Consider the following 48,287-nt stretch of genomic DNA (forward strand, 5'->3'; position numbering starts at 1 on the left):
TTAGGCAAATTTGCTTGTTTGCTTAAGGAGCGATTGAGGAGGCGTGGTAACGTGTCGTCAAAATGATCCTGCGCGTGCTGCAGCTCGATCAGCACCGGAAAGGAGCGCTTGCGGGACCGGCTCATAACCGAGAGAAATCCGATCTTTTCGTCCCATGTGGTGCGGATGTCGGCGGATATAAACGGAACGTGCTCGCCCGAAAAGCCGAGCAGGCCAAGAAGCCTCAATCTTCCGCGCTTCAGGATCGCCTTCAAGGAAATTCTGGTTCATTGCGCACCACTTTCCGCTGCAGCTTGTTCTGGCCGGAAAGCCATCCTTGGAGCAGTTCTTCAGCCACCGCGACACGTTCGTTTTCTGACGAATCGCCCGGTCTTGGCATCTTCGATCACCGCTTTCTTGATGATGACCGTGCGCGGACGCTTGTCGGCGGGCGGGGGCCGCGCTGCTCTTGGGCATCGCGGGCTCCGTCTTCCTGGGCATTTCGTCTCCAATTCGCTGCGCTTACCGACGTGACCGCTCAGACCCGCTCTCGCAAGAGCCGCCCAACCACGCGTCCAAGAAGAACTCCCCCGGAGGTAGCCGAGCCGTCGGAATGTCTGGCCAGAAACACCCTACCGTCGGCGCCGCAGAAGGCGAACTCGCCGGCGGCCGTCCAATCGCGACAGGAAGTATCCACGAACACGCGATCGCCTTGCGCCATACCTTCGATTGGTCTGTCGAGCGCCACAATGACCGTTTCGGAAGGCGACGCATCAAACAGAGTCTGCAGCAGACCCTTCGGCAGCTTCCACGTCCTCAGCCGGCGTGCCGCGCGAAGAGCTTGAACGATACTTGCCGGCTCGACCTCATAGATCTCGTCCTCCTCGGAGCTACCGGGTGCGCGGCGTATTTTGGAGGCGCTTAAGAGTTCCTTTACCTTATCGAAGTCGGGAGACGGAGCAGCTTCGGCGATGCGAGCCAAATAGGCCGGGTCGATCTCGGCCAAAGACTTGACAGAGCCGATCAACCGATCCGCGGCTTCACCGAGGCCGGACGGAAAATCGCCGCGGGCGAGCCATGATGGCGATAACGTTAGAGCCTCGGCATAGGCCTCCATCATCCGCTCGTTGACAGGATTGTTGCCGGCTTCGTGACTGGCCAATGTCGACGGCACGAAGCCGAAAGCGCTGCCAAAATCATACGAACTGACGAAGCCGCGCACTTTGCGGGCGAGCTTGAGACGCGCACCCACGGCGACGTGACTTCTCCCGACCGGGATTTCGTCAGCCGCGAATGGCGAACTCTCGCGCAATCTCTCCATCTCGGCCCTGGCAGCATCGCCGCTGCGAAAAGCGTCGCCGGAGATCCCGAACGCGGAAGCATACTTCTCTGCGTCCTTCAGGCCGATCCTCCGCGTCGCACTCTCGTGCGCACGCATCAGCGGTTCGGACCATCCGAAGTGAATCGCGGCAGCTTTGGCTGAAGTGAAACCGGCCAGCATCCTTGCAAGCCGCAACAGCTGCCCCGCCTCCCGGATTCCGAAGCTTTGAGACGCCTTTTCCATCGCTCCACCAAAAAAGATCGCGTATTCATTAAAATTGTCGTATCAGATACAGGTAACTTGGTAACCGTTACAAAATAGGGTGATGCGCATCGCAGGTCAAGAGGCAGGAGAGCCCGATGTTCGAGTTGAAGGTCGCCCATGATAAACCCTGGGAGGAAGCCCGCTTTGCGCTCTACGGGCGTGTTTCGACGCCGGACCAGTCCGCCGCGTTGGACGCTCAATTGAGCTTCCTTCGGAACGAGGTGACCTCGAAAAAGGGTCATATCGTTGCGGAGCATTGCGACGTCGGGACGGGCAGGCGATCGAAGCAGCGCACCGGCTATCAGCAGATGCTGAAGCTCATCGAGCAGCGGGCGATCGACTACCTTTTCGTCCGCGATCTGAGCCGACTTTCCCGAAAGTTCGGTACTCTGGATGATCTGTGGCATTTCTCGCGTCAGAACGGCGTCGTCCTTGTCGACGGGCAGATCGGCGTCATCGATGGCCTGATCTGCTGGGCGCTGGGTCTGGTCGCTCAGGTGATGCCCGCCGTCGGCGGCGAACAGGTCAGGACCTCGCTGGCCGTGAAGGCCCGGAAGGGATTGCATCTCGGACGTCCGCCGCTTGGCTACGAATGCGTCGAGAAGGACGGCGAAAAGGGCCACCTTGAGATCGTCGAGGAAGACGCCAGGATCGTCAGGCGGATCTTCAAGCGGGCTTTGGCCGGCGTGTCGTTGCGCGGCCAGGCGCAGATCCTGAACTTCAAGGATAAGGTCCCGTCCCCGCGAGACTCGTTGTGGACGTCGGAGACGGTCCGGTACATCCTGACCAATCCGGTCTATCGAAAGGACATCGTTTGGGGGAGGACCCGAAACTTCTTCCACGCGATGACCGAAGCCTTCAAGCGTGACTATCCGCCCGAGGCCGAGTGGATCCGGGCGCTGGGAACTCACGAGCCGCTCGTTTCCGAGGCGGACTTCGATCGCGTTCAGGAAATCCTGGGTCGCAACGAGAACGGCAAGAAGAGCAAGAAGGCCGGTCCTCCCGCCTTCCTCTCGAGCCTGATCAAATGTCCGGATTGCAGCCGGATCGACGACGAGGGCAACGTTCAAGGCGGCTCGATGTCCGTCGTGGGCGGCGACGGCCGTCGGCTAAGGATGCGCTGCATCAACGCGAATACGGGCAAGTGCAACAACCGCCGCACCTTCTACCGCGACCATATCCTCCAAGCGGTCCTTGGCGGTCTACTGGATCATCTCAAATCGCCCGGGGCGATGCAGATCTTCCTGCAGGAGCACAATGCCGCGTCCGAGAGGCGTCTGGCCGAAGTCGGCCCGTCGCGGGGCAAAGCCGAGAAGCGCATCAAGGTCTTGGAAACCGAGATCAAGCGGCTCGTCGACCAACTCGCCAAGGGCATCAACGCCGACGAATTGCAAGGGGGCATTACCCTTCGCAAGGAAGAGAAGCTCAAGTTGACCGCGCAGCTCGAAGACATCGAAAATTCGTCGGTGATCTTCGCGTTGAATCCTCCGTCGCTGGCGGATTACGCCTCGATGGCCGAGCGGATGATGGTTAATCTTTCGGGCAGCGGCCAGGAGCCCGAAGACATCGAGCTCCGCGAGCATCTCGAAGCTCTCGTCAAGCACGTCTACGTGCATCCTCTCGTGGAAAACGGCAAGAAGACCTTCGAGGTCGAGGTGTTCGGCAAGCTGGCGACCTTGGTTACCGGCGCCGTGTCCTACCGCGCCCAACATCGTAAGGATATGGTTGGTAAGGATATCCTTATCCGAGAAACCCTTACGACGTCGCGCGCGGCTGCGAATCTCGTGATGCCGTTTGCCCGGCGCCGCGGGCCGGGCCACAAACCCCCGCGAAAGCGCGCTCCGCGGCGAGAGGAACCGGAGTTGAGACTTCTCTTGTCCCGATCCGGTGTCCCGCTCACGGCTAGGGCTATCGCCGGAAAGCTTGCCGACGTGGGCGTGCACCGCACCGTTACCAGCGTGCATAACGCCCTCGATCGCCGGCCAGAACTCTTCGTGCGCATCCGGAAGAACGGCTTCATGCTCCGTTCGCGGTGGGAGAAGCAGCCGCTCAGGTACTTCCAATCCACGGCGGAAATTGTGGAGATGGCGCGCGAGGTCCTGGACCTAAGCGGCAAGCCAATGCGCCCCCTCGAACTCATTGAGCAGTTTCACGTAAAGGGTCGCAAGATCTTCGGCCACGAGGTCAGCGTGCTCCAAACGGTGTTAACCAAGCACGCCGATGACTTCCAGGCGAAGGGCCGCAACTGCGCTCGCTGGATTCTGCGAGCGCTGCCGGTCGCCACCATCCCGATCTTTCTCGCCGCGTGAGCGCACTCTAGGAATTAGCTTCCGGTAGCATGAAGGAAAAGGAAGCAACCGGCGGTAGATAAACGACGTCAGCGACGACACCCTTGGTCAACGCCGCGCTTTGAGCCTCGCCAGAAGGGCCCGGTAAGCGTGTTCTTCAGGCACCGCCAGGATCTCCGGCCTCTGGTCGATGATCGCGGCCAGTTCCACTGTCACGGCATCCAAAAGGGCCAAAAGAAGGGAGTCCCCCACGCTTCGGATTTCGGACAGATCTTCGAAGAGACCAGCCGTCTCGCCGTGCGCGATCTTGTTGCGGCCTTCGCGGTAAACCTTGGTTACGGCGTCTTCGATGGTCAGGTGGCCGGGCGGCACAGGTTTAGCTTGCGGGTTGAGAGCCGCCTCGGCGAAGGTCGTCATGGCTTTCGCCTCACCGCCGGCTCCGGATAGACCGTCAGCAGCGCAGCCGTAATCGACGACCGCCATGAAGTCCGACGCCTCGCGCCTGGCTTCGCCCACCCAGTACAATGCGTTGGCCCAGCGTTCCACGAGGTGAGGGGCACGACCGGTCTGCCGGCCTCTCATGTAGGCCTCAAGCAACTTGCCTGCCGCATCTAGGAATGGCTTCGCCGCCGCCATCTCGGCCGCAAGAGCGCCAGGCGCGGACCCCAGTCCCGGCCGCTGGGTGCTCCAGCCTGTGAGAAATGTGCCGTCCGGCAGGGTGGCCAGCCGGTCTTCCGAGAAGAGATGCTGGCGCCCGGCTTTGGTGAACCGCCGCGCGTCTTCGACCCGAAAGCGGAGCCCAATCGCGTCGATGGCGAGGCCGCCGACGACCACGGCCTTGTGGTGCGATCGGCCGAGTTCGTGGCCGTCGATCCTGACCGTCGCAACCCATTCGAAGCCGTCGAGCGTACTCAGCACCTCCCAAGCGGTCCGGAGATCTGCGTCGCTGCCGGTCGCCAAAGCCCGGTCACGAAGGTCGGCATACCGCAGTTGCCCGCTTTCGACCGATCGGATGTGGTCCCGCGCGCCCGTGCTCTTCACGTAGCGCGCGATCCAGTCCGCCCGCGGCAGGAACGCGACCGGGCCGACGGCAAACGGCTGGACGCCCTGATCGGTGTCGAACAGGTTGCACGGGATGTGGCGGTCCGTCGTCTGCAGGATCGTCGCGGCGAGGCGATCGAGATTCTTCCGGTAGTCGGCGACAACGGCGGTGAAGAAGCCTTCTGGCAGCGGATCCTGGCCGCGGGTTTGTGCGTCGGGCGGCAGGTGGGATGGACTGCTCGTCAGCGCCTCGCCGATGGCTCGAAAGGAAATCCTATCGAAGGCGCTCCGTTCGATCGTCTGGCGGAATTCGGACCTTTCGTTCCACGTCTGCGCCGTAAGCCGATGGGCGGCGTCCACGCCGGCCTGCGTGACGTTATACGCACGACCCGCATCCGCCGGGATGGTCATCGGAATCATCGGAAACCGATTCTGCGACAACCAGTCCTCGAAAGGCATGGCAGCAGTCTTCAGGACATCGTCAACGATGGTTTCGATCAGGCTCTCCGCCGAATCCTTCGGCGCGGCAGTCTTCAATTTGCTGGACCTGGCCAATGTCGATCTCTGTTAAACGCGGTAGAACGCAGATAGGCATGTGGCCGAACCGCCGCAAATAGGTCGTCTCGCGAAGGATTCGCAAGAGACGCATAGACGGTTCGCGGCGGCTGTCCGAAGGGGTGCAGGGCCGGCTTACCGCAGATTCCAACACCCGCTCTTGAGAGCGTCGCTCAATTCTCCTGGAATGGATTCGAGCTCGGAAAGCGCGCGTTGGATCGTCGTCCAAGGTGCGGCTGCGTATCTGCCATCGCCGCGCCGGCGCGCGCCGATGTCATCTTCGATGACGCGACGGGCCGCCTCCTGGAACAGGTGGGGGCTCTCGAAGTACATCAATCGGCGCGACAGGCGCCTCAAACGCCCGTCGGCGAAGCGGGGGATGAGTTCTGCTCTGGCCTCCCACGGAAGCGTATGGAATAGCCGGCACAGTTCGGTGTCGGCGTCGGAGAAGAAGTTGCCGCCGTAGATCTGCTCCTCCACGTGCTCCGAGGGCGGATAAGTGGGCTCGAGCGATGCGGCCGCGCGCGTCAGCGCCTCCATGAAGTCGGGATCGGCACGAACCGAAACGGATCGTCGCGAGCACTCGTCCTCGGTCAGATCGACGAAGTGAACGCTGTCTATGTCCCACAATGGATAGAGCAGCGGCGAGGCGTTCACCTTCAGCCGCCGGATCGGCCGTGGCTCTTGCGTCATCCTGGTCGCGAGTTCCGTCTCCTCGAGCTTGCGCAGAGCGTCTATGTCGCATGCAAGATCCAGGCAGTAATGCACATTCGCGTCTTTCGGGCTGATGCCGACCCTGGTCAGGAAGTGCATGACCTGCGGGCGGCCAAAGTAGTCGAAGTAAGCGAACGCTGCCTCGTCCCGAACAAAATCGAGCACCGCCGCTTTCGCCGAGAAGCGCAGAAAAGTGGACCAGAGGTCGGGCGCGCCGGCGCGCACCAGCCTGCAAAGACCGAGCATGGCATCGACGTCGGCCGCCGCGTCATGGACCGCCCGCGACACGATGCCGTTTGCCGCGGCGAGGGCGCCGAGACGGTGGGTAGGGCGCCCGTCCGGCTCAAGTCCGGCATGCACCACCGACGGATGCAGAGTCGTCGCGGCCCGCATCAGATTGAGCACATCGGCGCGGGCATTGCCGTTGGTGTTGGTCAGGAAGACCGGATGCAGGCACTGATAGAATGCTTGCCTCAGGAATTCCTCGTCGAAGCGGATAGAATTGTAACCGAGGAACGCCGCCGGGCACCACGAAGCGAGCGTGTTCGCAACTTCGCAGATCATGGAATAGTGCGACTGTCTCGACGGTGCGTTCACGTCGTCGAGGGTATGCCCGGTGACGTGCAGCGCCTGAGGCGAGGGTACGATGTGAGGCATCAGGCGCGACTTCGTCTCGAATCTGTGGGTCTCGACGAGGTCCGCGTCGGTCCTGACGGCGGCAAATTGGAGGATCTGATCGAAGCGCTTGTGAAGCCCAGAAGTTTCGAGATCGTACAGGATGAAGGCCACGATAGACCTGGCCTATAGCCGTCCAAGTCTGAACTGCAATGCAGCGAGACTGACGCGGAAGCGGCTCGCTATGCTGATCAGATAGTCGTCATCCTGAATGTCGCGAGACGACTCCGAAAGCATATTTTGGACGAGCCGTTCCGGCATGAGCAGTTCCGACGCGAACGCGTTGGCTTGCATTTCGAGCCGGTCGATCCCCTCGGCGGATACCGAGTCGCGCGGTAGGAAATTCCGGCCCTTGTCGATCAGTACCGTGGCCTCGAGCTTCGATCGATGGAGCACCACGTGCGCCAGTTCGTGTGCGATGGTGAAGCGCTGTCGGTTTGGATGATGGTTTGAATTGACACCGATAACGGGCTTGCCGTCACGGACAAACGCCATGCCCGAGAGTTCGTCGTCGAAGGGCGTGTACTCCACGCGCGCCCCCAATGCCTTCGCGAGCTTCTCGACGGGGACTGGGGGCGCCTTCAATCCCAGTTTGTTGACCAGGGCACGTGCGCTCTCTCGCGCTTCCTCCAGGTCGTTCATTTCCGGCCCCCGCCCGTTCTTCTCACATATTGTTCTATCTGAGCCCGCTGCATCTCGTTCACGTCGCTGCCCTCGATTGCCAGCGGACCGCTCGTCTGCTCGAACGAGTATTTGCTCGGCACGAGATCAGTGATCGATCCGACCTCAAGCGCGCTCGCGAGACGGTAGATCTGATGAAGCATGACTTTTTGGCGCCCGCGCTCGATGTTTGCCAGCGAGGCCCTCGTAAGACCGATCCGATCGGCAACTTCCGACTGCCTAAGGCGCAGCTCCCTGCGCCGCGCCGCGAGACCCGCGCCCACGATCCTATACAGATCCAAATCAGCCATGCGGGAAGAGAATCGCAATTCGATTCTCGCGTCAACGACGCAAACAAAAACGTGCTTAATACAAACATTACAAATGTTTAATGTTTTTAATACTCAAGCCTGCCCAGAATCGAGGTAAGATTCTGACCTAGTTTGGGGGTGACCGATTCCGGCGCCCAGGCAGAAGGGATCGATCATGCACGATCACGGGAATAAGGACGCCGACCGGCTGGAGCGCGAGGCGAAGGAACTGGAGCGCGAAGCCGGACAGCTAGAGGAGACCGCCCACAAGATCGAGGAGCACGCCCATGACCTGGAGCGTCGTGCGCACGAACTCGAGGAAGTAGCCCGCCGCGAGGGGAACGACCACGACCACGGCCACAACCACGACAATGGTGACGGGCACGGCGGGCACCATGATGACGACGATCACGGTCATCACCACGGCCATGTCGTCAAGATCACCATGGTGGTCAACGGCCAGCCCGTGACCATCAAGGCGACCGAACAGGAAAAGCTCTCCGAGGTCCGGCAGCGCGCCCTGACCGAGACCGAGAACGTGGCGCAGCCGCCGGAGAACTGGGAGATCAAGGACGAGGCGGGCGCGGTGCTCGATCCCGACAAGCGCGTCGGCGACTACCACTTCGGCAAGGAGGTCACGCTCTTCCTCAGCCTCAAGGCGGGAGCCGCGGGTGCCGACGCCGCAGGTCGTTGATCCGGCGGTCTCGCGCGCCAAGTTCGATCGCGAGATCGCGGCATACCGGAAGATGGAGGCCGCCTACCGCAGGCGGGGGTGGCTTCTTCTCGACGCCGCATTTCCAGAGGTCTGCATCGCCTTCGGGATCCCGAAGCTGCGTCCCTTTCCGATTGTCGCCGCGGTCGTGATCGACTTCACCGACTACGACCTGCGGCCCTTGTCGGTCCGCTTCGTGGACCCGTTCACCCGCGAGCCCTTGATCGCGCGCAACCTCCACTTCACCATGTGGCGGCGTCAGAGCATGCCGGACGAGGCGTTCGCAGCGATGCTTCAGCAAGGTACCGTGCCGGTCGCCAATATCGTGCAGTTCAATGGTCCGGACGACTATCCCTTCATATGCCTGCCGGGCGTGCGCGAATATCACGACAATCCAGCCCATACCGGTGATTCATGGCTTCTGCATCGCGCTTCTGGCGAAGGCTCCTTGGCGTTCATCCTGGACAAGATCTGGATCTACGGCGTCGAGCCGCTGTCGACGTTCCAGATCCAGGTGCAGGCCACGACGCTCGCGATGGGAGCCAATCCGCAGGCGTTCCGGGAATGATGCGGCTTGCCGATGTCCGCTCGGTCCAAGTACCGCGCCGCTGCGCCGACACCGTCCACGCCCACATGCGCAAAGTCGGCCGCGACGGCTTCGAAGGACTCGGATTGTGGGCCGGGCGCCAGTCCGGCGACATCTTCACGGTGGAGGAGGCCATCATCCCGGCCCAGAAGCACATACGTACCGAGGACGGCGTCTGCGTCATCACCGGCGCCGAGGAACTGCATCGGTTGAACGTCTGGCTCTACCGCAAGGGCCTGTCGCTGATCGCACAGATCCATAGCCACCCCGGCCGGGCCTATCATTCCGACACCGACGACCGCTATGCGGTCGCGACCACCGTCGGCTGCTTTTCGCTGGTCATGCCCGATTTCGCACGCGGCCCTTTCCAGATCGAGCGCCTCGCCTCCTATCGGCTGGACGCATCCGGCGCCTGGCGAGCCATCGGCGCGTCGCAGGCCGCCCGCATGATTGCGATCGTGGAGTAGCCATGGCCTTCGCCAACTTCTTCGGCAGGAGCGCCACGGCCGCCTCGCAGGTGCTCGCAAACTTCCAGCTGGAAGATTTCAAGGCCCGTCTGTCGGCGCACGTCGTCGCGTTGTCCTTCGATGATGCCGCGGTCAACTCTGCGGAAGGTCGCGCCAGCCTCGATCTTGCGGTGAGACTGCTCGCGCGCCTCTATCCTGCGCTCGCCGCCCATCCGGTGGGATCCACAGCAGGCGAATATGCCGCTCGTCTCGGCGAACTCGCCCGCAGCATCAACGACCAGATCGAACTGCAGGACGGGCTCGCCAACGCCGACATCGTCGTCAATGTCGGCGCGACGGCGGTGGCTGCCGCCGACGTGATCAACATCGGTTCCGACGGATGGCGCGCGCTGCTGTCGCGCCAGCGTCCCGTCGGCTCTGGCTCGACGAAGAATCCGTTCGGGGCCGGCGCAGCCGCATGCTTCGGAGCCGCCAACGTTTTCAGGAGGATGTTCGCTGACCAACTTCCCCGCGGCGATCTCGACGACCTGATCGATCTGTCGCTGTCGACCTATCTTCAGGGGGCCGGGGCCGGATCGGAGTTGCCGGAACGATGCGACTTGGGCGATGCCTATCTCGTCGGCCTCGGCGCAATCGGCAACGGCGCCGTCTGGGCATTGTCGCGCGTTCCAGGCCTCGCCGGCGTTCTGCATCTCGTCGATCACGAGAACGCCGACCTTTCGAACCTGCAGCGTTATGTCCTGACCACGCAGGACGACATCGGCCGCAGCAAAGTGAAACTCGCTCGAACGATGTTCACCCAGGATGGGCTCAAGGTCCGGGCGCATCCGAAGCGGTGGGCCGACTACGTCCACGGTCGTAGCAAGTGGACCTTCGAACGGGTCGCGGTTGCGCTCGACACCGCCGAAGACCGCATCGCGCTCCAAGCGTCGCTGCCCAAATGGATCGTGAATGCCTGGACCCAGGACGTCGATCTAGGTGTCTCCCGGCACAATTTCGCCGACGGTGGTGCATGCCTCGCCTGCCTCTACCTGCCGACCGGCGCGGTTAAGAACGAACATGAAAGAGTGTCGGAGGAGCTGAGGATTCCTGACGCTCATATGGAAATCCGCAACCTGTTGCAGACGGATCAGCCGGTGTCAGAGCCGTTCGTCCGCCGCGTCGCCACCGCGTTCGGCGTTCCGTTCGAGGAGCTTGAAATGTTCGTCGGCCAGCCGGTACGGACCTTCTATCGGAAGGCTGTCTGCGGCGGGCTTATGGTCAATCTGACCGGCGGCAACAGCGCGGGCACCGCCGTCGTGCCCATGGCGTTCCAGTCGGTGCTCGCCGGCATCATGCTCGCGGCCGATCTCGTCAAGCACGCCATCGGAATGCCGACCGCGCCAACCACGGCCACGCGGGTCAATCTTCTGCGACCGCTGGCGCCGGTCCTGGCTGATCCGCGGGCAAAGGATCCTAGCGGCCGCTGCATTTGCGACGACCGCGACTTCCTCGAGGCATACCGGCGCAAATACGCCGCTCGGAGGTGAGCCCCGGGCGGCCGCGCTCGATGCCAGCGGGAAGGACAACGTGACGGCGATCGATATCGGTCCAAGGTCGATCCGCGCTCGGTCGCCCGCGGGGCTAGGATTTTGGCTTCGGTTTAGGGGTGTAGGCCCGCTTCAGCTTTACTCCTTCTCCGCTCCGCAGGCTTGCGAACGTGAACTCCACGCCACATTCTTCTTCGAAATGCTTTTGCAGATTTCTTAGTACTTCCAGTCGCTTAGGATGAGCCGGTGGCGAGTCGTCGGCCTCGATCAACGAAATCGTCTTCCGAGAAATTCCCGACGACTCGGCGAGTCCGACCTGGTCCATATGAAGTAGGGCTCTGGCGGCCCGAATGAGTGAAGGGGTGAGGATCTCGGCCATCGCAACGATCGGTTCGAGCGCCTGATGTTGCGCTTCGTCTGACATTGCACGGGATGGCCTAATCTGTCGTTAACCAAATCTCCAGCCGTCCGTAGCTTTATGCTACCATTCTCCCGCGCGGCGTGCTATGTGACTTATCACATCAACGAAAGCGCGCCGTTCGCCAGGCCATGGAGGCCGGCCGGAACGTCGCGGAAAGGCTTGAAGGATCAGTCATGCGTCGCGACGACGACAGCGGCCCGGCCGGCGAGAGCGATACCGAGCGCGCTCTAAACTATTGGCGCACGCTGTCGGCGCTGGACTTCGGGCAAGCCGAGATCGCGGAGGTCGAAACCTGCGTCGGATCGATCTCTTCGACGGTCAAGGATTGGCGAGACGCGGTCCACGGTGACGCGGCGGCGGCGATACGACTGGTGCTGGCCCAAAAACCGCCGGAGCGCATCACGCTGAAGGTCGATCTCGCGATGACCGTGCTGTTGTGCCGCGCGTTCGACAATGCGGCGGCGGCGCTTACGCTCTCCCTCAGGCTGAGGTCGATGCCGCTGGACGGATCTCACCGCAATCGGCTCGCGACCTCTTGGCTCGTCAGGAATTTATACCTTGCGCGCGATTATTCCGCATCCCGGCCGCCGCGGGCCCGCCAGATGCGGGGAGGGCGCAAGTCGTGATCCTGCAGCCTTTTTCGGACGCTCACTCGGACTGCGCAGGCTTCGGCGGTTTTCCGCGGTTAATAGAGGGCGTCGACGCCATCGTGGTCGCGGGCGATACCCGCCAAGGACTCGCCGCCTCGCTCACCGAACTGCGCGCCGCCTATCCGCATCCCGTCGAGATCCTGATGGTCGCCGGCAATCACGAGTTCTGGGGATCTGTGTGGTCGCGCGAGGTCGACGAGGGACGTCGCGTTGCCGAGAAATTGGGCATCCGTTTCATGGAGGACCAGGCGGTCACGCTGGGACGTCTGCGCGTGCTGGGATGCACGCTCTGGACGAGCTACGACGCCTACGGCGAGTCCTTGAGGCCCGCCGCGATGCGGAGCGCGCGCGAAGAGATGCGCGACCACAAGCGCATCAAGTGGAGCAGCGATCCGTGGATGAGGTTCCGGCCGGAAGAAGCGCGCATGCTGCACATGCGCTCGCGCGCGTTCATGGAAGAAGAGCTTTCGAAACCGCATGACGGTCCTACCCTGGTGATCACGCACGCGGCGGTCTCGATCGAATGCATCCAGCCGAGCAAGCAAAAGAGCATCGTATCGGCAGCATATTTCTCGGAAATGCTGCCGCTAATCGACCGCCATCAACCGGACCTCTGGGTCTTCGGCCACACTCACCACCGTACGGACTTTCGTCGCGGCAAGACTCGAATCCTGTCGAATCCAATCGGCTACGCGGACGAGCGTACCGGTTTCGATCCGATGCTGACCATCGCGATCGACGGAAAGTAGCAAATGATAAGTCCGCCGCGTCCCGCCGCCACCGCGCCAAACCGAAAGCGCCGAGCCGCTTCCAAATCGGAATCCGCGATCGACGATACCGGACCGTATCCTACTCCCGGGAAGCGCACGCTGCCGCATGCGAGCCCTTCGCCCGGGTCACCGGCCCCTCCTGCCCGCCTCGGGAGCCTTGAGCGGAAGGCGTACAAGGAAGACTGGTTGGAGTCGTGGCGCTTTCGGAGCGGCGTCCGTGCGGCCGAAGCCGAACGCGACCAAACCGAGCGGTCGACGGCGCAGGTCCCCGTCAAAACGGCGGTAGTCGAACGCAACGCCGGCACGGGGAAGGGGAAGACCGGCGGCGGCTTCGGCGCTCTGAGACTGGCGGCACAGCGAAGCGCCTTCGAGGAAGGCGACGACGCTGATCGCGCCGAAACCGTTGCCGCCGGCGAACGGCGGCAGTTTCCCGTATATCCGGTCACACCGGCCAGGGTCGCCGCGAGGCTTATCCTCGCCCGTTTGGTCGATGCGCGGCCCGACTTGAAGGAAATTCTCCGAAGCCGCTCGCCGGTGGTGGCGATCGACGTTCCGGATCCCGAGATGCTCGACCGCGTGCTCGACACCTGGCAGCGCACCATCCTCGACGACCTCACGCGCGTGCACAAGGTGAACAACAACGTCGGCAAGCGGCAAGACAGCGATCTGCTTCTCATCGTCGCCAAGGAGCCGAGCAAGGGAAAAGCGGAGTTCGAGCGCGAGCGGGAAGCGCTCGCGGCGGTTTCCTTGGCGCTGCCGATCGTGGCCATCTCGCCGGCGGCCGAGACCCACCTGCCGAAGAGCCTTCTGAAGGCGAACCCGACGCGGATCGCCTTTCCGCCTATCGACGCGACCACGATCGCGCGCTGCATCCGGATCGTGACTGGGCGGACGTGCAAGGATTATCTGGACGAAAATTCGGCCGCGCTCATGACCGCGAGCGATTTGATCGTCGCGATCCGCTTCGATCGCACGCCCGCCGAGTGCATGCATGAACTGCGCCGGCTCGTAGCAGCGAAGCAAAATCTCAAGTCCGGTCGCGACATCGCCATGGACGATCTGCATGGCATGGACGAGGCAGTCAGGTGGGCACGCGAGCTGAGGGTGGATCTCGACGCCTGGCGCCGAGGAGACCTATCCTGGTCATCTCTGAGTGCTGGCGTGTGTCTCGTCGGGCCCCCCGGCACCGGCAAGACCCTCTTCGCGCAGACGCTCAGTACCTTCCTGTCGAGCGGATCATATAGCGTTCCGCTGATCGAATGTTCGCTGTCGCAGTGGCAGGGTGCAGATGAAGCGCATCTCGGCCATTTGTTGCGCGCCATGCGCCGAGACTTTGAGCAGGCGCGCGCAAAAGCGCCGAGCGTCCTCTTCATAGACGAGATCGATAGCTTTGCCGACCGATCGAAAGTCAAACACGCGCATGCGGACTATGTCGTTGAGGTCGTCAACGGCCTGCTTGCGCAGCTCGACGGCGCGGCATCTCGCGAAGGAATCGTTTGCGTCGGGGCTTCCAACGACATCGGCCGCTGCGATCCGGCGATTCTGAGGCCAGGTCGTCTCGGCAAGATCATCCGCATCAGCCTTCCGACCGAACGGGAATTGGAGCGCATGTTCCGGGTACGCCTGAACGGGCGGCTTGAGAAGACGGACCTGTCCGAGATTTGTATGCTGGCCCTCGGCTCAACAGGCGCCGAGGTCGAGCGGATCACGAATGATGCGCTAAGGTCCGCCCGTCACGGCGGCCGCGACCTCGCTCTCTCCGATCTACGTGCGGCAATCGTCGGAAACGACGACCGCGCCGCCGTCGATCTGGAGATTGCCGCTATCCATGAGGCCGGTCATCTGGTTTCCGAGATCGAACTATTCGGAAACGAAGCCGACGTCCACGCCAATATCGCCGCGGTCGGAATCAGAGGAGGATGCACGACCCGAACGAAAGCGCCGCCCTTCTCCGGCACCTATCACGACTACGCACGTCGTCTTCAGGTGCTTCTCGCAGGCCGCACGGCCGAGGAGCTTCTACTTTCCGCAGCTTCCCATGGTGCGGGCGGGCGACAAGGCTCCGATCTGCAGGTCGCGGCCTCGATGGCCGCGGGGATGTGTGCATCCTTGGGCATCGCCGGAAAGTCCAAGCTGCTCTACCTCGGCGACGTCGGCCGCACCGACGAACTTCTTTCGTACCCCGAAGTCCGGGAGGCGGCGAACCGCGAACTTGCGAAGGCGGAGAAAGCCGTGCGAGCCTTACTATTGCAGCGCAAACCGGCGCTGCGGGCGATCGCGTCCAAGCTGTTGAAGGACAAACGCCTAGATGGATCGACGGCCGGGGCCATAATTCGCAGGACCGTGGCCGCCAAGAAAGGACGAAGGGCTTGACCGGTCCCGATCCGTGGACGGTTTCCGCGGGTGATCGCGAGGCGTGCGCTGCTCGCCATTTAACACGACGGTATTATGTCGAGCGCGCCCGGATCGGTACAAAATCCGCCGGAACGAGCCAGGGCCGTCGGGTCGAAAGCGGCCCAGCCTTTCTGCATGACCCAACTACGGCAGGTCGTTTCTCGATCCGAAGTTGGGCGGAAATGTCATTGACCACCTTGTATCCGACGATTGCGTCCAGTGCGCGTTTGCCATGCAAGCCACGGCCGACAAACGATTCCTCGCGATCACTGAACGTTCAAGACCAGCATCAAGCCGCCGCCGCCGTCCTGCTCGACGTTGTTGTTCGCCGTGTGGTGGGGAATATGGCAGTGCACCAGCCATTTGCCGGCTTTGCGGGCGGTCCAGATCACGTCGTACCTTTGGCCGGGACCCACGTTGACGGTATCGGCTTGGTAACGAGCGCTTTCGGAAAGCGTGATGCCGTCCACCGCGACCACCTGGAATGGTCCGCCGTGCACGTGCATCGGATGGACGAAGTTGTTGTTGGTCCCGATGAATCTCAGCTTTATCGTCTGACCAATCTTCATCGGAACGGTGTCGGTAGCCGGATAGGCCTTCCCGTTGATCGTGAAGTAGTTGGGCAGTTCTCCCTCCATCAGCATCGCGGGATAAGTGAGCCACTCCCGCTTCAGCCATTCCTGGAGCTGTATCGCATACTCGTGATCCGCCTTGACCTCAGCCGACGGATCCTTCGGTTGGATGATGAGGGCGCCGTACAGGCCGAGCGCCTGTTGCCGATCGGGGTGGTCGTGGCTGTGATAGAAATAGGTCCCGTGCTGCCCGACCGTGTATTCGTAGCTGTAGGAGCCGCCGGGCGGGATCGGTGCCTGCGTGACCTTCGCCGGGCCGTCCATCTCGTTCGGGAGGATCAGTCCGTGCCAATGCACGGTCGTGCTTTCGGGAAGCGTGTTGCGCACGTTTATTCTCACACGGTCGCCTTCGGTCAATTCCAGCCGGGGACCGGGTATCTGACGATTGTAGGCATAGGCCTGCACGGTTACGTCGGGAAGGATGTTCCAGCGGATCACCGACGCTTCGATGTCGAACACCTTGACGCCGTTGTCCAGCCGTGGCTGCAGCACCTGGTCGCCGCGCGCCGTGTTCGGAGCTTCGTAACCGACTTGTCGCGGCTTCACCGCCGCCATTTCCCGCATGGCGGCGGCCGGCAGCTCGAAGGTGTTGATCATGCCCGGCGGCATGATCGCACCGTCCACGTCGCGCGCACTGAGGCTCAGGTTCACGTGGAAGCCCGGCCAGACCATGCCGGACACGAGGAGAAATCCCGTGACGCCCGCCAACGCGGCGAGTTGCGGGACCGTCGCCTCGCTCTTCAATCCACTCCCGCCATGCTCGCCATGTTGTCGGCCGCCTCCATCGTGCCCGCCGGATCGTTTCGTGCCTGCCGAGCGCCTCTCCGTCATGAGCCCGTGCTTGACGCCGGCTCCCGCCATCCAGACGTTGAACGGATATGCTGTCGCAAACCCGACGATGACGCCGAGCGACATCACACCCCAGAACACCAGTTCGAGAGGGTCCATGGCCCGCATGTCGCGTCCCATCATCAGGAGGCTCATCGTCGGAGCCATGCCCGCCATCATGGAATTCATGCTGATGAATTCCGGCATGAAGCTCATCTTCACGTTCTGCCAGTACGAGCCGCCCATCATCTTCTTCATGAACAGCGACTGAAAGATGAAGAGGCCGAACGAGAATCCGGCGAGATATTCCACGATGAGATCGATCCACATCGGCAACCCAAGCAGCGCGGTCGTGGCTGCGGCCAGGATGATGCCGGTGGCGTCGCCGGCCACGCAGTGGATGGTGCTGCCTACTCCCTGCTTCCAGAGAGGAGAGGTAAAGCGTTCGTGCTCTCCTGGCCGCGGCTCCTTGTCGGCAAGAACATAGAGCAGCAGCCCGAAAGGCCCCATGTAGAGCGTGACGAGGACGAACGCCCACTTCATCACCGTGGGCTCGGGGTTTCCCGCAAACTGATCGTAGGCTACATAGGCCGCCGAGCTCAGCGCGATGGCGAACCAGGCGAGCAGGAAATAATCGTATGGGAAGGCAATCACAGCTGCTCCGACGGATCGTTTGTCTCGCAACCGTTGCGCGGTGTCATTGTTCCTGTTCTGATGCCGCTCCGGCAAAGCAGAAACGGCTACCGCCAACTGTAATATTCGCGACCGGCGGACGTCGCAGCGCGCGTCGACTTGCGGCACGGTGTTGATGTCAAAGGGGGCAGGATTGACCGATCTGCTGCGCGTGTTGATCGAACGGTGGCGCGAGGACCCGGGATCGACCTATCGCACATGGTTCTTGTGGGACGAGCGGCTCAAGAATTTCCGCTCCATTCGACGCGGGATCGAGCAGGTCGTCGAGGAGATCGAGGCGGGCACGTTCGGCAACGTCTACAAGGGTTCTTCCCTCGAAACAATCGTCGGGTCGATCGCGGAGCAGAGGCAGATATTCAAAGGGGCCGACCACGCCTTCCTGTGGAAGCCGAAGCTCCGGATACCGGACATCTACGAAAACTCCGGCAATCAGCGGGCGTTCGGCAGACTTCTCCATCACTGCTCCTGCTGCAGCACCGAGCAGGAGCTTGTGGACGGAATCGAGACGATCGATCGCCTGGCGATCAAGGGTCTCGGACCTGCGGTCGCCAATCTCCTGTACTTTTTGCACCCGACCTTGATGCCACCGTTCAATACGGCCATCGTAAACGGCTTCAACGCGGTCACCGGCTCGAAGGTGAAGCTGGGTCGTTGGGATCAGTACCTCGCCATGCGTCGGGGAATCCTGGAGCTGAACCGGAGCTACCGCGATCTCCTGTCCAACGACCTCGGCGCAATCGCAGGATTTCTTTTCGATGTCGGCACCGGACGCTTTACCGCGCCTCCCGCGGGCACCAGCGATTCCGCCAAGGACGCATGGTTGTCCGAGCTGTCGAAGGCCAGGGAATCCGCAAAGCGCCTCGAGGCGCCGATCGCCGTCGCGCGCGAGAACGACCTCACCCACACGGAGGTTCAAGCCTGGCTCCGGGACTTGGGCCTGGCCCTCGGTTACCGAGTCTGGATCGCCGCCAACGATCGAGGGCGGCCTTACAATGGTGCGACGTTGGCCGCCGGGTGCATCGATCGTCTTCCGCCGTCGGTCGAGGAAGCTGCCGGCGCGGAGTCGATCCGGCTGATCGACGTTCTCTGGATCGATGCCGCGAGCCGTGTGACGGCGGCCTTCGAGGTCGAGCATACGACCTCCATCTATTCCGGCATCGTTCGCATGCTAGACCTCGCGTTGAGCAGCGACCTGCATGCGACGGGCGGGCTGTTTCTGGTGGCTCCCGATGGCAGAGAGAATGAAGTACGCAACCAGCTTCGTCGGCCCGCATTCAGTCGCGTGGCGGACCTCCAGGTCCGATTCTTGCCTTACGGTGAATTGGAGCGCAACAAGGATGCAATTGCCCGTTTCGGGACGGGAATGAAGGGCATCGAGGCGATCGCCCGCCTGCTCTGAACGGCGCGGACGTAAGGCATCCCGGCGTCCGGCGCGGCTGGTACCAACACAACAGATTCTCGTATCAGCGAGGACGTCCTGAGCTTCGGGCGGTCCGTCGCGAACGGCGACAGCCGCGCCGATCGGAAGGTTCGCCGCGTTGCAGCAGCAAGAAGCCGTGCGGGTGCTTGGGAACCTCCGACGGCGGGCCAGCTTAATAACGATGTTTGGAGAGAACAGCAGATGTCGTCAGAGCAATCCGGGCCCGACATTCGCGATTTCGAGCTGCCTGCAGCCGGTTACGCGGTCCTCGTGACCTGGCCCGAAGTCCGCGACGGGAAGCACGCACAGGAAGTCTGGTACGTGCACCTCGGCGACCAGCTCGAGGCTGTGAAAGCCGTTCAGGCAGCATGCGGAGCGCTCAACGACGCCAAGGTCGAGCTTCTTGGAAGCCTTTCGGAGTCCAGGTTGCTCGCGCACGGCGTCCCCGATGGAAACGCGAAGCGGGCTGCCGATTCCTCGATCACATCGTCGCCTTGACGCGAATTCCGATGGCCAGCGACGATGGCCGGCGATTTCGCGCGCGACGGCCGTCTTGGGCGGAGGTACCGGATTCGGTGCTCGCGCATGCTCGGACGTCAGACCCGCACTGTTCGTAGCCGCAGCGCGTTGCCGACCACGCTGACGGACGACAGCGCCATTGCGGCCGCGGCGACGATCGGCGACAGCAACAAGCCGAAGGTCGGGTAGAGCAGCCCGGCGGCGATCGGAATGCCGGCCGCGTTGTAGGCGAAGGCAAAGAACAAGTTCTGGCGGATGTTGCGCATCGTTGCGCGCGACAGTCGCCGCGCCCGTACGATACCCGTGAGATCCCCCTTGAGTAGCGTCACACCGGCACTCTCCATCGCCACGTCCGTTCCGGTCCCCATCGCGATACCGACTTCGGCGGCCGCCAACGCCGGCGCGTCATTGACGCCATCGCCGGCCATCGCGACTATTCGACCTTGCTCGTGTAGCTTCGCGACGACCGCACTCTTCTGGTCGGGCAGAACCTCGGCTTCGACGTCCGCGATACCGAGCCTCCGAGCGACCGCCCGGGCCGTCGTACGGTTGTCGCCCGTCAGCATGATCACCCTGACCCCTTCGGCGGCGAGCTCGCGCAGCGCCTCGGGCGTGGACTGCTTCACCGGGTCGGCGATGGCCAAGATGCCGACGAGCGTGCCGTCGACCGCCATGTTGATGACGGTCGCGCCTTCGCCCCGCTGACGTTCGGCTTCGGATTCGAGGGAGGACGTATCGACGCCTTCCGAGCTCAGGAACGTCGCGTTTCCGAGGAGCACTTTCTTGCCCTCGACGGTTCCGAGCGCGCCCTTGCCGACCGGCGAGTCGAAGTCCTGCACGTCGGTAGTCGGTATATCGCGCTCCCTGGCTGCATTAACGATCGCATCCGCCAATGGATGCTCGCTGGCGCGCTCGACGCTGGCGGCGAGCCGAAGCACGTCCGACTCCGAGTACCCGTTCGTCGGGATCACCGCGACGACCTTGGGCTTGCCCTCTGTCAACGTGCCGGTCTTGTCGACAACGAGCGTGTCGATTCTCTCCATGCGCTCCAGCGCCTCTGCGTTCTTGATGAGCACGCCCGCATGTGCTCCGCGTCCGACGCCCACCATGATCGACATCGGTGTCGCGAGGCCGAGCGCGCACGGGCAGGCGATGATGAGAACGCTCACCGCCGCCACCAGCCCGAAAGCGAAGCGCGGCTCGGGCCCGTAGACGGCCCAGGCGGCGAAGGCTGCGACCGCGACCACGATGACCGCGGGAACGAACCAGCCGGCGACCTGGTCGGCCAGGCGCTGGATGGGAGCGCGGGACCGCTGCGCCTGCGCGACCATTTGCACGATCTGGGACAGCATCGTGTCGCTACCGACCTTCTCGGCACGCATGACGAAGCCGCCGGACCGGTTCAGGGTGCCTGCGATGACCTTGCTGCCGACCTCCTTGCTGACCGGCATGGACTCTCCCGTCACCATCGACTCGTCGAGCGACGAGCGACCCTCGACGATTTCGCCGTCCACGGGTACTTTTTCGCCGGGTCGGACGCGCAGGCGGTCTTGCGGCTGCAGCACCGCGATCTGCACCTCCTCGTCGGCGCCGTCCGCACGGATGCGTCGCGCGGTTTTTGGCGCGAGATCAAGGAGTGCCTTGATCGCCCCGGAGGTCGCCTCGCGCGCGCGCAATTCGAGCACCTGCCCCAGAAGCACCAGGACCGTGATGACGGCGGCCGCCTCGAAGTAGACCGCGACGGCGCCGTAGTGGCCGCGGAAAGTGGAAGGAAACGCGGCTGGCAGAACCGTCGCGACGACGCTGTAGACCCAGGCGACGCCGGTACCCATCGCGATCAGGGTGAACATGTTCAGATTGCGCGTCAGCACCGACTGCCAACCGCGGACGAAGAACGGCCAGCCGGCCCACAAGACGACCGGCGTCGCGAGAACGAACTGGATCCAGTTGGAGAACGACTGGTCGATCCAGCGGTGCGCTCCGACCAGGTGAGCGCCCATCTCGAGGATCACCACCGGAACGGAAAGCGCCAGACCCACCCAGAATCGGCGGGTCATATCGATCAGCTCGGGATTCGGTCCCGCGTCCGCCGTTGCGACTTCCGGTTCGAGCGCCATGCCGCATATCGGACAATTGCCGGGCCCGACCTGCCGGATCTGCGGATGCATCGGACAGGTGTAGACCGTACCTTCCGGCATGTCGGTTCGGGCTTCATGCCCCACCTTGCCATGAACGTATCTTGCCGGCTCCTCGGCGAATTTCGTCCTGCAACGATCGGAGCAAAAATAGAAGGTCCTTCCGCCGTCCTCGACCTTATGAGAGGCCGTCGCCGGATCCACGACCATTCCGCAGACGGGATCGACCGCGGCACCGTGCGCGGGGCCATGGTCATGGTGAACAGGGCGCTCGCGCGAGGTGGAGTGAGAGTGTTCGCAGCAGTTTCCGCGAGCCTTTTCGGAATCTGGGGCATCCTTAGACATTATGTGCTCCATCTCTTGCGGAAAGTACCCTAGGGGGGTATATACGGCCCATGAGGACCGACATCAAGGCTTCCTGTCAGAAACGTCTGAACCGCATCGAAGGCCAAGTTCGCGGACTCGCGAAGATGGTGGACGAGGACCGGTACTGCATCGACATCGTCACGCAGATTTCGGCGGTCAGAGCCGCGCTCCGCCGCGTCGAGGAAGAAATCCTCAAGGATCACGTGGCCCATTGCGTGGAACACGCCATTCGTAGCGGGGATAAGGCCGACCAGCGGCGCAAGATCGCGGAACTGATGGAAGTCGTCGGGCGGGCGGACAGGTGATGAAGGCGGTCACGAATGCTTGACGAGGATCAAAGACGCCGCTCGGAGCAGGACTATGTTATGGAGGGAAACTGTTACCGCGCCGGACCGGTGCGGTAAGCGGGACAAGTATAGGTAGACAAAGCGCGATGCGGCTCGTCCGTACCATTCTGGCATTCGCGATCGCCGCCTCCTTGGCGTTGCTGCCGGTCGGCGCGTCCGCGGCCGGCTCCGGCGTGATGGCCGACGATGCGCAGTCCGGAATGCAGATGGGCACCTCGGCCGACATGTCGATGGACTGTTGCCCGGACGACATGAACGGCGGCCCCTTTCACGCCGCCGGCCATAACTGCAGCATGGGTTTCTGCTGCGCGGGCGGATTCGTCGCGCTGGGGGACGTCCGAAGCGTCGGTTTCCGCTTCGTCCCCGCGGCGGAGAGTAAAGTCGCCATCCCTGCGGACCAGTTCGTCCCTGTCCGCGGAGGGAGCCCTCCCTTCCGACCTCCTCGGGTCTGATCTCACCCAGTTCGACGCGCGTAGCACGTGCCCGCGCGCGATGACGACTGCCCGTGTGCTCTTGCGGAGCCGCGGTCGAGACAGACCTATTTGAGGAGAACATCATGATTTCCAAATTCAGCAGTGCTGGACATGGCGCCCGATGGGATGGCTGAAATGGAATCCCCAGTGGCTCCGCTGCCGTCCAAGGAGCCCGGCGTATACGCCTTCAAGACCGATCTTCCGATGGCCGGACGCTATCAGGTCACGCTCTCCGCAAAAGTCCAGGGCGAGTCCGAGACCGTCAACGGCAAGGTCATCGTCAAGGCCAACAAGTGAGCCTGCGGGCGCTCCCAGCGAGCGCCCGGCATCCTCGAACCCATTTCTGATGCGCGCGCCAGAGGGCGCGCCCTGGTGCACACCATGAAAACCTCGCGCTTGCTTACAATGATTGCGCTCGGCGCCGGAATCGGTCTGGCCGGCTACTGGTCGGTCGAACGATCTTTCTGGCCCCTTCACCCACACTCGACCGCCGCCTCAGCGGCGGCGGACAAGACGCCGCTGTACTACCGCGACCCCGCGGGGGCCCCCTTCTGGTCGGCCGTTCCGAAAAAGGATCAGCAGGGACGCGATTACCTGCCGGTCTACGATGAGGACGAGCCCTCGACCGAGTCCGCGAAGCCGAAGCGGCAACAGGCGGATTCCTCCCGCAGGATCCTGTACTATCGCAATCCGATGGGCCTGCCGGATACCTCGCCGGTCCCCAAGAAGGACCCGATGGGGATGGACTACGTTCCCGTCTACGAAGGGGACGATCAGGAGGACGGGTCGGTCAAGCTCTCGCCCGGCAAGATCCAGAGGACGGGCGTGAAGTCCGAGCCCGTCGAGCGCCGTTCGATCCGGATCTTGGTCAAGTCGCCCGGTACGATCCAACTGGATGAACGCCGCGTCTCGGTCATCGCAATGCGCGCCGAAAGCTTCGTGCAGAAGGTCGCCGACGTGACCACCGGTACGCGCGTGAAGGCAGGCCAGCCGCTGATGCAGATCTACAGTTCGGCTGTGGCGTCCGCCGCCGCGGAGTATCTCTCGACGATCACTTCCAAGACCACCGGCGGGATTGAGGCCTACGGCCGCGGCTCGCGGCAGCGGCTGATCAATCTCGACGTTCCCGAACAGGTCATCGCGGACATGGAGAAGTCCCACGTCGCGCCCGTCACCGTGCAATGGTCGGCGCCGCGCGACGGAATCGTGCTTGAACGCAACGCCATCGAAGGCATGAGAGCCAATCCGGGCGACGTACTGTTCCGGATTGCCGATATCTCGGTGGTCTGGGCCCTGGTCGACGTCGCCGAACGCGATCTTGGCAACATCGCAGTGGGTCAGCCGGTCACGGTTCGCGCCCGCAGCTATCCGACTCGCACCTTCAGCGGCAGGATCGCCGTCGTCTATCCGCAGGTTAACCGCGAAACTCGGACGGCGCGTGTCCGAATCGAACTCGCCAACCCGGATGTGGCGCTGCTGCCGGATATGTACGTCGATGCGGACATCGACACCGCGGACTCCAAATCCGTATTGGCGGTCCCTGACAGTTCGGTGCTCGACACTGGCAGCCGGCAGGCCGTTCTCGTCGACAAGGGCGAAGGACGCTACGAGCCGCGCGAAGTCAAGCTTGGCCGGCGCGGCGGCGGTTACATCGAGGTGCGGGAGGGCCTTGCGGATGGCGAGGCGGTGGTCACCGCGGCCAATTTCTTGATCGATGCCGAAAGCAACCTGAAGGCGGCGCTCAAAGGCTTCGCGGAGGCTGCGCCCAATCCTTCCGACACCGGCGCCGCCCACTCGACGGGAGAGCACAAATGATCGCTCGCATCATCGCCTGGTCCGCACGCAATCTACTGCTGGTGCTGTTCGGCACCGGTTTTGCGGCCGCCGCTGGCCTCTACGCACTAGTGCATCTGCCACTCGATGCGATTCCGGATCTCTCCGACACGCAGGTCATCGTCTACACGGAATATCCCGGCCAGGCGCCGCAGGTGATCGAGGACCAAGTTACATATCCCTTGACGACGGCCATGCTGACCGTGCCGAAATCCAAGGTGGTGCGCGGATTCTCGTTCTTCGGCGTGTCCTTCGTGTACGTGATCTTCGAGGACGGAACCGACATCTACTGGGCCCGCTCGCGCGTCATGGAATTCCTGAATAGCGCGACGTCCAGGTTGCCGGCGGGCGTCACGCCGAGCATCGGGCCGGATGCCACGGGCGTCGGCTGGGTCTACCAATACGCCGTCATCTCGAAGGAATTGAATCTGGCGGACACGCGCACGATCCAGGACTGGAATCTGAGATTCGCGCTGGCCAAGGCCGAAGGAGTGGCCGAGGTCGCGAGCATCGGCGGTTTCGTCAAACAGTACAACGTGGTCCTTGACCCGCAGCGCATGCGCGACCGCGGAATCAGCATGCAGAAGATCCGGGACGCCATCCGCGCATCGAACGCGGACGTCGGCGGCCGGACGGTCGAACTCGCGGAGTTCGAGTACGTGATCCGGGGCAAGGGCTACATCAAGAGCATCAACGATCTCGGCAACATCGTACTGAAGACGAACAACGGCACGCCCGTGTTGCTGCGTGACGTCGCGCGAGTCGAGCTCGGCCCGGACGAAAGACGGGGTATCGCCGAATTGAACGGCGAGGGGGAGGTCGCAAGCGGCATCGTGCTGCAGCGCTTTGGCGTCAATGCGCTCAACGTCATCGAGAACGTCAAGAAGCGATTCAAGGAGATTGCGAGCAGTCTGCCCAAATCGGTCGAGATCGTCCCGGTCTACGACCGCTCCAACCTGATCTACGCCGCCATCGACACGCTGAAGCAAACGCTTCTCGAGGAGAGCATCGTCGTGGCGCTCGTCTGCATCGTCTTCCTGCTGCACGTGCGCAGCGCGCTGGTTGCGATCCTGATGCTGCCGGTGGGCGTGCTGATGGCGTTCGGAGCCATGAAACTGCTGGGGCTCGGGTCGAACATCATGAGCCTCGGCGGTATTGCGATTGCGATCGGCGCCATGGTGGATGCCGCCATCGTCATGATCGAGAACGCGCACAAGCACCTGGAGCGGGCGAAGCCGGGACAGTCGCGGGTGCAAATTCTGATCGAGGCGGCATCCGAGGTCGGGCCGGCACTGTTCTTCAGCCTCTTGATCATCACCGTTTCGTTCATGCCGATCTTCACGCTGGAATCGCAGGAGGGGCGGCTGTTCAGCCCGCTGGCGTACACGAAGACCTTCGCGATGGCAGCCGCAGCTCTGCTTTCGGTGACGTTGGTCCCGGCGCTGATGGTGATCTTCGTGCGCGGGAAGATCGTTCCCGAACACAAGAACTTCATCAATCGCTTCCTGATCTGGGTATATCGCCCCGTCATCAAGGGGGTGCTGCGCGCAAAGACCCTGGTCATCCTCGCTGCCGTGGGGGTCCTAGCGGTAACGATCTGGCCGGCCCGGCAGCTCGGAACCGAGTTCATGCCGACACTGAACGAAGGCACGCTGCTCTACATGCCCACGACCCTGCCCGGCATCTCGGTAACCAAGGCGGCCGAACTGATGCAGATGCAGGATCGGATCATCAAATCCTTCCCGGAGGTCGCTTCCGTCTACGGCAAGGCGGGGCGAGCCGCGACCGCCACCGATCCGGCCCCGACCGAAATGTTCGAAACGGTGGTCAACCTCAAGCCGAAAGAGCAATGGCGTCCCGGAATGACGATCGACACTCTGATCGCCGAGATGGACAAGGCGCTGCAATTTCCCGGCGTCTCCAATGCCTGGACCATGCCGATCAAGGCACGCATCGACATGCTGTCGACAGGCATCCGCACGCCGATCGGCGTCAAGGTCATGGGCACGGATCTCGTCGAGATCGATCGGTTGGCCAAGCAGATCGAGCGGGTCATCAAGGCCGTCCCCGGTACATCATCGGCTTACGCCGAGCGTGGCATCGGTGGGTACTATCTCGAGATCGCTCCGGACCGGGAGGCGCTCGCCCGTTACGGGGTCCTGATCCAGGACGTCCAGGACACCATCGCGGCCGCATTGGGAGGTCAGACGGTCACCACGACCGTCGAGGGCCGGCAGCGGTTCACGGTGAACATGCGCTACCCGCGCGATCTCCGTGACAATCCCAGGGCCATCACAAGCGATATCCTGGTGCCGATGCCGGCCGGCGGGGCCGTTCCGCTTGGCGAAGTGGCGAAGGTCGAACCCACCCGCGGGCCGACTTCGATCCGTACGGAGAACGGACAGCTCGCGACCTACATCTATGTCGACATCCGGGACAGGGACATCGGGAGCTACGTCGCCGACGCACAGCGAGCGGTCAGCGAGAGCATACAGTTTCCGGCGGGTTACTATGTCGTCTGGAGCGGCCAGTACGAGTATCTGCAGCGTGCCGCTGCGCGTCTGAAGATCGTGGTACCGGTCACGCTCACGATCATCTTCCTGCTGCTCTACTTGAACTTCAGGTCGATCACAGAAACCTTGATCGTCATGCTCTCGCTGCCCTTCGCGCTGGTCGGCGGCCTCTGGATGATGTGGTGGCTCGGCTTCAACATGTCGGTCGCCGTCGCGGTAGGGTTCATCGCGCTCGCCGGCGTCGCCGCCGAGACCGGCGTGGTGATGCTGATCTATCTCGACCACGCGTTGGCGGAAACGAGGGAGCGGACAAAGGCGGAAGGTCGCGCGCTGACGCGAAGCGATCTTTACGACGCCATCATGCAAGGCGCCGTCGAGCGGGTCCGGCCCAAGATGATGACGGTGGTCGCCATCATGGCCGGCCTTCTGCCCATCATGTGGAGTTCGGGTACCGGATCCGAAATCATGCAGCGCATCGCTGTGCCGATGATCGGCGGAATGGTCTCCTCCACGCTGCTGACGCTCATCGTCATTCCAGCCATCTTTGGACTGATCAAGGGCTTCCGGTTGCCGTCGACGTCCGATCGCGGCGACCGCAACCGGCAGTCTCCCGCACATAAAGATGCGCCTGCAAAGATGCCGCGCATTATGGAGCCGGCCCAATGAGCCGGGAGAGGGGCCAGCCGTGAGCACATCCCTGTGCGACGCTTCGCGAAGGACGGACGAGATGGCTAAGCACGGATCGAGGGTTGATGCTTCGGGTTCGATCGCCGGGAGGTGGGCCGGACCCATGCTCGGGTCGGTGTTGTTGCTTCTCGGCGGAGCGCCCGCCAAGGCGGAGACCCTCGTGGAAGCCATGGTGAAAGCCTATCAGTCAAATCCGCAGCTGAACGCGGCGCGGGCGCGCCAACGGGCGACCGACGAAAACGTGCCGCAGGCGTTGTCGGGCTATCGCCCGCAGATCGTGGCAAGCCTGAGCGCCGGCCTGCAGCAGGTTCGCAACCTGTTGCCGGACAACGTCGTCCAGACGGCCACGCTGAAGCCGTGGACCGTTGGGCTCACGGTGACCCAGACGCTGTTCAACGGCTTCAAGACCGCCAACAATGTCCGGGTGGCGGAGGCACAGGTAAGGTCCGGCCGCGAAGCCCTTCGCAACGTTGGGCAGGGGATCCTGCTCGATGCCGTCACCGTGTACATGAACGTGCTTGCTAACGGAGCGCTGGTCGACGCGCAGCGCGCCAATATCGCCTTCCTGCGGCAGACGCTCTCCAACACTCGCACTCGTCTCAACGCGGGCGACGTGACGCCCACCGACGCGGCCCAGGCCGAAGCGCGCCTGAGCCGCGGGCTTGCCGACCTCAACGCGGCAGACGTGGCCCTAGCCGTGAGCAAGGCGACCTACGGCCAAGTGGTGGGCGAGCCGCCCGCGCAGCTGCTGGCCGCAACGCCGGTGGACCGGTTCTCGCCGCCTACTCTTGCGGATGCGACGAACGTGGCGCGTCAAGAGAACCCGGCCGTCCTTGCCGCGCAGTTCGATGTGGATGTCGCCCAGTCTTCGATCGCAGTGGCGGAAAGCGGGCTGCTTCCGACCGTGTCCGTGCAGGCCAGCGTCAGCCGCGCCGTGCAGAATGATCCTACCCTCGCGACTTCCCGCATGGATCAGACTTCGGTTTTGGGCCAGGTCGGCGTTCCCCTCTACGATGCAGGCATGGCCGCCGCCCAGACCCGCCAGGCCAAGGAGGTCACTTCGCAAAGCCGGCTGGTCCTGGAGCAGGTGCGCAATCAGACGCGCACTGCGGCAACCGGCGCTTGGGTCGCCAATGAGGGAGCAAAAGTCGCGGTCACCGCCGCAGAATCCGAGGTGCGTGCCGCGAACGTGGCGCTATTGGGGGTGCAGCGGGAGGCGCAGGCAGGACAGCGCACGACGGTCGACGTACTCAACGCCCTGCAGGATCTGACCAATGCCCGAGCTCGGCTGATCCTCGCTCAGCGCGACCGCGTGATCGCATCCTACACGCTCCTCGGCGCCGTAGGGCGCCTCGACGTGAAGACGCTCGGGTTGAACACGCCCGACTATCTGCCAGAGGTTCACTACCACCAAGTTCGGGATGCCTGGCATGGTTTGCGGACGCCTGCAGGACAATGAATTCGTCGAGATATTCCCTGATCGAGAAAGGTAGTCGGGACCGCGAACATGACGACCTCGGAGGCGGATCTGAAGAAGCTCATGCTCGCAAGCCTGGACGGCGATGCGGCTTCGCATCGGGCATTGCTTGAAGCGCTGAGCAGGCGCCTACGTGCGTACTACAAGAGGAAGCTCGCAGGCACTGGCCGTAGCGCGTCGGAGGCCGAAGACCTGGTTCAGGAAGCGGTCTTGGCCATTCACATCAAGAGACATACCTACGACGCCTCGGACCTGCTGACACCATGGGTCCATGCGATCGCGCGCCACAAATTGATCGACTTTCTGCGTCGGACTCGCACGTCGTTGGCCGATGTGCCTCTGGATGAGGCTGACGAGGCCATGGCATCGGACGATCATGTCGGTGCGGAGAGTTCCTACGACGTCGGGCGGCTCTTGCGACGGCTGCCGCCAAACGTCAAATGTTCCATGGAAGCCGTGAAACTCGACGGGTTGAGCATCGCCGAAGCGGCGCAGCGGTGCGGACTTTCGGAATCCGGGATTAAGATGAATATTCACCGCGGGCTAAAAACCCTGGCCGCGCTGATTGCCCGGGAAGCGAGATCATGAAGACGGATGATTTGATCGCGGCACTCAGTGCCCGCGTCGAGCCGGTCGATCGCCGATCGGTCGGTCGGACAGTGGGCCTCGCCCTTGCGGCCGCAACGGTTCTGACGTTGGGCGGCATATTGGTCGGCCTGGGTACCCGGTCCGATCTGACGACCGGTCACGCCGTCGTTTCCGTGCTCCTGAAGATTGTGTTCGCGGTCGGAATCGTCGTGTTGGCATCGGCCTACCTGATGCGACTGGCGCGGCCGGGCGGAGAACGTAGGTCCTCTTCGAGGTGGGCCGTCCTCCCATTCGCAGGCATCTTGTTGCTTGCCGCAATCAGCCTCGGGCTGGCGCCCAGTACGCATTGGGCCAAGATGGTCATGGGTGACGAGTGGCTAGAGTGCATTATCTCGATCCCGATCATCGCGATCGTACCTTTCACCGTCGTTATCGCGGCGGTGCGAACGGCGGCGCCGACCAATCTCGTCCGGACAGGTGCCTTTGCGGGTCTTGTTTCGGGCGGCATCAGCGCCACGGGTTACGCGCTTCATTGCTCCGACGATTCCTTGCCATTTGTCGCAATCTGGTACGGCGGGACGATTGTGCTCTGCACCCTGGCAGGGGCGATGCTGGGCCCCAGGTTGCTGCGTTGGTAGCGAGACCGAACCGTTTTCACGTCGGCGTGAGCCCTGTAACCGAACGGCGATTTCTTCCGAACTCATCGATGAGAGGGCCTCAAATCCTTCCTTCAAGTGAGCAGGAGCCGGGTCATGTTCAAGCGGACCTTCAGAACTATGTTGCTGGTGCTGCCGTTGGTTGCAGTGTCGGCGAGTGCCTTTGCAGGGGCCACGATTTCGGATCGGCGGTATTGGCCAAACGAGGCCAGGCGGGGCGCGCAAGCGATGTCGAACCCACAAGGTGGCTGGAGCTCTGCGTTCGGCTCCGTTCCCGCGACACCGGGCCACTACTTCGCGCCACCTGTTGATTCGAGCAGGCGGGTTTGGAGATATCAGGGAGGCCCGAAGTCCCCGATGATACAGAACTAGACCAAGTCGACGCCCTGTCAGTCGGCGAGCGCATCGCGCAACGTGCTTAGGCAGCGGTCGCCGCAAGCGCCTTGTTTGCGGGCGTTTCCGGTCCGATCTGCTTGATCTCGATCAAGAAGAAGGTTTCCGGCAAGTTGTTTACTTGGGTAGCAGGAGTTCACGATGTCGGTGCAAGATCGTTCCGGTCACCAAGGACATGCGCCTGAGGGTTTGTCGCTCAAATCGCGTGCCGGGCTGGTTCTGATCGGATTTCTTATCATCGCAGGTGCCCTGCTGTTCACTGAGCATAGAGCGCACGTGCTCGGATTGCTTGTCTGGCTTCCAATCCTCGCCTGCCCGCTGATGCATTTGTTCATGCATCACGGACACACGCATCATCACGCCGACAATCAACAGAACGATCCAAGGAGCGTGTGATGCATGATTCTACGCCCGCTTACGGCCTCTGGAGCCTTGTCATCGTCAACTCTGCGGTCTTCATCCTGTTCGCATACAGCTTCTTCAAGCCGCAGACCTCCCGGGACTGGCGTTCGTTTGGCGCCTTCAGTGCGTTTCTCGTGGCGCTATTCGTGGAGATGTACGGCTTCCCGCTCACCATTTACTTCCTCTCGGGCTGGCTGCAGTCGCGGTTTCCCGACGTGGACTGGTTCTCGCACGACGCCGGTCATCTGCTCGAGATGGTGTTCGGTTGGAAGGCCAATCCGCACGCCGGACCTTTCCACATCCTGAGCTTCATCTTCATCGCCGCCGGGTTCATTCTGATCTCCGCCGCCTGGAAGGTGTTGTACGACGCGCAGCAGACGCGCAGTCTCGCCACGGCCGGTCCCTACAGCTATGTGCGCCATCCGCAATATGTCGGCTTCATCCTCGTCATGCTCGGCTTCCTGTTGCAGTGGCCGACAATTCTCACGCTCGCAATGTTTCCGGTGCTGACGATCATGTACGTGAAGCTGGCGAGAAACGAGGAGTTGGACGCCAAGTCGGAGTTCGGCGAGGCCTATACGAAATACGCTGCGGAAGTCCCGGGCTTCATACCGCGCCTGAGCCGAATTCTCGGGCAGGGCTCGACCGACAGCACCTATCGTCACGGTTGATCCGGCTGCCACGATGCGCGACGCACCGTATCGCTGGCGTCTGTCCTCGATGCTGTTGGCGGCCTCCGCATTCCGCGTGATGGGCGGCTACGTGACGGCTAGGGAATGCTCGCGCTCACCTTGGCGTTGACGTCCTTCCGAGACCATCGCGCTGTAGCTGCGGTCGGCGCCGGGGTCGCCGGCGGGCTTTCGATCGGGTTGATGGCCGCCGTCAACTTCATGATCCATTCCGATTTCAAGTGGGTTCTGCTCGGCATCGCCCTCGTTTGGGGGGTGAGCATTGTCATGTTCGTCCGAGAAGCCGTCGTTTCTCCGAAGGCGGCCGAGCCGGCTGGTTCGAGGCACCAGCGCCGAGCGCGATAACGGCAGGCGGACGTCTGTCACGCTCATTCAGACATGTTGCGGGTAGAGTGAGAGGTCTAACTCGCGTTCGAGGACGTAGTGCGGCTGAATTGCGAGGCCGGACAGGAAAGACCGGGTGCGCCGAGACCGCACGAAAGTAGTTCGGACCAAATATCTTCCGAGGTTTCCGCGAACCGGAAGAGATCGCAGTCGGATCGATCGATCGTGCCGCTGTCGATCAGCGCCTCGAAGTTGACAGCAGACCGCCAGTACTGCTCGTCAAACAGCACGATCGGAATGGCCGGCGCCTTCTTCGTCTGGCGCAGCGTCAGGATCTCGAATAACTCGTCGAAAGTCCCGAAGCCTCCCGGGAACGCAACGAGCGCATTGGCGCGCATGGCCAAGTGCATCTTCCGCATCGCGAAATAGTGGAATCGAAACGTCAGCGCTGGCGTGGAGTAAGGGTTTGGCTGTTGCTCCTCCGGAAGCGTGATGTTGAAGCCGATGGAAGGCGCTCCCGCGTCGCCGGCTCCTCGGTTTGCGGCTTCCATGATCCCCGGGCCACCGCCGGTTGCGATGACGTTGTCTCGGAGGCTGCCGTTCGAAGTCAGGGCGCCCCCGCGTTCGGAGGCCACGCGCGCGAACGCGCGTGCTTCCCGATACCATCGCGCGTGCGATTCAGGCCCATCCTCCCGAACTCGTGCCGACCCGAAAACGACGATAGTGGACCGGACGCCCCACGATCTTAGGCATTCCTCGGCCTTTGCGTACTCCAGCAGGAATCGTACCCCACGCATGGAATCGCCAAGCAGAAAGCCTTGATCGAGGGCCGCTAAAGTGTAGGCCGGCGAGCGCAGTTGCTCGACGTTCGAGGGAAGGGCTTCCTCCGACGTCTGTGGGGTGTCGTTCATTACAACATCCGTCTCAAAATTTATCGCCTTTACTATTCTTTCCGCCAACTACACTGTCCCAACCGGATCAATAAAGCGCAACCGAAATCTAGCTTCTGCTTGACCGGCCGCCGAAGCGCTCCGATCTTCCGGATCTCCGTTGAGCCGCTCGCCAAACGGAGCGAATGGTCTGGTCAGCAATTCAGAGGGTCGGAATGAGTCTGAAATTGTCTTTCTTGGGTGGAGCGGGGACGGTTACAGGCTCCAAATATCTTCTCGAATCCCCGTCCCATCGGATTCTCGTCGATTGCGGTCTCTTTCAAGGCGGTAGGTCACTTCGCGAGATGAATTGGGAAAGATTTCCGATCCAGCCGGCCGGCATCTCCGCTGTCGTCCTAACCCACGCGCATCTCGATCATTCCGGCGCGCTACCCCTTCTCGTGAAGCAGGGATTCGCCGGAGCGATCGTCTGTTCCGAAGCGACAGCCGCCCTATGCGAGGTGCTGCTGCGCGACTCGGGGCATCTGCAGGAGCAGGATGCACGATTTGCCAACAAGCGCGGCTTCTCAAAGCATAAGCCTGCTCTTCCGCTCTACACAGTAAAGGATGCCGAAGCCGCCCTACGTCTGCTGAAGCCAACATCGTTTCACGATGACCACAGCCTGCCGGGCGGCGCAAATCTGGTACTCCGGCGCGCCGGCCACATCCTGGGGGCTTCCTCGATTGAGATAGAGTGGGAGCGAACCTCGATCGCATTATCCGGCGACCTTGGTCGGCACGACGATCCGATCATGCTACAGCCCGAGCCGCTGGCAAAAACCGATTACCTCGTTATCGAATCGACCTATGGCGACCGCTTGCACCCAAAGATTGATCCTCAACGTACAATCGAGGAGATCGTCGGCACGACGGCGAAACGCGGTGGCACGGTGGTCATTCCGGCGTTCGCGGTTGGCCGTGTTCAGGCGCTGCTTTACTACTTGGCACGCATCAAATTGGCCGGCGGCCTGGCCAACGTGCCGATCTTCCTCGACAGTCCGATGGCGGTCGACGCGAGCGAAATCTTCTGCAAATTCAGGTCCGATCACAAGTTGTCATACGAGGAATGCAAGAGAACGTGCGCTGTCGCGACCTATATCCGCTCCGTCGAGGATTCGAAGCGCCTAAGCGACAGCCCCGTTCCGAAGGTCATCATTTCCGCGAGCGGAATGGCGACCGGCGGCCGGGTGCTCCATCATCTGAAGCGCTTCGCGTCGGATCAGAGGAGTACGGTCTTGTTTGCAGGCTATCAGGCCGAGGGGACGCGAGGGGCGGCGATGATATCCGGTGCTAGGACGATCCGGATCCACGGCGAGGATGTCCCGGTCGCCGCCGAGGTTCGCAACATCGATGCCCTTTCTGCACACGCGGATGCCGACGAAATAATCGAATGGCTCAAGAGCGCCGGGGCGGCACCGAGGAGGACGTTCGTTACTCATGGCGAGCCGCGAGCCGCCCGGGCGCTGCAGACTCGCATCGCGAAGGAACTGGGATGGACCTGCATCGTGCCTGAACGAACTCAGGAGGCTCGGTTGAACGAAGCAGTGATCCCACAAGCCAGTTCGTAGGATCACCGCGCTCCGATCATTGATCCTTCTTGGGCCCGATATGATGCGGCAAATCGGACTTGGGTCCGCCGCCATAGTGATGGCTGCCGCCGGAGGACTTCTTCTTCGGGGCCGTACTCTCTTTCTTTCCCATGTGGTGCGGCTCGGCCCTTGGTCCACCTGAATAGTGATGTCCGCCATCGCTCGGGGAAGGGGCGGTCTGCGCGATTGCCGGCAGCGTAACGAAGGAGGCAATGGTTGCGGCCAAAAACAACTTGCGGGCGTTCATTTTCTTTCTCCTGTTTCGACGAAGTTCTTAAGGGCAATCAAACCAGATGTCTGATTCAGAAACAATCAAGCTCAGTCTCAAGCGGTGCAGTTGAGCCAGATCAAAAGTTGCCCGCCTCGAGGCGGTCTGCAAAGCACAAAAAGAGGGCAGCGATTCGCGACGCGTGAGGCTCGGATTTCTTACAGGTTCATTCGAGTTATTTTTGAAGATCACTTCCGGTCACCAACAACTAGCAGAGTAGGATCTGCAGAAAGGATGGTCGGTACTCCACGTGGTGAACTGCTCTTCCGGCTTCGCTTCGAATATTTTTCGGCCTACATTGCAACAACGATTCGTTGCGGCGAAGGAAACGTTCGAGTTTGTTGACACGCCTGACCAAGGCCAAGCGATTGAAGGCAGGTAAGCTACTCGCTCTGCTCTATCTGCTTTGCTTGCTGGCATCCCCGCTTGGGTTTGCATTCTCCTCGCGCGCCGCTTCCTGTCTCTTCGAAGATGAACACGGCAAGGGCATTGCCCACGTTCACGAGGAGGTGGACCATGCGGTTGCCTACGTCCATACCAGCCATTGCGTGCAAGATCATTCCGCACCCGTTCAAGAGGCAGACGATGACGGAACCGGCGAACGATCGGCGAATGTAGTGGACGAGCCTGACCGTCGTAAGTCCTCGCACGGTCAATGCTGCGGAATGCTGTGTGTCAACGCATTGGCGGCGGAGGTCGTCGAATTGATAAACCCGCCCGCGCTGACCTCCCGCTGGGAGTTCGCAGCATATCGGCGGACCGCGGACAACGATCCGGCCGCCCTTTACCGGCCACCGAACTTCTGAACCCATCCTAGCGACGGGCCGTGTGTCCGCCGCAGCGGGCGCTGCGACCGATGTCGGTGCAGGGAACATCCCTACGCAGCTTGGGCCGCTCTGGCGCGGTTCGTGCGGAATGCGAGCCATTGAGTTCACAGATGCGGGCCGTTCGTCGGAACGACGACGAAAGCCATGGTGCTGGTGGGGGCATCGTCCCTTGGCCTCACGGCGGAGACCCCTGTGTACGCCGAGTGCGGCACGGCGGCGACGTCTTCTGCGCGGTAACCGTTCGCCAGCGAGGAATCATGGGAATATCGTCACGCGGCGCCTCAGCTCTCTCCGCGCCGGAAACGCTGACGTTCGATCGGAAAAGCGGACGTTTGGCGGGAGCAAGCTTGCTCGACCGGGCGACCGTCTTGGCTCTGCAGGCCGGGTCGGTTGCCACAGAGCCGTTCGGTCACCATGGGTTCGTCGATTGCGGCGCGAACTTCGGATACTGGTCGGTCCTCGCCTCGAGCAAGCCCTTCGGTGCGCAACAGGCGATTGCGATCGAGGCGGGCGGCTTGAACGTGAAGCATCTGAACCGGAATGCTGAGCTGAATGGGAATCGCTTCCGTTGCCTCCACGCCGCGATCGCCGGTGGCAGCGGATTCGCGCGAGTCACGGGGACAAGTCACGAGAAGCTCGAAACCGTGCCGGTGGAACGGTCCGAATCGGGTGCGGTCAAAACGGTATCCCTCGATGGCCTTGCCGAGATGCGGGTCATCGACGCGTCGCGGCCCCTGGTGGTCAAGCTGGACGTGGAAGGGGTCGAGATCGAGGCGCTGCGCGGCGGGCGCGGCGTGCTGGCCGGAGATTGCCTAGTCATTTGCGAGGAGCATGGCTCCGATAGGAAGCATTCCGTGTCGCGCTATCTCATGGAAGAGAACTCGCTTTCGCTGATCGTGTTCGATCCTGCCGTCCGGAGGTTCGTCAGGCTCGACGATCTTCGCCTGCTCGACCGCATGAAGCGACACCGGTGGGTCGGTTACAACGTCTTCGCCACGTCCGGTCGTGCATGGAAGGAGTGCCTACTTTCGGCTTGCAGCCTGCCGGCCGGATGGGATGCAGGTTGAGCCACGCAAGGGCTGAAGACTGAATCTGATTATCGATGTGCTCCAGGACAAGGAACGGGAGATAAAGTTTGATGGAAAGGGACATGTCTACGTGCATCGACTGCTGCCTGCACTGCTACAGGACGTGCCTCGAGTGGCTCGACGCGTGGTTTGGCCGGAAACGACGCGGAGCACATTCGGCTGATGATGGCGTGTGCGGAGATGTGCCGCACCACCGCGCACATCATGCTGTTGAGATCGCCTCACCACGGCCATGTTTGCGAGGACTGCGCGGCGATCTGCACCGAGTGTGCGAAGGAATGCGAACGCACCGGTGGTATGGAAAGCTGTGTCGAGGCGTGTCGTTTCTGCGCCGAAAACTGCCTGGCGATGGCGATCTGAATACATCGACGCCGGGCTGAACCGGAGGGTGTCGCCGTGACCGGCACCGAGGAAGGCGAAAGGTTCGATTGTCCACCGGAGGGGTCGCGATCCGGACTCGAAGGATTCTAATTCATCAGATGCCAATGAGGACCGCTCTTGCATCGATCGCAGTTGTGTTCGTCCTCGCGATTATCTCCGCGGGGCTGTTCGTCGCGTCCGGAGCTTACGACGTCGGCGCCGATACCCCGCACTGGCCCGCAACGAGAGCGACGATCGAGCTTTTCCGCGACCGATCCATCGCGGTATGCGCGCGGTCGGTCAATCCGCCAAATCTTGCGGATGAGCGACTGGTGTTGAAGGGAGCCGGACAGTACGCGGCGATGTGCGCGAATTGTCACCTCGCGCCGGGCATACCGGAGTCGGAGTTGCGGCAGGGCCTCTATCCCCGACCGCCGAACCTCTCCCGGTACCCGGTCGATCCCCGGACGGCCTTTTGGGTCGTGAAGCACGGACTGAAGATGACCGCGATGCCGGCTTGGGGACGCGAGCACGATGACTCCACGATATGGAGCATCGTCGGGTTCGTCTCAGGCTGCCCGAGATGTCGCCCCAGCAATACAGAGACATTGTCGCAAAGGCACCTCCGGACGAAGAGATGAGGCCCATGGAAACGCAAGGCGACGTACAGGGGAAGTAGTCGCCAAGCGATGCCTCGCAAGGCGCCGGTCATGAGCATTCGGCCCGGCATCCGTAGTAATCAGGCGCGAATGACCGGCGGGAGGTGACGAAATGGAGGAGCAACGATCGTCTGCTCGACGCAGGGTTCTCAAGTTCGGCACCATCTATGCGGAGGTGGGGCCATAAGTTGCATCGTACGCAACGTCTCCGCGACTGGCGCATCGCTAGAGATCGAATCTCCGGTCGGAATTCCCGAGAGGTTTAACCTGCTGCTTGATCGCGCAAGCCTGAAATGTCGCGTGGTTTGGCGGAAGGAGAGGCGAATCGGCGTGCGGCTTCAGATCGCCCCTTAATAAGGCGATGCGATTTTGAAAGCTTGGATCGGCGATTTGATGCGCCGCTGGAGGAACGAGTGCTAGGAGGCCTACGCGAGAGGAAAGAATGAAACGTTTCGGTCGATCGGGTCCCGCTCGCAGCGCAATGGCCGAGATCGTCGCCAGCTTTGGAAGCGCGTATCGGAGCCACTCTTCGTCTGGCAGCAGAAGTGCTTCTCGAGGAAGCGGTGGAAGGCCTTCCGTTTTGGCCCATGCGGGGGGCGTGCTCGGCTCCAACCGACTCGGCTCTCTGATGGTCAACGACTTGAGTGCCTCACGCCCTTCTTTCGATGTCGGCTGCAGTCGCTATCCGAGGTTCCCCGCTATTTTGAAAGCCGGTGCACTGCACGACCGCCGATTAGCGACGACGGGTGCCTCGATCTATTACACCGAACTGACGCAAAAAGATTGCTTGGCCGCACGGCTTCCATTTGACATTGGTCAATGTGAGCTCGGCGAGCGGCCATAGCGTCCCGACACCAGTCATCGAAACTGGCCGCCAAACATCACGAATTGGAGATCACGATGAAGTTCATCGGTCAAGGAAGGCTTGCGGCAGCTGTCGCGCTCGCAGCGATCTTGGGCGTGTCCGGGGTTGCGTCTGCCCAGCAGCAGACTCCGGACAATCAGAATCAGCAGAATGCCCCCCAACAGAATCCGTCCACTCAGCCGAGGTCCGGCATGGGCCACGAGATGATGCGGGATGGGATGGGCAAGATGGGGGACCAAATGCACCGAAAGGGAATGGAAGGCGACCATGGTCGGATGGGGTCGGGAATGAAGCAGGACGGCTCAGCTCCGTCGAGAGATTCAACCGCGACCACCGGCGCGAATCCTTCCGCTGCGCCGTCGACCGGCTCCAAGTAGCCTACCAAGGGAACGGCAGTGCTCGTTCGCCCGACAGATCAGAATAGCCCCGGACTGTCGGGCACACTCTGTTGTTGCCACAGGGAGATTTCCCTCAAGCGGCAACAGAGTTCGAATATGGATCGAACTGCTATCATCGCCTCGACGATCATAAGACGATGATACGCCTTGGAGGCCGGTGCAGGTCGACCATTGGGCGAGTTTCGAACCAGAAAATGGCGAACCTGCACCGGCCGATCTCGGCGGGTCGACTGAGGCTTTCAAGCCAGAACAGGGAGAACGGCTGCAAATGGCGCGGGCGACGGAGAGCCAATGATTGGTCACGCCACGACGCACAAATTCGTCGAGATATCCTCGGTCAGGCCGAGCGCAGCTCGTTTCCGCCGTTGGTTGGAGCGACCGCCTTCCTTTCCACGCTGACGATGAGCGTTCCCGTGGAGTGGTTGGTAGTCGTGGCGGCCCTGGCCTGCCGACGCCAATGGACGATGACCGCCTTGATGGCCGCCGTCGGAAGCGCGACCGCGTCCCTCGGCCTGTACCTCACCTTTCACCATTTCGGCTGGAGCATATTGCTTGCGCGTTACCCCGAGCTCGCGGACTCGCAAGCTTGGTCGCAGGCGACGGATTGGCTGTCGAAATACGGTCTCCTCGCCATATTCGCACTGATGGCCTTGCCGCTGCCCGTTCCCAAAGTGCCGATGCTCGCGGTAGCTGGAATCTATCGACTGCCGATCACTGACGTCTTCGTCGCCATTCTTGCCGGGAAGATCATCAAGTACTTGGCATATTCATATCTAGCCGTTCGCTTTCCCGAGGCCCTGCGCTTCCTCACCCAACGCGGTTCGCCCGCCGACCGCGTTCCTTATCGAGTACGAAGCCTGATGGTTGCCCGTATGACAACGAGCCGTAAGATACGAACTTTCGTCACCCCTGCCGGTGGCGCGGAAACACATCATCAGGAATGAAGGGGAGCAGGCTTGCCTGACGAAACGACTGACCGTGCGACCGGCAGGACGCTGCAGATAGCGATCTTCGTACGAGAGCGGCTTTGGGAAACGATCACCGTGAGATCTGTGCTGCCGAAGTCCCAGCGCGATCTCCGCCTCGATCTATTTCGCGGACTGGCGAACTGGCTGATCTTTCTGGGTCACATCCCGGACTCGGCGCTCGCCTGGTTCACCACCCGGAACTACGGCTTCAGCGATGGAGCCGACCTGTTCGTGTTGATCTCCGGATACACCGCGACCTTCGTATTCGGTAAGATCATGATGGATCGCGGCTTTGTAGTCGGAGCGACCAGGCTGTTGCGCCGAGTGTGGCAACTCTATGCCGCCCATTTGCTGCTTTTCCTGTTTTACCTCACTTCGGTGCATTACCTTTCGCACAGGTTCGATGATCCGCATCTCATGGATCAATTCAACGTCGCGCACCTCATGAATTTTCCCGTCGAGACGCTTTCGCAGGGCTTGGCGCTGAAATTCAAGCCGCTCAATCTCGACGTCCTGCCACTCTACATCGTGCTGATGGCGGCATTCCCGATCGTACTTTGGTTCATGCTGCGATGGCGGAACGCCGTCATGGTCGGATCGATCGGGCTATACTTGGCCGCTCGTCACTACGGCTGGAACTTCGAATCCTATCCTGCGGGAGTGTGGTACTTCAATCCCTATGCCTGGCAGTTGCTCTTCGTTCTTGGAGCCTGGCTCGCGCTCGGGGGCGCCGAGGCCAGTCGATGGCTGCTCCGTTTTCGGATTCTCTATGCGCTTAGTGCCGGCTTCTTGCTGTTTGCTCTCGTGATCACCCTGGCGGAGCGGATTCCGGAGCTACGACAGCTCATCCCCGATTCGATCGATGAAATGTTCATCCCCAACGACAAGACCAATCTCGCGCCTTACCGAGTGATCCATTTGGCCAGCCTGGTATTCATCGTCGTCGCTCTCATTCCCATCGACTGGCCCGGATTGCAGTGGCCCATCTTCAAGCCGCTGATCAGGTGCGGCCAGCAATCGTTGCCGATCTTTTGCGTGGGCCTCTTTCTTTCTTTCGTGGCCCATTTTGTGCTGGAATTCGGTTCGGAGGGGATTTTGGTCCAGCTCCTGGTCGGCGCCGCCGGCCTGTGCATCCTGACGATCATCGCTTACTATCGCACTTGGTCGAAGCAGGTCGACAAGAGTTTGTCTTCCGGGGGGAATAGATCGACGCCGGCAGGCGCAGGTGGCGAGCCGCAAATCTAGTCGACGGACCAAGATCGTCCGTCGGGTGGGGGAGCGTATGGTGGGACGCGGATGATAACCTCGGAGCGGATCTTCAACGAGCAAACGCAAGGCGCGATTCTGCACGGACTTCACTGGACCGCGTCGGCCATCGAGCTGCTCGGTGTGGTGGTGATCGTCTGCGGCGTGGTAGCCGCAACCGTCTGGTCGCTTCGCGAATTGCGGCACGGGGGATTTGCCGATGCATTTCGCTCTTATCGGGCGAACCTCGGTCGAGGCATTTTGCTCGGGTTGGAGTTCCTGATTGCCGCCGATATCATCGGTATGGTCGCGATAGTGCCGTCATTCGATCGACTGGGAATCCTTGCCCTTATTATCGTGATCCGCACCTTCTTGAGCTTCTCGCTTCAGATTGAAATCGAGGGCCGGTTGCCTTGGCAGCGGCGCACGTCGCTTGCCGACGAGGCTGATCGCGCCGAACTCTAAACGGGCGATCAGACCCCGCGAGAGGACGTACGGCTGTACAGGAACTCGAACATGCGTTCCAGCGCGGCGTCGCGATTTATTCGGGTCGCCTCGATCAGCGAGGTGGTCAGGCCGATGAACGTCCGTTCGGCGCCAAGGTACGGATTGTCTCCTGCAAGCGGGACACGGGTATCGCGGATCGAGCTGGCAAGTTCCGGGAGTCCGCGGAGCCACGGCGAAAAGGATGACGAGAGCAGATAACGGCTCATCCGCATCGGGTGAAACCATTTGGCCGCTTCCGCCGTCAAGGGATTCGAGGTGGCCTGGACGAAGGGACTGAACAAGGTCCTGTAGATGGCTTCAGCCGCCTCCGAGAAATCCCTTATTCGCTCGAAAGCAGGATCCGGCGGCAGGAATTTGAGCTCTTCGACACGTCGGGATTCGAACCGAACCGCAAAAGGCAGATTGGACGCGCCCGAAGAGTCTGCCTCTTCGATCTTCATCTCGTATAGGCCCGGTGCCAGCCCTTCGATTTCCGAGAGGCTGGCAAGAATGGCCCGGTGCTCGCGTTGGGCAATCTTAGCGGAGACGAAAATTCCCAAATGGCCTACGTGGGGGTTCGTCAAATAGACGATGCGTTGGCCAGCCTGGATCAGCTGTTCCGTGGTCTTGTACACGACGGGAATCCAGCCGAGCGCCTGGTGCGGCGGCGTGATGTTGTCGCCGTAGGAGGCAAAGATCACGAGCGGGTTGCGGATGCGGCGAAGGTCGGCGAAGCAGTATTCACAGATTCGGAAGCGGCCGCCCTCGAGCTGATTGCCGATGAACAGGTTCTCGACGATCGCCAGGATTTCCTCACGGCTGAGGAAGAAGAAGCTCCCCCACCAGCGCTCGAAGTCAAGAAAGCGTTCGCGTTCCCGATCGATATGCGTGAACAGATCGGCGTATTTCTCCCACTGTGCCTCGGGCTTGAGATTCTCGAAGTTCTGGGCGAGCCAGGCGCCATCGAACCGGCCGTCGCTGAGATCGGACACGAGGTGTACAAGCCAGGCTCCCCCGTTGAACCCGGCGGCGAGGCGCATGGGGTTGATCCCTGCTTCTCCCGACCAATAGGAGAGGGGCGACCCGTTGAGTACCGCCGGACCGACTAGGCCACTGCAATCCGCCGAAAGCAGGGTGACCGCCCAACCGGCCTGACAATTGCCGTAAAGGATAGGCGGTCGATCTGGGTGGCGGTGGGCCACGGCTTCCACGAAGCGCCGGAGCGCGTGCAACACATCGGCGAGGGTTTGTCCATGACAAGGTTGCGGAAAAAACGAGACGAAATAGACAGGATTGCCGTCGGCGAGGGCGATGCCCACTTCGGAGTCCTGCTTGAATCCGCCGATGCCCGGCCCATGTCCCGCCCGCGGGTCCAGGATCAATATCGGCGGCTTCTTCTCGCTGCCTGGACCGCTGGCAGATTCGTGCTCGGGTAGGATGCGCAGCAAGACGTAATTGACCGGACGCTCGAACTGGCGCGCATCGAGAATCGTCTCGAAACGGAAGTCCAGGAGAGGCGGCAGCCCCCGGCGCTCATGCTCGATCAGATCGTCAGCTCGTTGTCGAAGCGTGTCCCAGAAGAGGATCGAACGCTCCCAAAAATCGCGACCGTATGCCCATAATGCGCCCTGATCCGTTGCGTACGATGGCCAAAGATGCTGATCTGGCGTGGATCTGCGCCATATCCGTTCGGTGGGCGCCGATGACGTCGCTCCTATTCTCGCCGTCGCCATGAACCCAACCGGCCAACGAGGCGACGGCGACTAGGCAAAACTCTCCAACTGAATATTGACGGCGAAACAGGCATGTTATTACAGCGGCCTGCGCATACCAGTGTGCACACCAGATCGCCGCAGATGGTTGCCGTGCGCCGACGCCGATATGATATCGAAAGGTCCCGCTGGATCGGCTACAGGACACGTCTATAACATGCCGATGATGGTTTGAATGACGGGAAGTGCGTCGGAAGCGTGCTCACGGAGTCGCGATGCGGCAATCCGTGAACGTCGGCGACCTTCGTCGGATTTCCTGAATCGATGTTTGGGCGAGCGAAATTTGATTGGCTCGCGGATACCGTCCTTTCTGGCCCTCCCGACGTCGGCGACGGAGGCGGGGCGCACCTTTCGCTAGTATGGACATGCCGACCCCGACACCTCCGACAAACTCGTCCAGGCGGGCCCACCGAGGCGCTCTCGCTCGGGCGTTCGCGACGAGTGATCTGCGTTCGATCTGCAGGGCCGTCGACGCGGCGGTGGTCGGAGAGGGAATCGCCAAGATTGCTCGAGCTGCGAAGGTAGACCGAACGACCATTTACCGCGCATTCCGCTGCGAGAGCGGACCTGCGCTGGACACGATGGTTAGAGTGCTACGCGTTTTGGGATTGCGTCTGATCGTTAAGTTCGAGCCATATCCGTCCGCGGAGGCACCTCGGCCGGTCTCGAAGACGACGGCTCGTTCGCTCGCGACGGCATTCAGAAGCGCCGACTTGGATCTGGCCATCGAAGCGTTGGCGGAAACCGTACGCTCTCATGACAATGTTTCGGAACTGGCGCGAGCGACGATACTCTCACGGGAGAATCTCTATCGCTCGTTCGCTTTTCCTCGCATACCGCGATTTCGTACCGTCCTGATCTTCCTGAACGCACTGGGACTGAGGTTGGGAATCGAGCGGCTGCCTTCGAGAGAGAACGGATCCGCATCGCAACCATCGGTCGGCCGGCAAGCTTCGCGGAAAGGTCGCCGACCCATGCGAGCGGATCATCTCGGTCTCGGAAGCAAAGCTTCTCGCAGGAGGCTCGAGCATTGCGCGCCCTAGGCTCCTCCCGAAGCTCGGTTCACCGAAGGATACGGAACGTGCGCCGACGTCCGGACCAGTTCGCATCGGTCCTGCCTCGCGCCTTGTGCTCAGGCGCGGTTCTGTTCGCAATCCTACCGGTTTCGGCAGGGCTGTCGGACGAATTTCGGGTCGAGCGGGTTCGGGTACTCGAGCGGGGAATTTTTCATGCCAGCAGCGGAAACCTGCCGATCGCTCATAGCAGTCTTGGCGCGGTCGCAAACGTCCGGAACGCCTCTCTGGTGCGGAGCACGACTACAATCCCTGCGCGCCAGTCGCTGCGATTCGGCCTGCGGTACGTCGTCGAGGGCGTTCCCGCCGGCGCGCGTGTGGATCTCAGGCTCGTCACCGTCTTTCCGGAGGCGGGATTGCTCGATCCGGCTTCGGAGGTTCGGCACTACGAAAGTGAGTATACCATTCGCGGCTCAATCGGCGCCCAGGCCTATCGCGAGTTCATGTTTGACCACACGTGGGAGATCGTAGCCGGAGAGTGGATCTTCGAGTTTTGGCACGACGGTCGAAAGGTCGGAAGCGAGACCTTTTGCGTGCTGGACGCCGAGTCCGCGCCTCATCGATCAGACCCGCCGAAGGCGAATTGCGGCTTCTTGATCGGACGCGGGGACTCCGGGAGAGAGGCCGCGGCGGGAGGTCCTGGAAAGGCTCGTAAGACGTCGCGCGCCGTCGTTTCGCGGCGACGAGTCCGATACCGCCCCTGCGGCACCACTGCCGGGTCGATCCGGTGCGGAGCGCAATCGCGAGGCCGGACCGGATCCGCGGCAGCCTTCGTGAACTATTCCATCGCGTTTCACTTCGTCGAAGGCGGCTGCCCACGCCCAAGCGGCGAATTGATCGCGGATTGGCCGGCTTCTGGACGGCTTCTCGCTGGTGCGATGGGGGCTCAGTCGCCGAAGTCGAGATTTCGGATGCCACCGGTACGCTCGGCAATGAACCGGGAAAGGAACTGTGCTGCGTTCTGCGGCCAGAACTCGTATCCCACCTTGCTCAGAAGCTGCGTATGGGCGCGTTCATCCTCACGGCCGACCCAAAGCTCATGAAAGGCCGCAATGAGATCGGCGTCTGCGAGGTCGATCGAGCCGATCAACATTTTGAAGCAGATTACCGCTTCGCGGTTTCGAATGTCGCTGCCGTCGACCAGCATCTCGGCGTTGCGCCGAATCGCGGCACTCTCGAAGATTTCCTTCAATACCGCACGAATATGACCGACATCCGATCCCATGCCTACTCGGCAAACTTTCGCGGCCATCGCGTTTCCAGCCCGTTCGATCCGGCCAATTGAGCCAACAAGCATTCGGGGATCGTCATTGCGGCTCTTGAGACATCGAACATCGAAAGGATGACCCCGCCTGGCGCCAAACAGCGCTGCCCCATCGTTCCCGCCGCAGCTGTTGTGCGACGGTTGGGAAGAAATGCCATGCCGTATGCATACGACTAGCCTTCTATAGACGTTGAGCTCGGCGAAAAATTACAGATGCAAGCCCGTAGTTGAAGCATGCAGATCTCGCATGCCGGCTATGGATGTAGCACGCCGGCGGCAGCATGATATCGGAATTGCGGTCGCTTTCGGTTCGCCAAGGGTGCATGCGGTCTGAGCTCGGCGACCTGACCCTATCGACCGGAAGAGTTATGGCACGAACATCTCAGATTGAGAGCCGATGCTGCGGCGCGGGGACTTCAAGTAAGGATTCTCCTGCTCGACGGAAGCGATCCGCGGGAGCAAGTGGCCACCGAAAATGTTCCGCCCATTCTGACCGCGGAGCGTCGCCGCGTCGGATGGCTGTTGCGCTTTGTTTGATTGGAGCTGGCGCCGGACTTTCACTTCTCGACGTCAACACGTCCGTCACTTGTCCTGGCGAGACGATCTTATCGGGGTTTCCCGGGTGGACGATGGCCGTTGCCGCAGGCTCGTCCCTGCACCAGCAGATTCGACGCCGATGGAGGCTCTTCTTCGGTCCGTACCCGCTGCTGATGATGGCCACCTGGGCGAACAAGATCGGATTGATCAAGGGAAATGGAGAAGCGGTCGCCTTCCTCGATCAGCTGCGTCGAGCAGCGATCGAGGGAGAACTCGAGTTCTATGGACAATCGATCACGGCGACGGGCGTGGAACGCGAATTGACCAAGATACCTGCCACCCACCTTCGGACGTGCGCGATAAGTCTGGGCACCTCAGGTGTGCGGGGGAGGAATGAAGAGACATATACCTACGATCCAAATCCAACGGCTTCGTGGGCCTCGCGGCAGGTCGGCCACTTCTGCAATTTGCATGTGAGCAGGAGAGTGCTGGGGATCATTCAGAAAATCTGGGAAGACGCCCATAGGTGAAGCGGCCAGTCGTGGTGGCGATGCGAGCCGAGTTCCAACCAGTGATTCACGAGATCGGAAACGCGCGGTGGGCGGATTATTCCGTCCTAGAGCAGCGGAGCTAAGCGAATTTCAGATCATTCGATCCAAATACGTGCAGCAGAGGAAGCGGGTCGCAACCGCTCTGCCGCGAACGCCAAACTGGCTTCTTGAAATACTTCAGAAAATGATATGTCGTGATGGCGACTGTAGAAATGGAAATCTACTGGTAGGCCGGCACGCTCGGGGCAACGTATTCGCCAATCTCGGTGCCCGACGCGTAAACCCGACTTCTGAAATCGAGGCTTGTTGGCAAGATCGACGAGGTCAGCGAGAAGCGCGGCACGGTCCAGGCCGAGGCCGGCCGGATCACGGGCATCCCTCAGCCGAAGGTCTCCGAACTCCGTAACGGACGCACGAACGACTACAGTGTCGAGCGCCTCTATCGGCTGCTAAACAATCTCGGGGTCGGTGTATGCGTTGCGTTGGAAGAGCGTCCCGACTGGACGAACCCCACCCGAACATGAGCCATCCTATTCGATGGGGATGTAGTTGAAGGGGGCACGACCCCCTCAACGGAATTCGGGAGGCTGCTGCAGCGCCAGGATCAGGTTAGCCTTATCCCTTAAGGTCGGAAGCGCACCTACCACGGCGCGGAGTATGCTCCGCCGCTACGGCCAGCGCCTGCCCGTCGATACGCCTTCATCCATTGGTGGAGACGGAATCGTGAGCCAGACATCGTCTCTTGACGCGATCGCTACGGACGAGGCGAGGATCACCGGCAGAGCGCGGGTTGAATTCCGCCGACCCTTGCTTTGGGATCGACTGGCGGCCAAGTCCCTGTCTCGGACCACGGGCGCGCGCAGCTAATCGACCGCCTTCACGACATCCGGCGGCTGCGAGGCATAGTAGGCTGCCGCTTCGTTGATTTCCTGCGGTGTCATCGCGCGCGCGATGTTGCGCATCTGCTGGCTGATGTCGTTGCGGCGCTGCCCCGAGGCGAAGGCCAGCAGCTGCTCCCTCATGTAGACCTCCGACTGGCCTTCCAGCCACGGGCTGCCGACCTTGTTGTCGAGGCTGCCATGGCAGGAGCCGCAGG

General features: G+C 61.9%; 46 protein-coding genes and 3 pseudogenes. 34 read left to right on the forward strand and 15 right to left on the reverse strand.

Annotated features, from left to right (window positions below; genetic code table 11):
- Both AX729_RS09415 and AX729_RS09420 read right to left on the reverse strand, forming a co-directional pair.
- Nucleotides 1-254 (reverse strand): hypothetical protein (locus AX729_RS09415; RefSeq protein WP_156456837.1); only part of this gene is annotated, 254 nt, incomplete at its 3' end.
- A gap of 263 nt (nt 255-517) precedes the next feature.
- Nucleotides 518-1,543: a helix-turn-helix transcriptional regulator gene (locus tag AX729_RS09420; protein ID WP_061022269.1), complete on the reverse strand. Its 1,026-nt coding sequence runs from the start codon at nt 1,541-1,543 to the stop codon at nt 518-520.
- A gap of 116 nt (nt 1,544-1,659) precedes the next feature.
- Here AX729_RS09420 and AX729_RS09425 point away from each other — a divergent pair, with 116 nt between their 5' ends.
- Nucleotides 1,660-3,873: a recombinase family protein gene (locus tag AX729_RS09425; RefSeq protein ID WP_061022271.1), complete on the forward strand. Its 2,214-nt coding sequence runs from the start codon at nt 1,660-1,662 to the stop codon at nt 3,871-3,873.
- Between the two features lie 87 nt (nt 3,874-3,960).
- Here AX729_RS09425 and AX729_RS09430 read toward each other — a convergent pair whose 3' ends face one another.
- From AX729_RS09430 to AX729_RS09445, 4 genes are all read right to left on the reverse strand, one after another.
- Nucleotides 3,961-5,430 (reverse strand): hypothetical protein, encoded by a 1,470-nt coding sequence (locus AX729_RS09430; protein WP_245325105.1) that lies wholly within the window; start codon nt 5,428-5,430, stop codon nt 3,961-3,963.
- A gap of 153 nt (nt 5,431-5,583) precedes the next feature.
- On the reverse strand, nt 5,584-6,951 hold the full coding sequence (locus tag AX729_RS09435; protein WP_061022272.1) for an exonuclease domain-containing protein: 1,368 nt from the start codon (nt 6,949-6,951) through the stop codon (nt 5,584-5,586).
- A 12-nt stretch (nt 6,952-6,963) separates the two neighbouring features.
- Nucleotides 6,964-7,479, reverse strand: a complete 516-nt coding sequence (locus AX729_RS09440; RefSeq protein ID WP_061022273.1) for an ImmA/IrrE family metallo-endopeptidase — start codon at nt 7,477-7,479, stop codon at nt 6,964-6,966.
- Nucleotides 7,476-7,808, reverse strand: coding sequence for a helix-turn-helix domain-containing protein (locus tag AX729_RS09445; protein ID WP_061022275.1), 333 nt, complete (start codon nt 7,806-7,808; stop codon nt 7,476-7,478). The genes AX729_RS09440 and AX729_RS09445 overlap by 4 nt, the downstream gene beginning before the upstream one ends.
- A 175-nt stretch (nt 7,809-7,983) precedes the next feature.
- On the opposite strand from AX729_RS09445, the gene AX729_RS41090 reads away from it, so the two are divergent.
- Genes AX729_RS41090 through AX729_RS09465 form a run of 4 tightly spaced genes read left to right on the forward strand, consistent with a single transcriptional unit; the run spans nt 7,984 to nt 11,102 of the window.
- Nucleotides 7,984-8,502, forward strand: a complete 519-nt coding sequence (locus AX729_RS41090; RefSeq protein ID WP_082770388.1) for a DUF2604 domain-containing protein — start codon at nt 7,984-7,986, stop codon at nt 8,500-8,502.
- Complete coding sequence (locus AX729_RS09455; protein WP_061022277.1) at nt 8,480-9,088, forward strand: putative metal-binding protein; 609 nt, start codon at nt 8,480-8,482, stop codon at nt 9,086-9,088. The genes AX729_RS41090 and AX729_RS09455 overlap by 23 nt, the downstream gene beginning before the upstream one ends.
- The gene (locus AX729_RS09460) at nt 9,085-9,573 is read left to right on the forward strand and encodes a Mov34/MPN/PAD-1 family protein (RefSeq protein WP_061022279.1); all 489 of its coding nucleotides are present in this window, start codon (nt 9,085-9,087) and stop codon (nt 9,571-9,573) included. The genes AX729_RS09455 and AX729_RS09460 overlap by 4 nt, the downstream gene beginning before the upstream one ends.
- 2 nt (nt 9,574-9,575) lie before the next feature.
- Nucleotides 9,576-11,102 carry an E2 ligase fold family C protein gene (locus AX729_RS09465; RefSeq protein ID WP_061022281.1) on the forward strand — a complete coding sequence of 509 codons (1,527 nt, stop codon included), beginning with the start codon at nt 9,576-9,578 and terminating at the stop codon, nt 11,100-11,102.
- Between the two features lie 94 nt (nt 11,103-11,196).
- On the opposite strand, the gene AX729_RS09470 is transcribed toward AX729_RS09465, so the two are convergent.
- Complete coding sequence (locus tag AX729_RS09470) at nt 11,197-11,526, reverse strand: helix-turn-helix transcriptional regulator (protein WP_061022283.1); 330 nt, start codon at nt 11,524-11,526, stop codon at nt 11,197-11,199.
- Nucleotides 11,527-11,696: 170 nt separating this feature from the next.
- Between AX729_RS09470 and AX729_RS40420 the strand changes: the two genes are divergently transcribed.
- The 3 genes from AX729_RS40420 to AX729_RS09485 all read left to right on the forward strand — a co-directional run bounded on the left by AX729_RS40420 (nt 11,697) and on the right by AX729_RS09485 (nt 15,316).
- Nucleotides 11,697-12,149: a hypothetical protein gene (locus AX729_RS40420; RefSeq protein WP_197433563.1), complete on the forward strand. Its 453-nt coding sequence runs from the start codon at nt 11,697-11,699 to the stop codon at nt 12,147-12,149.
- A complete protein-coding gene (locus tag AX729_RS09480; protein ID WP_061022288.1) occupies nt 12,146-12,922 on the forward strand; it encodes a metallophosphoesterase in 777 nt (258 codons plus the stop codon). Before AX729_RS40420 ends, AX729_RS09480 begins: the two co-directional genes overlap by 4 nt.
- A 207-nt stretch (nt 12,923-13,129) precedes the next feature.
- Entirely contained in the window at nt 13,130-15,316 is a 2,187-nt protein-coding gene (locus AX729_RS09485) for an AAA family ATPase (protein ID WP_061022289.1), read from the forward strand.
- A 287-nt stretch (nt 15,317-15,603) separates the two neighbouring features.
- Here AX729_RS09485 and AX729_RS09490 read toward each other — a convergent pair whose 3' ends face one another.
- A complete protein-coding gene (locus tag AX729_RS09490) occupies nt 15,604-17,451 on the reverse strand; it encodes a multicopper oxidase domain-containing protein (RefSeq protein WP_061022291.1) in 1,848 nt (615 codons plus the stop codon).
- Nucleotides 17,452-17,623: 172 nt separating this feature from the next.
- On the opposite strand from AX729_RS09490, the gene AX729_RS09495 reads away from it, so the two are divergent.
- Together AX729_RS09495 and AX729_RS09500 are read left to right on the forward strand one after the other, a co-directional pair.
- Nucleotides 17,624-18,889, forward strand: a complete 1,266-nt coding sequence (locus AX729_RS09495) for a type II restriction enzyme NmeDI-related protein (protein ID WP_349643756.1) — start codon at nt 17,624-17,626, stop codon at nt 18,887-18,889.
- A 222-nt stretch (nt 18,890-19,111) separates the two neighbouring features.
- Entirely contained in the window at nt 19,112-19,408 is a 297-nt protein-coding gene (locus AX729_RS09500) for a hypothetical protein (protein ID WP_061022295.1), read from the forward strand.
- Nucleotides 19,409-19,506: 98 nt separating this feature from the next.
- On the opposite strand, the gene AX729_RS09505 is transcribed toward AX729_RS09500, so the two are convergent.
- Nucleotides 19,507-21,909 (reverse strand): heavy metal translocating P-type ATPase, encoded by a 2,403-nt coding sequence (locus AX729_RS09505; RefSeq protein ID WP_061022297.1) that lies wholly within the window; start codon nt 21,907-21,909, stop codon nt 19,507-19,509.
- A gap of 50 nt (nt 21,910-21,959) precedes the next feature.
- Here AX729_RS09505 and AX729_RS09510 point away from each other — a divergent pair, with 50 nt between their 5' ends.
- The 10 genes and pseudogenes from AX729_RS09510 (at nt 21,960) to AX729_RS09555 (ending at nt 31,970) form a co-directional block, all read left to right on the forward strand.
- On the forward strand, nt 21,960-22,235 hold the full coding sequence (locus AX729_RS09510) for a metal-sensitive transcriptional regulator (RefSeq protein WP_061022299.1): 276 nt from the start codon (nt 21,960-21,962) through the stop codon (nt 22,233-22,235).
- 128 nt (nt 22,236-22,363) lie between these two features.
- The gene (locus tag AX729_RS09515; protein ID WP_061022302.1) at nt 22,364-22,729 is read left to right on the forward strand and encodes a hypothetical protein; all 366 of its coding nucleotides are present in this window, start codon (nt 22,364-22,366) and stop codon (nt 22,727-22,729) included.
- Nucleotides 22,730-22,855: 126 nt separating this feature from the next.
- Nucleotides 22,856-23,047 (forward strand): annotated as a pseudogene (locus AX729_RS09520) (FixH family protein); the annotation flags it as partial.
- An 84-nt stretch (nt 23,048-23,131) separates the two neighbouring features.
- Nucleotides 23,132-24,565 (forward strand): efflux RND transporter periplasmic adaptor subunit, encoded by a 1,434-nt coding sequence (locus tag AX729_RS09525; RefSeq protein ID WP_061022339.1) that lies wholly within the window; start codon nt 23,132-23,134, stop codon nt 24,563-24,565.
- Nucleotides 24,562-27,762 (forward strand): efflux RND transporter permease subunit, encoded by a 3,201-nt coding sequence (locus tag AX729_RS09530; protein ID WP_061022304.1) that lies wholly within the window; start codon nt 24,562-24,564, stop codon nt 27,760-27,762. The genes AX729_RS09525 and AX729_RS09530 overlap by 4 nt, the downstream gene beginning before the upstream one ends.
- Before the next feature lie 124 nt (nt 27,763-27,886).
- The gene (locus AX729_RS09535) at nt 27,887-29,242 is read left to right on the forward strand and encodes a TolC family outer membrane protein (protein ID WP_061022306.1); all 1,356 of its coding nucleotides are present in this window, start codon (nt 27,887-27,889) and stop codon (nt 29,240-29,242) included.
- 48 nt (nt 29,243-29,290) lie between these two features.
- Nucleotides 29,291-29,848 carry a sigma-70 family RNA polymerase sigma factor gene (locus AX729_RS09540; protein ID WP_061022308.1) on the forward strand — a complete coding sequence of 186 codons (558 nt, stop codon included), beginning with the start codon at nt 29,291-29,293 and terminating at the stop codon, nt 29,846-29,848.
- Nucleotides 29,845-30,486, forward strand: a complete 642-nt coding sequence (locus AX729_RS09545) for an NrsF family protein (protein WP_061022310.1) — start codon at nt 29,845-29,847, stop codon at nt 30,484-30,486. Before AX729_RS09540 ends, AX729_RS09545 begins: the two co-directional genes overlap by 4 nt.
- A gap of 552 nt (nt 30,487-31,038) precedes the next feature.
- Entirely contained in the window at nt 31,039-31,293 is a 255-nt protein-coding gene (locus AX729_RS09550) for a DUF2933 domain-containing protein (RefSeq protein WP_061022312.1), read from the forward strand.
- Nucleotides 31,293-31,970, forward strand: coding sequence for a methyltransferase family protein (locus AX729_RS09555; RefSeq protein ID WP_061022314.1), 678 nt, complete (start codon nt 31,293-31,295; stop codon nt 31,968-31,970). Before AX729_RS09550 ends, AX729_RS09555 begins: the two co-directional genes overlap by 1 nt.
- A gap of 87 nt (nt 31,971-32,057) precedes the next feature.
- On the opposite strand, the gene AX729_RS39550 is transcribed toward AX729_RS09555, so the two are convergent.
- Together AX729_RS39550 and AX729_RS09565 are read right to left on the reverse strand one after the other, a co-directional pair.
- Nucleotides 32,058-32,360: a hypothetical protein gene (locus AX729_RS39550; protein WP_156456839.1), complete on the reverse strand. Its 303-nt coding sequence runs from the start codon at nt 32,358-32,360 to the stop codon at nt 32,058-32,060.
- A gap of 29 nt (nt 32,361-32,389) precedes the next feature.
- Complete coding sequence (locus AX729_RS09565; protein ID WP_061022317.1) at nt 32,390-33,223, reverse strand: LOG family protein; 834 nt, start codon at nt 33,221-33,223, stop codon at nt 32,390-32,392.
- 194 nt (nt 33,224-33,417) lie between these two features.
- Here AX729_RS09565 and AX729_RS09570 point away from each other — a divergent pair, with 194 nt between their 5' ends.
- Nucleotides 33,418-34,809: an MBL fold metallo-hydrolase RNA specificity domain-containing protein gene (locus tag AX729_RS09570; protein WP_082770392.1), complete on the forward strand. Its 1,392-nt coding sequence runs from the start codon at nt 33,418-33,420 to the stop codon at nt 34,807-34,809.
- Nucleotides 34,810-34,825: 16 nt separating this feature from the next.
- Here the strand turns inward: AX729_RS09570 and AX729_RS09575 are convergent, their stop codons facing one another.
- On the reverse strand, nt 34,826-35,077 hold the full coding sequence (locus AX729_RS09575; RefSeq protein ID WP_061022322.1) for a hypothetical protein: 252 nt from the start codon (nt 35,075-35,077) through the stop codon (nt 34,826-34,828).
- A 359-nt stretch (nt 35,078-35,436) separates the two neighbouring features.
- On the opposite strand from AX729_RS09575, the gene AX729_RS39555 reads away from it, so the two are divergent.
- The 9 genes and pseudogenes from AX729_RS39555 (at nt 35,437) to AX729_RS09615 (ending at nt 41,973) form a co-directional block, all read left to right on the forward strand.
- Nucleotides 35,437-35,904, forward strand: a complete 468-nt coding sequence (locus AX729_RS39555; protein WP_197433564.1) for a hypothetical protein — start codon at nt 35,437-35,439, stop codon at nt 35,902-35,904.
- Between the two features lie 278 nt (nt 35,905-36,182).
- The gene (locus tag AX729_RS09585; RefSeq protein ID WP_063817236.1) at nt 36,183-36,992 is read left to right on the forward strand and encodes an FkbM family methyltransferase; all 810 of its coding nucleotides are present in this window, start codon (nt 36,183-36,185) and stop codon (nt 36,990-36,992) included.
- A 150-nt stretch (nt 36,993-37,142) separates the two neighbouring features.
- Nucleotides 37,143-37,373 (forward strand): four-helix bundle copper-binding protein, encoded by a 231-nt coding sequence (locus tag AX729_RS09590; protein ID WP_502542676.1) that lies wholly within the window; start codon nt 37,143-37,145, stop codon nt 37,371-37,373.
- 362 nt (nt 37,374-37,735) lie between these two features.
- The gene (locus AX729_RS41095; protein WP_245325108.1) at nt 37,736-38,014 is read left to right on the forward strand and encodes a c-type cytochrome; all 279 of its coding nucleotides are present in this window, start codon (nt 37,736-37,738) and stop codon (nt 38,012-38,014) included.
- Between the two features lie 130 nt (nt 38,015-38,144).
- Nucleotides 38,145-38,386: pseudogene (locus AX729_RS38525) on the forward strand (PilZ domain-containing protein).
- Nucleotides 38,387-38,932: 546 nt separating this feature from the next.
- Complete coding sequence (locus AX729_RS09600; RefSeq protein WP_061022341.1) at nt 38,933-39,274, forward strand: hypothetical protein; 342 nt, start codon at nt 38,933-38,935, stop codon at nt 39,272-39,274.
- 215 nt (nt 39,275-39,489) lie between these two features.
- The gene (locus AX729_RS09605) at nt 39,490-40,239 is read left to right on the forward strand and encodes a YqaA family protein (protein WP_197433565.1); all 750 of its coding nucleotides are present in this window, start codon (nt 39,490-39,492) and stop codon (nt 40,237-40,239) included.
- A gap of 108 nt (nt 40,240-40,347) precedes the next feature.
- Nucleotides 40,348-41,508: an OpgC domain-containing protein gene (locus tag AX729_RS09610; protein ID WP_502686907.1), complete on the forward strand. Its 1,161-nt coding sequence runs from the start codon at nt 40,348-40,350 to the stop codon at nt 41,506-41,508.
- A 51-nt stretch (nt 41,509-41,559) separates the two neighbouring features.
- Entirely contained in the window at nt 41,560-41,973 is a 414-nt protein-coding gene (locus AX729_RS09615; RefSeq protein ID WP_024343377.1) for a DUF1622 domain-containing protein, read from the forward strand.
- Nucleotides 41,974-41,981: 8 nt separating this feature from the next.
- Here AX729_RS09615 and AX729_RS09620 read toward each other — a convergent pair whose 3' ends face one another.
- On the reverse strand, nt 41,982-43,727 hold the full coding sequence (locus tag AX729_RS09620) for a DUF3141 domain-containing protein (protein WP_082770394.1): 1,746 nt from the start codon (nt 43,725-43,727) through the stop codon (nt 41,982-41,984).
- 404 nt (nt 43,728-44,131) lie between these two features.
- On the opposite strand from AX729_RS09620, the gene AX729_RS41760 reads away from it, so the two are divergent.
- Nucleotides 44,132-44,809, forward strand: a complete 678-nt coding sequence (locus AX729_RS41760; RefSeq protein WP_502542757.1) for a hypothetical protein — start codon at nt 44,132-44,134, stop codon at nt 44,807-44,809.
- Between the two features lie 38 nt (nt 44,810-44,847).
- Nucleotides 44,848-45,363, forward strand: a pseudogene (locus AX729_RS41765) (hypothetical protein); the annotation flags it as partial.
- 362 nt (nt 45,364-45,725) lie between these two features.
- Here the strand turns inward: AX729_RS41765 and AX729_RS41100 are convergent.
- Nucleotides 45,726-46,091: a hypothetical protein gene (locus tag AX729_RS41100; RefSeq protein ID WP_245325107.1), complete on the reverse strand. Its 366-nt coding sequence runs from the start codon at nt 46,089-46,091 to the stop codon at nt 45,726-45,728.
- 527 nt (nt 46,092-46,618) lie between these two features.
- Between AX729_RS41100 and AX729_RS09630 the strand changes: the two genes are divergently transcribed.
- Nucleotides 46,619-47,170 (forward strand): hypothetical protein, encoded by a 552-nt coding sequence (locus AX729_RS09630; protein ID WP_156456842.1) that lies wholly within the window; start codon nt 46,619-46,621, stop codon nt 47,168-47,170.
- A gap of 311 nt (nt 47,171-47,481) precedes the next feature.
- A complete protein-coding gene (locus AX729_RS41770; protein WP_082770397.1) occupies nt 47,482-47,715 on the forward strand; it encodes an XRE family transcriptional regulator in 234 nt (77 codons plus the stop codon).
- 339 nt (nt 47,716-48,054) lie between these two features.
- Here AX729_RS41770 and AX729_RS09635 read toward each other — a convergent pair.
- A partial coding sequence (locus tag AX729_RS09635; RefSeq protein ID WP_502686906.1) for a c-type cytochrome occupies nt 48,055-48,287 on the reverse strand: 233 nt, incomplete at its 5' end.

Source organism: Bradyrhizobium sp. CCH5-F6 (assembly GCF_001556045.1).
Classification (GTDB): domain Bacteria; phylum Pseudomonadota; class Alphaproteobacteria; order Rhizobiales; family Xanthobacteraceae; genus Bradyrhizobium.

What these genes read in the sequence shown, in the direction of transcription:
- AX729_RS09565 (WP_061022317.1), bottom strand. Translation starts at nt 33,223, where the DNA reads ATGAACGACACCCCACAGACGTCGGAGGAAGCCCTTCCCTCGAACGTC.
- AX729_RS09525 (WP_061022339.1), top strand. Translation starts at nt 23,132, where the DNA reads ATGAAAACCTCGCGCTTGCTTACAATGATTGCGCTCGGCGCCGGAATC.
- AX729_RS09500 (WP_061022295.1), top strand. Translation starts at nt 19,112, where the DNA reads ATGTCGTCAGAGCAATCCGGGCCCGACATTCGCGATTTCGAGCTGCCT.
- AX729_RS09550 (WP_061022312.1), top strand. Translation starts at nt 31,039, where the DNA reads ATGTCGGTGCAAGATCGTTCCGGTCACCAAGGACATGCGCCTGAGGGT.
- AX729_RS09505 (WP_061022297.1), bottom strand. Translation starts at nt 21,909, where the DNA reads ATGTCTAAGGATGCCCCAGATTCCGAAAAGGCTCGCGGAAACTGCTGC.
- AX729_RS09420 (WP_061022269.1), bottom strand. Translation starts at nt 1,543, where the DNA reads ATGGAAAAGGCGTCTCAAAGCTTCGGAATCCGGGAGGCGGGGCAGCTG.
- AX729_RS09515 (WP_061022302.1), top strand. Translation starts at nt 22,364, where the DNA reads ATGCGGCTCGTCCGTACCATTCTGGCATTCGCGATCGCCGCCTCCTTG.
- AX729_RS09425 (WP_061022271.1), top strand. Translation starts at nt 1,660, where the DNA reads ATGTTCGAGTTGAAGGTCGCCCATGATAAACCCTGGGAGGAAGCCCGC.
- AX729_RS09465 (WP_061022281.1), top strand. Translation starts at nt 9,576, where the DNA reads ATGGCCTTCGCCAACTTCTTCGGCAGGAGCGCCACGGCCGCCTCGCAG.
- AX729_RS09605 (WP_197433565.1), top strand. Translation starts at nt 39,490, where the DNA reads ATGGCGAACCTGCACCGGCCGATCTCGGCGGGTCGACTGAGGCTTTCA.
- AX729_RS09630 (WP_156456842.1), top strand. Translation starts at nt 46,619, where the DNA reads ATGGCTGTTGCGCTTTGTTTGATTGGAGCTGGCGCCGGACTTTCACTT.
- AX729_RS40420 (WP_197433563.1), top strand. Translation starts at nt 11,697, where the DNA reads ATGCGTCGCGACGACGACAGCGGCCCGGCCGGCGAGAGCGATACCGAG.
- AX729_RS09510 (WP_061022299.1), top strand. Translation starts at nt 21,960, where the DNA reads ATGAGGACCGACATCAAGGCTTCCTGTCAGAAACGTCTGAACCGCATC.
- AX729_RS41100 (WP_245325107.1), bottom strand. Translation starts at nt 46,091, where the DNA reads ATGGCCGCGAAAGTTTGCCGAGTAGGCATGGGATCGGATGTCGGTCAT.
- AX729_RS09575 (WP_061022322.1), bottom strand. Translation starts at nt 35,077, where the DNA reads ATGAACGCCCGCAAGTTGTTTTTGGCCGCAACCATTGCCTCCTTCGTT.
- AX729_RS09440 (WP_061022273.1), bottom strand. Translation starts at nt 7,479, where the DNA reads ATGAACGACCTGGAGGAAGCGCGAGAGAGCGCACGTGCCCTGGTCAAC.
- AX729_RS09460 (WP_061022279.1), top strand. Translation starts at nt 9,085, where the DNA reads ATGATGCGGCTTGCCGATGTCCGCTCGGTCCAAGTACCGCGCCGCTGC.
- AX729_RS09620 (WP_082770394.1), bottom strand. Translation starts at nt 43,727, where the DNA reads ATGGCGACGGCGAGAATAGGAGCGACGTCATCGGCGCCCACCGAACGG.
- AX729_RS41095 (WP_245325108.1), top strand. Translation starts at nt 37,736, where the DNA reads ATGTGCGCGAATTGTCACCTCGCGCCGGGCATACCGGAGTCGGAGTTG.
- AX729_RS09540 (WP_061022308.1), top strand. Translation starts at nt 29,291, where the DNA reads ATGACGACCTCGGAGGCGGATCTGAAGAAGCTCATGCTCGCAAGCCTG.
- AX729_RS41760 (WP_502542757.1), top strand. Translation starts at nt 44,132, where the DNA reads ATGCCGACCCCGACACCTCCGACAAACTCGTCCAGGCGGGCCCACCGA.
- AX729_RS09600 (WP_061022341.1), top strand. Translation starts at nt 38,933, where the DNA reads ATGAAGTTCATCGGTCAAGGAAGGCTTGCGGCAGCTGTCGCGCTCGCA.
- AX729_RS39550 (WP_156456839.1), bottom strand. Translation starts at nt 32,360, where the DNA reads ATGAGCGTGACAGACGTCCGCCTGCCGTTATCGCGCTCGGCGCTGGTG.
- AX729_RS09555 (WP_061022314.1), top strand. Translation starts at nt 31,293, where the DNA reads ATGCATGATTCTACGCCCGCTTACGGCCTCTGGAGCCTTGTCATCGTC.
- AX729_RS09615 (WP_024343377.1), top strand. Translation starts at nt 41,560, where the DNA reads ATGATAACCTCGGAGCGGATCTTCAACGAGCAAACGCAAGGCGCGATT.
- AX729_RS41090 (WP_082770388.1), top strand. Translation starts at nt 7,984, where the DNA reads ATGCACGATCACGGGAATAAGGACGCCGACCGGCTGGAGCGCGAGGCG.
- AX729_RS09585 (WP_063817236.1), top strand. Translation starts at nt 36,183, where the DNA reads ATGGGAATATCGTCACGCGGCGCCTCAGCTCTCTCCGCGCCGGAAACG.
- AX729_RS09545 (WP_061022310.1), top strand. Translation starts at nt 29,845, where the DNA reads ATGAAGACGGATGATTTGATCGCGGCACTCAGTGCCCGCGTCGAGCCG.
- AX729_RS09535 (WP_061022306.1), top strand. Translation starts at nt 27,887, where the DNA reads ATGCTCGGGTCGGTGTTGTTGCTTCTCGGCGGAGCGCCCGCCAAGGCG.
- AX729_RS09470 (WP_061022283.1), bottom strand. Translation starts at nt 11,526, where the DNA reads ATGTCAGACGAAGCGCAACATCAGGCGCTCGAACCGATCGTTGCGATG.
- AX729_RS09570 (WP_082770392.1), top strand. Translation starts at nt 33,418, where the DNA reads ATGAGTCTGAAATTGTCTTTCTTGGGTGGAGCGGGGACGGTTACAGGC.
- AX729_RS09445 (WP_061022275.1), bottom strand. Translation starts at nt 7,808, where the DNA reads ATGGCTGATTTGGATCTGTATAGGATCGTGGGCGCGGGTCTCGCGGCG.
- AX729_RS09530 (WP_061022304.1), top strand. Translation starts at nt 24,562, where the DNA reads ATGATCGCTCGCATCATCGCCTGGTCCGCACGCAATCTACTGCTGGTG.